Genomic DNA, 52,665 nt, shown 5'->3' with positions numbered 1-52,665 from the left:
AGCGCGTGCAGCCGCATGGTGCGGGCATAGATCCGGTCGCGCCAGGGATGCGCGTCGATGGCATCGAGATAGGCCTCGGTCAGGTCGACCGGGCAGATCCTGCCCGCCTCGATCCCGCGTCCCAGTGCGGCCGCGCTCATGGCCCGCCATTCTTCGCTCATGCCAACCCCCTGCCGTTGCGGGCCGACGCTAGCGCGCGCGCGTCGCATGGACAATCCCGCGCATCCGGCTAGGGTGCGCGCATGGAACACGACGCCGATATCCTGATCGCGGGCGGCGGGCTCAATGGCCCCGCTCTGGCTCTGGCTCTGGCCAAGGGAGGGCTGCGCGTCGCCGTGATCGACGCCCGCCCCGCGCAGTCCCGGGCCGAGGATGATTTCGACGGCCGGGCCTATGCGCTGGCGCTGGCCTCGGTCCGCATCCTTCAGGCGCTGGGCCTGTGGCGTGGCCTCAGGGACAAGGCGCAGCCGATCCTCGGCATCCGCGCCTCGCAGGGGCAGGCGGGCCAGGGCGCCTCGCCGCTGTTCCTCGGCTTCGATGCGGCCGAGATCGAAGAAGGCGCGATGGGCCAGATGATCGAGGACCGGTTCCTCTATGCCGCCTTCCTCGATGCGATGCAGGCCGAGCCGGGGATCACCCTGCATTCGGGCGCGCAGGTCGTGGGGCAGGAGACGGGGCCAGCGGGCGCCGCCGTCACGCTGGCCGATGGACGGGTGTTGCGCGGCCGGCTGCTGGTCGGCTGCGACGGCCGCGATTCCGCGGTGGCCCGGCGCGCGGGGATCAAGCGCTGGGGCCATGACTACGGGCAGACGGCGCTGGTCTGCGCCATCGCCCATGAAAAGCCGCATGAGGGGATCGCGCATCAATTCTTCATGCCGCCCGGGCCTTTGGCGATCCTGCCCTTGCCCGGCAACCGTTCCTCCATCGTCTGGAGCGAGCGGACGGCGACGGCCGAGGCGATCCAGTCCCTCGATGATGCGGGCTATCTGGAGGTGCTGCGGCCCCGCTTCGGCAATTTCCTGGGCGGGATCGGGCTGGAGGGCAAGCGCTTCGCCTATCCGCTGCGGCTGACGATTGCCGAGCGGTTCGTGGCCGAGCGGCTGGCGCTGGTGGGGGATGCGGCGCATGGCGTGCATCCGATCGCCGGGCAGGGTCTGAACCTGGGCCTGCGCGATGTGGCGGCTCTGGCCGAGGTGCTGATCGAGGCCAACCGCCGGGGCGAGGATATCGCCGCGCCCGACGTGCTGGAGCGCTATCAGGATTGGCGGCGCTTCGACGTGACGCGGATGGCGCTGGGGATGGACGCGGTCAACCGCCTGTTCTCGAACGGCAATCCGCTGCTGGCGGCGGTGCGGGGGCTGGGGCTGGGCGCGGTCAATGCGCTGCCGGGCCTGCGGCGGCATTTCATCCGCGAGGCCGCGGGTCTGAACGCCGCCCAGCCGCGGCTGATGCAGGGCGAAGCGATCTGAGGTCTAGCGGGCCAGCCGGTCCAGCCCGTCCCGCAGCGCCTCGGCCATGCCCGAGGCGTCCATATGCTGCCGCAACCGCTGGTTATAGCCGCCGGGCGTGTCCAGAGCGGCCAGCGCCGTCCCGCAATCCTGCCCGGTGAGGGTGGAGCCGACCAGCAGCCGCAGGAAGTCCTCGCCGCCGGTGACACCCTTGCCGTCAAGCCAGCGCCCCGCCTCCTCGACCAGCCTGAGGGCGGGGGAGAGGACCGCTTGCGCGCAGAGCAGCGCGTCCATCTGCGCCTCGGTCTCCACCGGGAAGATCCGGTTGCGGGCGCCGAACAGCGTCTCGACCAGCGCGACATCGCCCTGCGCCAGCACCGGCGAACCGCCCCGGGCGATGCCCGGGAAGGGCAGCATCAGGGCGGCGGCACGGGCCGGGGCGATGAGCGGGACCAGATCGGACAGCGACAGCCCGGCGACGAAGGAGATCACCTGCTGGCCGGGACGGAAGCGGAGGCCCGGCAGGACCTCGGCCACCACCCCGGGCGTCAGGGCGATGAACACCACCTCGCTGCCGTCCACGACCGCCTGATTGTCGGCGACCGTGACCTCCGCCAGTTCGGCGGTCAGCGCGGCCGAGACCGCCTCGGACCGGCGGGACACCAGAATGCTCGCGCCCGATCCCGCGAGGCCCCGCACCACCGCCTGCGCGATGGTGCCGGTGCCCAGAAAGCCGAACCGCCCGCCCGCCATCAGCGCATCCGCGCCAGCAGGCGGTCTTTCAGCACGAACTGATGAAAGAGCGCCGCGCCGATATGGCCCGCGACCAGCAGGAGGGCGATGTTGAACAGCACCTCATGCACCTCGCCCAGATCGGTGATGCCGCCGAACCACGCCGCAAGCCCGGTCGCCGGGATCGCCAGCAGCACCAGATAGAGCAGCCCGTGCAGGATGGAGGCGGCGACGGTCAGTAGCGGCGATTGCCCCTCGACCGGCCGCGGCGCGCCCTGCGTCACCCGCAGCCCCAGCCGGACCAGCGTCAGCGCCAGCACCGCGACGCCGACCCAGACATGGACCTGCGAGCCGAGGCCGGGCGCGGCGCTGGCGGCCTCGCCCCCCTGACGCCAGGCACGCCAGGCGTCCTTCATCCCCTCGTGGCTGATGAAGCTGACCAGCAGCAGCGCCAGCGTGGTCCAGTGCAGAACGACCTGAGCGCGCGAATATCTCTCGACGGCGGCAGACATGGATAAACCCCTGTTAAAGAACGCTCCCCAAGTGTTGAACGGCACGGGCGCGCGCTTCCGTCGCGCATCTTGCATGCGGCAGGGGCGCGCGGCAAGAATGCCGCATGAACAGGTTGACATGCCCCCTGCGCAAGGCCGTACCGGCCGATGCCCCCGCCCTGGCGGCGCTGCATTACACGGTCTGGCAGACCACCTACGAGGGGCTCGCCCCGGCCGAGGCCGCGGCGCGGCTCGATGTGGCGCATCGCCTGCGCGCCTGGGAGGCGGCGCTGGCCGATCCCGCGCGCGGTGCCTGGCTGGTCGAGGGGGATCAGGGTCTGGCCGGGCTGGTGGCCATCGGCCCGGCCGGTGAGGACGCGGCCTATGCCGCGCAGCCCGGGCCGGTGGGCGAGATCAAGCACCTCTATGTCGCGCCGGGGGCGCGGCGGCAGGGGCTGGGCCAGCGCCTGCTGGAGACGGCGCTGGACGCGCTGGCGGCGCAGGGCTGCGCCACCGGGGCCTTGGGCGTGGTGCGTCAGAACTACGCCGCGCGGCTGTTTTACGCCGATACCGGCGGGCGCGAGGTGGCGGATTTCACCGACCCCGGCCCGCTCTGGCGGTCACTGATGGTGCTGGTCGCCTGGGATCTCAGCGGCAGGCGGTGACGATGAACTCGACCTTGTAGGCCGGGGTCGCCAGCTTCGCCTCGCCGGTGGCACGCGCGGGCGGGTTGGCCTGATCGACCCAGGCGTCCCAGACGGCGTTCATCTCGGCGAAATCATTGATGTCGGCCAGCCAGATCTGGGTGGTCAGGATATTGGCCTTGCTGGACCCGGCCAGCGCCAGCAGCCGCTCGACCTGGGCCAGCGCGCTCTGGCATTGCTCGGTCACACTGGCGCCTTCGCCGACCTGACCGGCGAGATAGATCATGTCGCCGCGCACCACGGCTTCGCTCATGCGGCGGCCGGATTCGAGGCGGGTGATGGTTTTCGAGGCGGTATCGGTCATGGCAGGCAGGGCTCCGTCTGGGGTTGAGGCTGCCTCTCTTCCACGCCCGTGGCACGCCTGCAAGGGGGGCGCGATGCGGGTTGAAACCGGGGCGCGGCCGGGCCATGAAGGGGCCGACACGCCAAGGGAGGCCTGCCATGACGCCCGACGATTTCGACCGCCTGGTCCGCACCCGCCGCTCGGTCCGCGGCTACCTGCCCGATCCGGTCGATCCCGGGGTGATCGAGGCGGCGCTGCAGACCGCGCTCTGGGCGCCGTCCAATTGCAACGTGCAGCCCTGGCGGATCGAGCTGGTCTCGGGCGCGAGGCTCCGGTCGCTGGGGCAGGCGATGATCGCCCATGCCCAAAGCGGCAAGGCGCATCCCGACGTGCCGATGGACACCGCCTATCGCGGCATCTTCCGCGACCGGCAGGTGGGTTCGGCCCGGGCCCTCTATGGCGCGATGGGGATCGCGCGGGATGACATGCCGGGGCGGACGGCGGCCTTCCTGCGCAACCTCGACGCCTTCGGCGCGCCGCATGCCGCCTTCGTCTTCCTGCCCGCGGGCTTCGGCATCCGCGAGGCGGCGGATCTGGGCGGCTTCGTTCAGACCTTCCTGCTGGCGCTGACCGCGCAGGGGCTGGGCAGCGTGGCCCAGGGCGCGCTGTCGCTCTATCCCGATATCCTGCGCGAGGAGCTGGGGCTGGAAAAGGGCGATCAACTGATGGTCGGCATCGCCTTCGGCCACGAGGACCCGGCCCATCCCGCCAACGCCGCCCGCACTGACCGTGAGGGGCTGGAGGGCATGGTCCGCCACCACGGCTGAACCTCAGACGGCGGGCAGGCCGCGGATGTAATTGAGCAGCAGCGGCCGCAGGCGTTCCTCGCCACGGTCCTTGGCCTCGTCGATCAGCGCCGCGACCTCGGTCAGATCGGCGCGGCGGATCAGGTCCTTGACCGGGCCGATGGCCGCGGGCCGCATCGACAGCGAGCGGATCCCGGCGCCGAGGAAGGCCAGCGCCTCGACCGGGCGACCGGCGTCCTCGCCACAGAAGCTGAGCGCGCAATCGTTGTCCTCGCAGCGCTTCACGATCTTCTGGATGAAGGTGATGAAGCTCAGGGACAGCGTGTCATAGCGACGCCGCACCAGCTCGTTCTCGCGGTCGGCGGCGTAGAAGAACTGCTTGAGGTCATTGCCGCCGATCGAGACGAAATCGGCCAGCTTGAAGAAAGCATCCGGCGCGAAGGCGAGGCTCGGGGTTTCCAGCATGGCGCCGACCTCGACCGTGGCGGGCAGCGGATGGCCCAGATGCCGCTCGCGCTCGATCTCGCGCATCAGGAGGTCGCGCGCCTCGGCGAATTCCGACATTTCCGCCACCAGCGGGAACATCACGGTCAGCGGGCGACCGTTCGAGGCGCGGATCAGCGCCTGCAACTGCATCCGCATCACGCCCTTCTTGTCCAGGCCCACCCGGACCGCCCGCCAGCCCATCGCGGGGTTCGGCTCCTCGGGCCGGTTCATGTAGGGCATCACCTTGTCCGAGCCGATATCCAGCGTGCGGAAGGCGACGCGGCGCCCCTCGGCGGCTTTCAGAACCCGGGCATAGAGCGCGGCAAGGTCCGAGCGGCGCGGCATGGAATTCCTGAGCAGGAACTGGAGTTCGGTGCGGAAAAGCCCCACCCCCTCGGCCCCCGAGCCGTTCAGCGAGGGCAGGTCGGCCATGATCCCCGCATTCATCATCAGCCGCACATGGCTGCCGCAGCGCGCCACCGCCGGCAGGTCGCGCAGGGCGGCATACCGCTCGGCCGCGGCGGTCTGCATGATGATCTTGTCGCGGTAGGCCGCGGCGACGCTGTCGTCGGGGCGCAGATGCACCACGCCCTCGTCGCCGTCGACGATGATCGCGTCGCCGTTCAGCGCCTCGGTGGTGACGCTTTCGGCATGGACGACCAGCGGGATGGCCAGCGCCCGGGCGACGACCGCGGCATGCGAGCCGACCGAGCCCTCTTCCAGCACCACGCCCTTGAGCATGCGGCCGTATTCCAGCAATTCGCCCGGGCCGATGTTGCGCGCCACCAGGATCGGGCGGTCCGGCAGCGTGGCGCCGGTGTCGCGGCCCTGCCCGGTCAGGATGCGCAGCAGGCGGTTGGACAGGTCGTCCAGATCGTGCAGCCGCTCGCGCAGATAGGGGTCGGGCACCTGCTGCAGGCGGGCGCGGGCCTCGGATTGTTCTTTTTCCACCGCCGCCTCGGCGGAGAGGCCACTTTCGATGGATTGCTCCATCCTGCGCAGCCAGCCGCGCGAATTGGCGAACATGCGATAGGCTTCCAGCACCTCGCGGTGCTCCTTGTCGCTGGTCGCCGCGGTTTCCATCAGGTCATTGACCGAGACCCGCAGCCGTTCCACCCCCTGGCGCAGACGCTCGACCTCGGCAACCGGGTCGTCGTTCACCAGATTGGTCACCACCACCCGCGGTTCGTGCAGCCAGACCTGCCCCTCGGCCGTCCCCTCCTGCCCCGAGCCCGCGCGGATCATCACCGGATGCTTGTGCGGCCGGGCGATCACCGTGTCCTCGCTGGTGAAGGCGCCAAGTTCCGTCATCTCGGCCAGGACCATGGCGGTCACGTCCAGCGCATAGATCTCGTCGTCGGAATAGGCGCGGGCCTCTTTCGACTGCACGACCAGCACGCCCAGTTTCTCGCCCAGCCGCTGGATCGGCACGCCGAGGAAGCTGGAGAAGATCTCTTCCCCCGTCTCGGGCATGTAGCGGAAACCGCGCTCGTTCGGCGCGTCGGCGGTGTTCACGGCGGTGGCGGTGCGGGCCACGCGGCCGACCAGCCCCTCGCCCAGCCGCATCCGCGTCCGGTGCACCGATTCCGGGTTGAGGCCGCGCGTGGCGCAGAGTTCCAGCGTCTCGCGGTCGCGGAACAGGTAGATCGAGCACACATCGGTGCCCATCGACTCCGAGATCAGCCCGACGATGCTGTCCAGCCTCTCCTGCCCCCGGACCGGCTCGGCCAGGGTGTCGCGCAATCGGCGCAGCAGGCGGCGGCTTTCGCTTTCGCTACGGTCCTGCATCAGAGGGGCTGTCCTGTTCAATGTCGGGGTGGCGAGCCAACCTTAGATCAACTCACAGCGGATAGGAAATGCCTTTGCGGCAGCGAAGCCTGCCACCGCATTGAGTATTTTTCGTGCCAAAATTGCAGGCGGGCGCCCCGGCGGCGCGCCCGCAGCCGATCAAACCGCCGAATCCAGCGCGAAAGCGTCGTGCAGGGTCTGGACGGCCAGTTCCATGTATTTGCGGTCGATCAGCACCGAAATCTTGATTTCGGAGGTCGAGATGACCTTGATGTTGATGTTCTCGCCCGAGAGCGCCTTGAACATTTTCGCGGCGACGCCCGCATGGCTGCGCATGCCGATCCCCACGACCGAGACCTTCGACACATCGGTGTCGATGATCAGCTCGTCGTAGTTGATCTTGCCGGCCGCCTTGGCCTCTTCCATCGCCTTCTTGGCGCGGGCGACCTGATCGACCGGGCAGGAGAAGGTCATGTCGGTGACGGCGCCGGCATGGGCCTCGTCGTAGTCCTTCTCGCTGATGTTCTGGACGATCATGTCCACGTTCACGCCCGCCTCGGCCAAGGGGCCGAAGATCGCGGCGGCGATGCCGGGGCGGTCCTCGATGGTGAAGAGGGTGATCTTGGCCTCGTCGCGCGAATGGGCGACGCCGGAGACGACTTTCGATTCCATGATTTCCTCCTCGTCACAGACCAGGGTGCCGGACGTTTCATCGGTTTCGTCGAACGAAGACAGCACGCGCAGGCGCACCTTGTAGCGCATGGCCAGCTCGACCGAGCGGGTTTGCAGGACCTTGGCGCCCAGCGACGCCAGTTCCAGCATTTCCTCGTAGCTGATCTTTTCCAGCTTGCGCGCCTTCGAGGTGATGCGCGGGTCGGTGGTATAGATGCCGTCGACATCGGTGTAGATGTCGCAGCGTTCCGCGTCGAAGGCGGCGGCGAAGGCCACGGCCGTGGTGTCCGAGCCGCCCCGGCCCAGCGTGGTGATCCGGCCCTCGGGGCTGACGCCCTGGAAGCCCGCGACCACGGCCACTTTCATGCCTTCGGCGAATTTCGCGTCGATATTAGCGCGCGGGATCGACACGAAACGCGCCGAGCCATGCTGCGAGGTGGTGTTGATCGGCACCTGCCAGCCCTGCCACGAGCGGGCGGGAACGCCGACTTCCTGCAGGCGCAGCGCCATCAGCCCGGCGGTGACATTCTCGCCCGAGGACACGACCGCATCGTATTCGCGCGCATCGTAGAAAGCCGAGGTCTCGTTGACCCATTTGACCAGTTCATTGGTCTTTCCGGCCATGGCCGAGACGATGACGATGACATGGTAGCCCCGCTCGACCTCGCGCCGGACCTTTTCGGCGACATTGGCGATCCGCTCAAGATCGGCCACCGACGTACCGCCGAATTTCATCACCAGGATCGGCATCGACACCCCCAGAGAACGCGCGCCCCACCCCTCGTGCGGCGCGCCTCTCTTACTTGCGGGTTGCGTCTGGTGCAAGGGTGGCAGGCTGACGCGGCTTCAGGCCGGATTACAGGCCCAGCGGCGCGCCCACCAGCTGGCCCCGCGCGTCGTACCAGAGGGTATATTCGACCTGGCCGCGGTCGTCATAAGCGGTGCGCGCCACCCATTCGCTGCCGTCGCTCATGCGGTAGGCGGTGTCTTCCACCGGCAGTGCCCGGCAGCGGCCGGTGACGGCGTCGCAGCGGTCGATGGCGCCGCTGGCGGTGTCGAGCCGTTGCGCGACATGGGGCGAGCCGGGTTCGGCCGGGCCGCTGACCGGCACGATCGCCGCTTGCACCAGGCCCAGGCCGTCCGGCGCCGCCTGCCCGCCGCCCGCGCCCATCGCCGCCATCGCCGCAAGCCCGAGGCCCACCAGCGCCACCGCCGGGATCACCCAGTCGATGGCGCCGGAGCGGCGCGGAACCGAACGGCGGGGAAAAGCCTGCCGGGTCGAGGTCGTGCGGGTCAGCATGCGGGTCATGGCGGCACCTGTCTCTGGAAGGGTCTGCCCGATCAGGCCCCGGGAATGTGGCGGCAATGGGTCATCATCGCGCTGGTTTGTTGACCAAGGGTAAACAATCGCCGCCCGATTTCGGTTCCCGGCAGAAAGGCGCCGGGCGGAATCCCGCCGGGTGGTCGGAAGGGCCCTTGGCTGCGCGACGGCCCGCCGATCAGCGCCGTGCAGGGCCGGTCAATTGGCGCGGGCCTTGCCCATGAAGGGCAGCGGCGCCACCGGCACGCCGTCCTCGATCAGCGCCTTCGCCTCGTCGATCCGCGCCTCGCCCCAGATCGGCCGCTCGGGGCTTTCGCCCGCATGCATCGCCCGCGCCTCACGCGCGAAATCGCGGCCGACGTAATCGGAGGATTCCTCGACCTGCCTGCGCAGCGCGGCGAGCTTCTGCTCCAGCTCGCTGGTCGGCGTGGCCAGCGGCCGTACCTCGGCATCGGCCTGCGCGACCGAGGGCGCCATCAAGGCCTTCTCCACCCGGGTCGAGCCGCAGTGCACGCAGCCGACATGCCCCGCCTTGGCCAGAGCGTCATAAGCCGCCGCCGAGGCGAACCAGCTCTCGAACGTGTGACCCTGATCGCATTTCAGGCTGTAGCGGATCATCGTGACTCCGGGGTAGAGGCGAAGCCTTAAAATAGTCTTTGCGCCGCCCGCTGCAAGCGCGACCCGTCCCGTTGCCCGGTTGCAACGCCCGGGGAGGAGTTGCATATAGAGCGCGTCCCAAGGGGGTTGCCCGATGAATTACCTGGAATTCGAGAAACCGCTCGCCGAGATCGAAGGCAAGGCTGCCGAGCTGCGGGCCATGGCGCGCAGCAATCCCGAGATGGATGTCGAGAAGGAAGCCGAAGCGCTGGACAAGAAGGCCGACCAGCTGCTGACCGACCTCTACAAGAACCTGACGCCCTGGCGCAAATGCCAGGTCGCGCGGCACCAGGACCGGCCGCATTGCAAGGATTACATCGACGCGCTGTTCACCGAGTTCACGCCGCTGGCCGGCGACCGGAACTTCGCCGATGACCACGCCATCATGGGCGGCCTCGCCCGGCTGGGCGACCGGCCGGTGGTGGTGATCGGGCAGGAAAAGGGCTCGGACACCAAATCGCGCATCGAGCGCAATTTCGGCATGGCCCGCCCCGAGGGCTACCGCAAGGCGATCCGCCTCATGGACCTCGCGCATCGCTTCCGCCTGCCGGTCATCACCATCGTCGACACGCCCGGCGCCTATCCCGGCAAGGGCGCCGAGGAACGCGGCCAGGCCGAGGCCATCGCCCGCTCGACCGAGAAATGCCTGCAAGTGGGCGTGCCGGTCATCTCGGTCATCGTCGGCGAAGGCGGCTCGGGCGGGGCGGTGGCGCTGGCCACGGCCGACAAGGTGCTGATGCTCGAACATTCGGTCTATTCGGTCATCACGCCCGAGGGCTGCGCCTCGATCCTGTGGAAGGATGCCGAGAAGATGCGCGAGGCGGCCGAGGCCATGCGCCTCACCGCACAGGAATTGCTGAAGCTGGGGGTCATCGACCAGATCATCGCCGAACCCCGCGGCGGCGCCCAGCGCGACCGCAAGACCGCCATCGAGGCGGTGGGCAAGGCACTGGAGGCGGCGCTGGCCAAGCTCGATGGCAAATCGGCCGACAAGCTGGTCGCCGGGCGGCGCAAGAAATTCCTCGACATGGGCAAGAAGGGGCTGGCGGCGTGAGCGCGCTCCTCGGGCCCTGGGGTCTTCTGGTCATCGCGGGGCTGCTGGAGATCGTCTGGGCGCTGGCGCTCAAGGCCTCGGACGGCTTCACCCGCCCCTGGCCCACGGCGCTCACCGCGATCGGCGCCATCGCCTCGTTCTTCCTGCTGGCCCAGGCTTTGCGCGACCTGCCCGCGGGCACCGGCTATGCGGTCTGGACCGGGATCGGCGCGCTGGGCGTGGCGATCCTGGGCGTGATCTGGTTCGGCGAGGCGGTGAATGCCCTGAAGATCGCGGGCGTCCTGCTGATCGTCGCCGGCATCGCCGCGCTGAAACTGGCGTGACCCTCTCGGTCCGCCCCTACCAGTCCGGCGACGAAGGCCCGCTCACGGCGATCCTCAACGACATCATCGCCGCGGGCGGCACCACCGCCTACGAGACGCCCTTCACGCCCGAACGGCTGCGCGCCTCTCACCTCGACGGGCCCGGGGTGCTCTGCTGCCACGTGGTGCTGGAGGGCGAGACGCCGGTCGGCTTTCAGGTGCTCAACGCCAATCCCGCCCTGCCCGAGGGCTGGGGCGATATCGCCAGCTTCACCCGCCGCGACCCGCCGGTGCGGGGCGCCGGCACCCTCCTCTTCGACGCCACGCGGGCGAAAGCCCGGGCCCTGGGGCTGCCGATGCTGAACGCCACGATCCGCGCCGACAATGTCCCGGGACTTGCCTATTACGCCAAGATGGGCTTCGAGGATTACGAGCGCCTGCCCGCCGTGCCGCTTTCGGACGGCACCCCCGTCGACCGGATCCGCCGCAAGCGCGCGCCCTGATCTTTCTCCGGCCGCCCCCCCACCGACGCCCCCCCGACGCACCCCTGTCATCTTCGTTCTGCAAATATCCTCAGGGGGGCGCGGGGGGCAGAATGCCCCCCGCCTGGTCGCCCGAGGGCTCGGCGCCGGAGGCGTCGCGGCCAAGGGCGAAACCCCTCCCTTTCGCGCGACGGAAGCCCCGCGCCCCGCCGTACTACCCAGACCTGACCCAGCCGCGAGACCGCCGATGTCCCTTCCCGCCCGCTCCGCCCTGCCGCTTGCCTTCGTCTCGCTCCTCATGACCGGGGCGATCTTCGGCTTCTTCTATGCCTGGGTGGTCTCGACCATGTGGGGGCTCGACACGCTCGACCCGCGGCTCGCCATCCCGGCCATGCAGGCGATGAACGCCTCGGTCAGGAACGCGGCCTTTGCGCCGGTCTTCTTCGGCACGCCCTTCGTGCTCCTGCTCACCGCGGGCGCCGCCTGGGCGCTCGACCGGCGCGCGGCCTGGCTTTTCGGGGTGGCGGGCGTGGTCTACCTGGTCGGCGGGCTGATCCTCACCGCCACCGTCAACGTGCCGATGAACGAGGCGCTGGCCGCGCTGGAGGTCCCGGTCGAACTGCCGCAGGCCGCCGCCATCTGGGCCGATTACTCGCCGCGCTGGCAGAGCTTCAACCTGATCCGCACGCTGGTCAGCGGCGCGGCGCTGGCGATCACCGGCCTCGGGCTCTGGCGCCTCGGCCGGGTGCGCCATCACCACATGCTGGCGGCGGCGCGGGCGGGCCATTCCCTGTCGTAATCGGCGCCGTTGAAGGCGCCCTCGGTGATCTCGCTCAGCATCGTGCCGACCGTCGGCAGCTGGCCGCTGTCGTCGCGCGACCAGAGTCCGGCGCGGATCAGCGCCCGCGCGCATTGGGCATAGACCTCGGCAATCGCGACGACGATCACCAGCCGCGGGTTGCGCCCGGCCTGTTCGAACCGGCCGCAGAGCGCGGGATCGGTCGACAGCCGCGCCGTGCCGTTGACCCGGATCACCGTGTTCGAGCCCGGCACGAAGAAGGCCAGCGACACCCGCCCGTCGCGGACGATGTTCCTGAGCGTGTCGATGCGGTTGTTGCCGCGCCAGTCAGGCATCAGCAGCGTGCCGGGATCCATGACCTGCACCACCGGCCCGTCATCGCCGCGGGGCGTCCCATCCGTGCCCTCGGGCCCGACCGAGGACAGCAGGCAGAAGCGCGAGGTCTCGATCCAGCGCTGATAGGCCGGCGTCAGGCGGCGGGTGACCTTGACGATCGCCGCTTCGGGCGGGGCGGCGAACATTTCTTCCAGCGCGTCGATACTGGTGATCCAACTCATGCGCCTACTCCCCTGACTGCCTGCGATGCCCCGGTTCTAGCGGATGCCGTTCGCTTCCTGCAAGGCGCGGACATAGGCCACGACCATCGCCACCTCGCCCCGGGTCAGCCCCGCGACCGGCGGCATGGTCCCGAAGCGCCAGTGATGGGCCGAGACGCCGCGCGCCACGGCGAGCTGGAAGGCTTCGTCCCCGTGGTGCGAGGGTTCATAGATCCGGTGCACCAGCGGCGGGCCGCTGCGCTCGACGCCCGCCGCGTTCTGGCCGTGGCAGGCGGCGCAGACCTGGCCGAAGATCCGCGCGCCGGTCTCGGCCTCAGCGGACAGCGATGCGGGCAAGGTCACGGCGACCATGGCGCCGCCCGCGGCGGAGGGCGGCGAAGCGGGGCGCGGGTCGGGGCGCAGCGCGACCCATCCGGCCGCGCCCAGCGCCGCCGCCACCGCCAGAAGCGCGAAACCTGTCACCTTGTTCATGCGGACCTCCCTTTCGGGCGGGTTTTTGGGCCTTCCCGCAGGGGGAAGGTCAACCCGTTTTCCGGGCGCCGCGCGGCTTCTTCGGCTTGGGCGCGGGCAGATCGTCCCAGATCGCCCGGGCGAGCGGGACCAGCGCCTCGGGCTCGTCAAGCAGCGCGCTGCCGATCAGATGCGGTCTGGCGCCGGGATAGGGCGGGCCGAACTCGGGCTCGGCCACCAGCGCCAGCGCGCCGGGCGTGGCTTTCAGGAACAGCGTGTCGTCGCAGATCAGCGCGATCACCTTGCCGTCGAGATAGAGCGCGTATTCCCCGAACATCGCCCGGGTCGAGACGGCGCCTGCGTCCTCCATCACCTCGGCGATGAAGGCGGCGGTCTCGCGGTCAGTGGCCATCGGCGGCCCCGGGCGGCGGCAGGGCAAAGCCCGCTTCCGCCATCAGCATGTCCGAGCGGGTCTCGACCACCTCGCGCACCTCGCCCAGAAACTCGCGCATCGGCTTGCCCGCCGGGATTTCGGACAGGAATTCCACCACGGCGAGGCCGGGCTTGCGGTAGATCGCCTGCCGCGGCCAGAAGACGCCGACATTGCAGGCCACCGGGATCACCGGCGCGCCGAGTTCCTGATAGAGGACGGCGACGCCGACCTTGTATTCAGCCTCGACCCCCGGCGCCACCCGGGTGCCCTGCGGGAAGATAATCAGCTGACCGGGCTCGCGGGTGCCCGCGCTTACCTGCTCGACCATCGCCTTGATCGCCGCGCCGCGACGGCCGCGATCCACCGGCACGCAGCCGATCCTCAGCGCGTACCAGCCCACGATCGGGGTCCAGAGCAGCTGCTTCTTCATGATGAACTTGGGACGCGGCAGCACATTGCACAGCAGGATGATGTCGAAAAAGCTCTGGTGCTTGGCGGCGATCATCACCTCGCCCTGCGGCACCGGGCCCCGGACCTCGGACTTCAGGCCGATCATCCAGGACGCCGTCCAGCGGACCCAGCCGGTCCAGACATGGACCGCCGCCCAGGCGCCGCGCCGGTCGACCAGCGCCCAGGGCAGGAAGGCCAGCGCCATCGGCACCATCATCAGATAGGCTTGCGTCGTGAAGATCAGCGACCTTAGCCATTGCACGGCGTAGCGCATCAGCTTTCCCTCCGAAGCACCCGCATGGCGGCGGTGCGGGTTGCGGCCCAGGCGATCAGCGCCGCCAGCACCGGGATCGCCAAGGGCGTCAGCCAGCCCGCGCCGTGGAAGCCAAGCCCAGTGAGGAACCCGGATTCGCCCGCCACCGGCAGGATGGCGAAGGCCAGCATCCCGAGCCCGGTGCCCAGCGCCGCGCCGATCAGCGCGCGCAGCGCGAAGCGGTTGGTGAAGGCGCGGGCGATGAAAGCGTCGCGCGCGCCCACCTGCCGCAGCACCCGGATCACCGGCGCATTGGCCGCCAGCGACGAGCCTGCCGCCAGGGTAATCATCGCCGCCATCATCACCCCGATCAGCGCCACCGAGAACCAGGCCAGCGCGCGCAGCGAGGCCGCCGCCTGCACCAGCGGGCGCCGCCAGCGGGTGTGGTCGTCCAGCACCGCGCCCGGCGCCTCGGACGCGAGCCTCAGGCGCAGGCCCACGGCGTCGAAACCCCCGGCGGATTCGATGATCTCGATCAGGCGCGGCAGGGCAAGGCTCTCGATCGGCAGGTCGGGGCCGAACCAGGGTTCCAGCAGCGCGCGCTGTTCGTCCTGATCCAGCACCCGGGTCGAGGTGATGCCCGGCGTGGTGCGCAGGATCTCCAGCACCGCGGCGGTCTGGGCGCCGATTTCGCTGGGCGGGGCGGAAATCCTGAGCGTGGCGCTTTGCGACAGCGTGGCGGACCAGCGCTGCGCCAGCTGCCCGGAACTGAGCGACAGCGCCAGGGCAAAGACCGCGAGGAAAGCCATCACCGCCGAGGTGATGCCGGTCAGAAGCGAGGTGATCCCCGAAGCAGGCACCACCCGCCCCGCATCACCGAAGCCCGGCGCCTGGCGCGCGCCGCCCAGCGCCCGCAGCGGGTTCTTGCGCAGCAGGCTCACAGGTCCGCCCCCGCCGATTGCAGCGTGCGGTCCTGGATGCGCAGCACCCGGGCCGAGACCTGCGCCTTGGCGTTGCGAATGAGCGCCAGATCGTGGGTGGCGATCATCACCGCGGTGCCCATCCGGTTGAGTTCGACCAGCAGGGACAGCAGGCGCTGCGACATCTCGGGATCGACATTGCCGGTGGGCTCGTCCGCCAGCACCACCTCGGGCGACATGATGACGGCCCGGGCCAGCGCCGCGCGCTGCCGCTCGCCGCCCGACAGGGTCGGCGGCAGGCTCTCGGCCTGTCCGGCAAGGCCCACCCAGGCCAGGAGTTCGCGCAGATCGGTCTGCGGCACCGGGCGGCCGGTGGCGACGAAGGGCAGCGCGACATTCTCGGCCAGGGTCAGATGGTCGAGGAACTGGCAATCCTGATGGATCACCCCGACCCGCCGCCGCATGTCGGCCAGCCCGTCGCGGCTCATGCCCCTCAGGGATTGGCCGAACAGCTCGATCTCGCCCTGAACCGGGCGCAATTCACCGTAGCACAGTTTCAGCAGCGTCGATTTCCCGGCGCCCGAGGGGCCGGTCAGGAAATGGAAGGCGCCCGGAGCGATATGCAGGTCGATCCCGGTGAGAAGCGCGCGTCCGCCGTAATCATGCGCTACGTTTGCCAGTCGGATCACCCCATAACCCCTTTCAATCTGGCCGAAACCCGGGCTCTGCCCTTGGAAGTTGACTTGGGGATTGCTACAACGTCCAAGGACCATAGCCAATGGCCGAGGCGGGCCGGTGGCGAATTTCGTCTCAAGGAGAGCCGATGCGACTGACCTGTCCGAACTGCAGCGCGCAGTACGAGGTGGATGACAAGGTCATTCCCAAAGGCGGCCGCGATGTCCAATGCTCGGCCTGCGGGCATACCTGGTATCAGTATCCGATGGAGGTGGCGTTGCAGATGCGCGCCGCCGAACTGGAGGATGAGGACGAGGACGACGATTTCGACGACGACCTGCCCGGGGGCGAGCGGCAGGGGGGCGAGCGTCCGGGGACCGAGGGTCCGGCGGGCCGTCCGGCCGACCGGGGCGCCGCGCGCATCGACAAGACGGTGCTGGACGTGCTGCGCGAGGAAGCCGAGCGCGAGATGTCCGAGCGCAAGAAGACGCAGACCGGGATCGAGACGCAGGGCGATCTGGGCCTGACCCGGCCGACCCGCTCGAAAGCCGCCCCGTCGCGCGTCTATGGCGAGGACGATCCCGCGCCGCCGCCCTCCGCCGAGGCCACGCCCGAGGAGGGCACGCCCGAGGAACCCGTCCGCCGCCGCAAGCTGCTGCCGGATATCGAGGAATTGAGCTCGACGCTCGAGCCCGGGAACGAACGGCGCGACGAGGACGATGGCGCTGCCGATGACGACGAGGACCAGCGCGGTTTCCGCCGTGGCCTGTCGCTGGTCATGCTGGTGGCGCTGGCGTTGATCGTTCTCTACATGCTGGCGCCGATGATCGGCAACGCGGTGCCGGCGCTGGCGGGTCCGCTCTCGGCCTATGTGGCGCTGATCGACGGGTTGCGCAGCGCGGTGGCGACCACGCTCAGGGGGCTGATCGGCGGCTGACCTCAGCCGGTCCAGAGGCCCCAGAGCACCACCGCCCAGGCGATCCCCGCCGCCAGCGCCGCCAGCGCGACGCAGGCGCTGCCGCAATCCTTGGCCTTGGCCGCCAGCGGATGCGCCTCGGGCGAGACGAGGTTCACCACGGATTCGATCGCCGTGTTCATCAGTTCCGCCGCCAGCAGCAGGATCCCCAGCGCCAGGATCAGGCCGCGTTCGGCGGGCGTGAGCGGCAGCCAGAAGGCCGCCGCCGCCGACAGCAGATTGGCCAGCGACCATTGCCGCAGCGCGGGCTCGGTGGCCCAGGCCGCGATCCAGCCGCGCCAGGACCAGACGCAGGTCCACCCGATCCGGCGCATCTGCGCGCCCAGCCATGAAATCATGCCCGTCCCCCCGATTCAGGGCGGCAGGTTAGGCTGACATGACAAAGCTGTGAAGCGGGCTCAGAGGCTGGTCTTGGCTTCCAGCGCCTCGATCCGGGCTTTCAGCGCTTCGTTTTCCTCGCGGGCCTTCTGGGCCATGGCGCGGACCGCGTCGAATTCCTCGCGCGAGACGAAGTCGCGGTCGGCAAGCCAGCGATCCATAAGGCTTTTCATCGCCGTCTCGGCCTCGGCACGGGCGCCCTGCGCCACGCCCATGGCGTTGGTCATCAGTTTCGACAGGTCGTCGAAGATCTTGTTGCCGGGCTGCATGCTGCGCTCCTGTGCTTGCCTTGGCCCTATATGGCCCCGGGGCTGCCGCCGCGCAAGGTTGACATCCCCCGGCCGCCACGGGAAACCCGAGGGGAAACCAGCGCGAGAAATCATGCCCTTCGTCATCGAATTCCCGGCCTTCCTGCGCCCCGAGATCTTCACGCTGGACCTGGGGAGCTTCCAATTCTCGCTGCGCTGGTACGCGCTGGCCTATATCGCCGGCTTCCTGATCGGCTGGCGGCTGATCGTCGCGGCGATGCGCCGACCGGCGCTGTGGCCCGATGACCGGGCGCCGATGACCGCGCCGCAGGTCGAATCGCTGCTGACCTGGATCATCCTCGGCGTCATCCTGGGCGGGCGGCTGGGCTTCGTGCTGGTCTATCAGCCGGAGTATTACCTGAGCCACCCGGCGCAGATCCTGCAGGTCTGGGAGGGCGGGATGTCCTTCCATGGGGGGCTTGCGGGGGCCACGCTGGCGGGTTTCCTCTACGCCCGCCGCCACGGCATTCCCCCCTCGGCCATCGGCGATTCCATGGCCATGGTGATCCCGGTGGGTCTGGGTCTGGGCCGGATCTCGAATTTCATCAATGCCGAGCTGTGGGGCCATCCGACCACCCTGCCCTGGGGCGTGATGTTCCCCGGCACCGGCAGCGTCTGTCCGCCCGACTGGATGGTGCTCTGCGCCCGCCACCCGACCCAGCTCTACGAGGCGGGGCTGGAAGGGCTGCTGTTGGGGCTGGTCATGTGGCTGATCGTCACCCGCTTCGGCGCGCTGAAACGGCCGTGGCTGGTGACCGGCCTGTTCCTGACGATCTATGGCCTGTCGCGCATCCTGGTCGAGGTCTGGCGCATGCCCGACGACCAGTTCCTGGCCGAGGATCCGGCGGGCTATGTCATCCGGCTGGGCGATTTCGGCCTGACCATGGGTCAGACGCTGAGCCTGCCGATGGTCGCCATCGGGCTGGCCCTGATCCTGTGGTCCCGGCGGCGCGCATGACGGAACTGGCCGGCATTCTGGCGCGACGGATCGCCGCGACGGGGCCGATCACGCTGGCCGAGTACATGGCCGAATGCCTGCTGAACCCGCAGCACGGCTATTACGCCACCCGCGACCCCCTGGGCGCGGCGGGCGATTTCACCACCGCGCCGGAGATCAGCCAGATGTTCGGCGAACTCATCGGCCTGTGTCTGGCGCAGAGCTGGCTGGATCAGGGCGCGCCGCAGGCCGTGCTGGCCGAGGCAGGGCCGGGGCGCGGCACGCTGATGGCCGATATCTGGCGCGCGACCAAGGGCGTGCCGGGGTTCCATGATCGGGTGCAGATCCGGCTGATCGAGGCCTCGCCGGTGCTGCGTCAGGCGCAGGCGGACAGGCTGGCCGGGGCGCCGGTCGAGTGGCTCGACCGCTTCGACGCGCTGCCCGAGGCGCCCCTGTGGTTCGTCGCCAATGAATTCTTCGACGCCCTGCCGATCCGCCAGTTCCAGCGGTCGGGGAGTGGCTGGCGCGAGGTCGTGGTGGGGCTGGAGGGCGAGCGCCTGACCCCGGGCCTCAGCCCGCCCGCGCCGCTGGCCGAACTGGCGCCGCGTCTGGCCGATACCAAGGACGGCGACGTGGTCGAGATCTGCCCGGCCGCCGGTCCCGCCATCGGGGCGGTGGCGCAGCGCATCGCGGCACTGGGCGGTGCCGCGGTCATCGTCGACTACGGCGACTGGCATTCGCGGGGCGACACCTTTCAGGCGATGGAGGATCACGCCTATGCCGATCCCTTCGCCCATCCCGGCCGCGCCGATCTGACGGCGCATGTCGATTTCGAAGCGCTGGCCTGGGCCGCGCGCCCGCTCCGCGCCAGCCGCCTTGCACCGCAGGGCGCGCTTCTCCGGTCGCTGGGGATCGAGGCGCGCGCCGCCCGTCTGGCACAGGGAATGACCCGCGAGGCCCGACACCGCCATCTGGCCGCGCTTCGGCGCTTGACCGATGGCGATGAAATGGGAACCTTGTTCAAGGCGCTGGCGCTGGTTCCCGCCGGTGCGCCGATGCCCCCCGGGTTCACCCCCGCCCCTGCCCTGGTCGAGACGCCGTGATGACGATGGAAATCCTGACCTCCGACCTGCTGTCGCCTGCCCGGCACGGGTTCTTCACCCGCCGCGGCGGGGCCTCGTCGGGCATCTTTCAGGGGCTGAATTGCGGCGCCGGGTCCTCGGATCAGAGCGATGTGGTGGCGATCAACCGCGCCCGCGTCGCCAGCGCCATGCAGGTCCCGCCCGAGGCGCTGGTCGGCGTCCACCAGATCCATTCGCCCGAGGTGGTGACGGTGACCGCCGCCGGGCCGCAGGGCAAGGCCGATGCGCTGGTCACGCAGGTGCCGGGGCTGGCGCTGTCGATCCTGACCGCCGATTGCATGCCGGTCCTGCTGCACGATCCTGAAGCCGGGATCATCGGCGCCGTCCACGCCGGCTGGAAGGGGGCGCTGGCGGGCGTGCTGGAGGCCACGCTCGACGCGATGGAGGCTCTGGGCGGCGACCGGGCCGACACCAGCGCGGTGATCGGCCCCTGCATCAGCCAGCGCGCCTATGAGGTCGGGCCGGAATTCCTGGACGCGTTCGAGGCCGAAGACCCCGATTACGCCCGCTTCTTCGCCAATGGCGCGGGCGACCGCTATCTGTTCGATCTGCCGGGTTTTGGCCTGGACCGGCTCAGGGCGGCGGGGATCGCCGAGGCCGAATGGACCCGGCATTGCACCTATTCGCAGCCCGACCTCTTTTATTCCTACCGCCGCTCGGTCCACGCGGCCGAGGCCGATTACGGGCGCCTCATCTCGGCCATTCGCCTTTAGGTCGAAACAAATCCCCTTCCTTGCCGCGATTTGGCCCCAATTCGGGATCAATCTTGACGGATCAAGGCGCCGTCAGTGCGCCCAAGGCAAGGAACCCGAGCATGGCCAAACCGTCCCGCTGGATGCACTGGATCGTCACCGAAAGCGCCGATCCGCAGATCCCGCTCGCCTGGACCCTGCGCGCGACCCGCCGCCTGAACCGCGACCTCGAAACCGCGGGCGAACCGGCGTAGGCCCGGCCGAGGCGCGGACAATCCTTACTCTTTCCCTTTGACAAGCGTGGTTAACGCGCGCCAGATGCGCGGATCACGGCGCTTCACGTTCCCGTGATGTCACCCAGGAAAGAGTACATGGTCAAGAAATCCGTCGCCGAAATCCTCGGCACTTTCATCCTCGTCTTCTTCGGCGTCGGCTCGGCCGTGCTGATGGGGGCGCATATCGGCTTGTTGGGGATCGCCATCGCCTTCGGCCTGTCGATCGTCGCCGCCGCCTACGGGCTGGGGGCGATTTCGGGCGCGCATCTCAACCCGGCGGTGTCGCTGGGCGTGCTGATCGCCGGGCGCATGAGCGCGGCCGAGTTCATCCTCTACGTGATTTCGCAGATCGTCGGCGCCACGCTGGCCGCCGCCGTCGTCTATCTGATCGCCACCGGGCGGCCGGAATTCGACATTGCCGTCAATGGCCTGGGCCAGAACGGCTGGGGCGCGGGCTATGGCGACGGCTACGGGCTGACCGCGGCCTTCGTGTTCGAGCTGGTCGCGACTTTCCTCTTCGTCACGGTGATCCTGGGGGCCACCCATGGCCGGGCGCCGGTCGGTTTCGCCGGGCTCGCCATCGGTCTGACGCTGGCCGGGATCCATCTGGTCGGCATCGCGGTGACCGGCGTGTCGGTCAACCCGGCGCGGTCCTTCGGTCCGGCGCTGCTGGTCGGCGGTCAGGCGATGTCGCAGCTGTGGCTGTTCTTCGTGGCGCCGCTGCTGGGCGGAGCGCTGGCCGGTGTGCTGCACGTCGCCGGCGTGACCCGCCCCGACTGATCTAGATCTGCCGCCGTGCCGCAAGCGCGGCGGCAATCGTCCCGTCGTCGAGGTAATCCAGCTCGCCCCCCATCGGCACGCCGCGCCCCAGCGTGCTGACGCTCACGCCCGAGGGCGCCAGCGCCTCGGCGATGTAATGGGCGGTGGTCTGACCCTCGACCGTCGCGTTCAGCGCCAGGATCACCTCGCTCACCGATTCCCCGGCGATGCGGTCCACCAGATCCGGGATGCGCAGCGCCTCGGGCCCCACGGAATCGAGCGCGCTGAGCGTGCCGCCCAATACGTGATAGCGCCCCGAGAAGCCCCCCGCGCGTTCCAGCGCCCAGAGGTCCGAGACATCCTCGACCACGCAGATCACGCCCCTGCCCCGCGCGGGATCGGCGCAGATCGGGCAGAGATCATCGTCCGAGATATTGCCGCAGACCCGGCAGTCACGCGCGGTTTGCGCCACCCGCGCCATGGCCTGGGCCAGCGGCTCCATCACCAGCGTGCGTTTCTTCAGAAGGTGCAGCACAGCCCGGCGCGCGCTGCGCGGGCCAAGGCCGGGCAGCCGCGCCATCAGCGCGATCAGGGCCTCGATCTCGCCCGGCGCGCGGGCCAAGTCACATCCCCGGCAGGTTCATGTCGCGCGGCAGTCCCATCGATTCGGCTAGATTGCCCATCTCGTATTTGGTCCGTTCGGCGGCGCGCGACTGCACATCCTTGATCGCGGCGAGGATCAGATCCTCGACCACTTCCTTATCCTCGGCGGAAAAGATCGACGGGTCGATGCTGAGGCCCTTCAGCACGCCCTTGGCGTTGGCCGTGGCCTTGACCAGACCGGCGCCCGATTCGCCCTCGACCACCAGATCCTCCAGCTTCGTCTGGAGCGCGGACATCTTGTCCTGCATCTCCTGCGCGGCCTTCATCATCTTGCCCATGTCGCCGAGACCCCCGAGGCCTCCCAAACCCTTCAGCATGCATCCGCTCCGTGCTGTTCGCGCGTTCTTCGCTTGTTCCGAATGTAGGGGCTGGGGGGCAGTGCCGCAAGGCAGCGCCCCGGTTTCGGGGATCTCAATCCTCGAACGGGTCCCATTCGTCCTCGACCTCGGCCAGGGCCGATTCGGCCACTTCCTGCGCGGTCTCGACCGGGGGGCGGAAGTCGTGGAATTTCGCGGTGGGGAAGGCCTCGAAGATCGCCTTGACCAGCGGGTCCTCCAGCGCCTGCGCGTCGCGCTTGGCCTTGGCCTCGGCCTCCTGCTCGGCGATGGTCGGGCCGCCGCCCTGAGCGATGGAGACCGCCCAGCGGGTGCCGGTCCAGTGCTGGAGCCGTCCGGCCAGCCGCGCGGCGAGGTCGGGCGCCGCGTCGGGCGTCGGCTCGAATTCGATCCGGCCCGGGGAATAGCGCACGAGGCGCAGGCAGCGCTTCACCTCGGTCTGCAGGATGATGTCGCGCCGTTCGGCGATCAGCTCCATGACCCGCTCGAAGGTGGCGAATTGCGCCAGCGCATGCGGCGCGCCAGCCAGGGCCGCCTGAGCGCCCCCGCCCCCTGAAGACACGGAGCCCCGGCCCATCGCCGTGACCCCGCCGCCCATCGGAACGCCACCACCGCCACCACCCGAGGGGCCGGGCGGGGGCGGGTTGTCCTGCAAGCGGCGGATCAGCTCGTCGGGCGTCGGCAGGTCGGCGACATGGGTCATGCGGATGACCGCCATCTCGGCCGCCATCATCGCGTTCGGGGCCTGCGCCACTTCTTCCAGCGCTTTCAGCAGCATCTGCCACATGCGGGCGAGGATGCGCAGATCCAGCCGCGCGGCCAGATCGCTGCCGCGCTGGCGCTCGTCGGGGCTGACGGTCGGATCCTCGGCCGCGGCGGGCGTGACCTTGATGACGCTGACCCAATGGGTGATCTCGGCCAGATCGCGCAGCACGGCGACCGGGTCAGCCCCGTCCGCGTATTGCGCGGCGAGTTCTTCCAGCGCCGCCGCCGCATCGCCCCTGAGGATCGCCTCGAACAGGTCCATGACCCGGCCGCGATCGGCCAGTCCCAGCATGGCGCGGACCTGATCGGCCGTGGTTTCCCCGGCGCCGTGGGAAATCGCCTGATCCAGGAGCGACATGGCATCGCGCACCGACCCCTCGGCCGCCCGCGCGATCAGCGCCAGCGCATCCTCGGCCACCTGGGCGTTTTCCTTGCCGGCGATCTTGGCCAGATGGGCGATCATCACCTCGGGCTCGATCCGGCGCAGGTCGAAGCGCTGGCAGCGCGACAGCACCGTCACCGGCACCTTGCGGATTTCCGTGGTGGCGAAGATGAATTTCACATGCGGCGGGGGTTCCTCCAGCGTCTTGAGCAGCGCGTTGAAGGCGCTGTTCGAGAGCATGTGCACCTCGTCGATGATGTAGATCTTGTAGCGGGCGCTGGCCGCGCGATAGGCGACCGAGTCGATGATCTCGCGGATGTCGTTGACGCCGGTCCGGCTGGCCGCGTCCATCTCCAGCACGTCGACATGGCGCCCCTCGGCAATCGCCCGGCAGGGCTCGCAGACGCCGCAGGGCTCGGTCGTGGGCCCGCCCGTGCCATCGGGGCCGATGCAGTTCAGCCCCTTGGCGATGATCCGCGCGGTGGTGGTCTTGCCCGTCCCCCGGATGCCCGTCATGACGAAGGCATGGTGGATGCGGTCGGCGGCGAAGGCGTTCTTCAGCGTGCGCACCATCGCCTCCTGCCCGATCAGATCGGCGAAGGTCTCGGGACGGTATTTGCGGGCCAGAACCTGATAGGTCTCACTCATGCGCGCGAGACTAGGCAGGGACCCCGCCAAGGTCCAGAGCCCGCGCGCATTCTCGGGCCTTGCCGTGCGCCTGTGGCTGGGCGACACCGGGGCATGAGCAACCGCGCCGAACGCCTTTTGCAGGTGCTGGAGATCCTGCGCCGCCACCGCCGCCCCTTGGCCGCCGCCCGGCTGGCCGAGGAAACGGGGACGTCCTTGCGCACGGTTTACCGCGATATCGAGGCCCTCAGGGCACAGGGCGCGGTGATCGAGGGCGAGGCGGGCGTGGGCTATATCCTGCGCCCCGGCTTCCTGCTGCCGCCCCTGATGTTCAGCCGCGACGAATTGGAGGCGCTGGTTCTGGGCACCCGTCTGGTCGCCGCCCGCGCCGATCCGGCGCTGGCCGAGGCCGCGGGCAAGGCGCTGGGCCGGATCGGCGCGGTCCTGCCCGAGGAGTTGCGGGTCTTTGTCGAGACCTCGCCCCTGCTGGTCGCGGGGCGGTTGCCCGGCGCGGGCTCGCCCCTGATGGCCGATCTGCGCGAGGCGATGCGGGCCGAGCGCAAGGCCGAGATCCTTTACCGCAGCCTCAGGGGGGACGAGACGCGGCGGGTGATCTGGCCGCTGGCCATGGGGTTCTTCGAATCGGTGCAGACACTGGTCGGCTGGTGCGAACTCAGACAGGGCTTCCGCAATTTCCGCGAGGACCGGATCGCCGAATGCCGGATGCTCGACGCGCGGTTTCCCCGCCGCCGGACAACGTTGCTGAGGGAATGGTGGGAAGCCGACCGGGCGCGGAAGGCTGCTGACAGAAGCTGACACTCCCTGATGCGAGAGAGGCGCATCGCAACCAAGGAGACGATCATGCAAGCGACCCCGATGTTCATTTTCTACGTCACCGACCCGGCGGCCAGCGCCCGGTTCTACGCCGATGCGCTGGGCGCCCCGGTGGTCTATGAGGCCAGCGATTTCGCCATCCTGCCGCTGGGTCAGGGCGCCCGGCTGGGCCTGTGGCGCACCGAGAATGTGCAGCCCCGCGCCGGTCTCGCGCCGGGTGGTGCGGAACTCGACATCGCGCTGGCCGATGGCGAGGCGCTGATGGCGGCCGAGGCGCGGCTGGCGGCGCAGGGGGTGACGATCCTGCAACCCCTGACCACGCTGGGCTTCGGTCAGGCGGTGACCGTGGCCGACCCCGACGGACACCGGCTGCGGCTCTATGTCCCGGCCATGCCGTGAGCCGGGCGTGGATCGCCGTCGCCTCGGCCGAGCATGTGCGGATCGGGCGCGAGGGCGGGTTCATGCAGGTCAACCACGGCAAGGAGGCGCCGCTCAGGCGCCTCCAGCCCGGCGACCGGGTGGCCTATTATTCGCCGCATGAACGGATCCGCAACGGCGCCCCGGTGCAGGCCTTCACCGCGCTGGGGATCGTGGCCGAGGGGCCGGTCTATCAGGGCTCTATGAGCGCGGGTTTCCAGCCTTTCCGGCGGGACGTGCGCTGGCTGCCCGCGCGCGACGCACCGATCCGGCCGCTGCTGGCGCAGCTCTCGTTCGGCGGACCGGGCTGGGGCGCGCGGTTCCGCTACGGGCTTTTCGAGGTTACCGCCGCCGACATGGACCTGATCGCGGCGGCGATGGCGGACTGACGCCACGGGAGCGCCGGGCGGCGCAACGAGCCTCTTGCCACGAGGGGGGCTAATCCGGATGCTGGCGGAAAACGGGAGGAACCACCATGAAAACCCTGATTCTGAGCCTGACCGCCGCCTTCGGCCTGCTGGCCACCGCCGCCGCCGCCGACCCGGCCGAGGGGCGCTGGCGCACCCAGCCGGACGACAACGGCAATTACGGCGTGATCTCGATGAGCATGTGCGGCAACACGCTCTGCGGCACGCTGGTGGAAAGCTACAACGGTTCGGGCGCCGCGATCCAGTCGGCCAATACCGGGCGCCAGATCGTCTGGGACATGGAGCCGCGCGGCAATGGCCAGTACCGCGACGGGCAGATCTATGCCCCCGACCGCGACCAGACCTATCGCTCGCGCATGGATCTGGCGGGCGACCAGCTGACCGTCTCCGGCTGTGTGCTGTTCATCTGCCGCGACCAGACCTGGACCCGCGACAACTGAGCATTCCGCAGGTTCCGGGTCGCGCCGAGCGGCCCGGAACCGGCAAAAGGCCCCGGTGAAACAACGAGGTGATCCGATGTCCGGGGCCGACTGGCTGCGCCTGATCCTGCTGTCCGTCCTCTGGGGCGGATCGTTCTTTTTCGTCGGCGTCGCCGTGCCGGTGCTGCCGCCTTTCACCATCGTGCTGGCCCGGGTCGGGCTGGCGGCGCTGGTGCTGGCCGTGGCCCTGCCGCTGCTGGGACAACCCTATCCCAAAGGCTGGCGGCTCTGGGCCGGGCTGGGGGTGATGGGGCTTTTGAACAACGCGGTGCCCTTCACCTTCTACGTGCTGGCGCAGGGGCAGATCAGCTCGGGCCTGGCCTCGATCCTGAACGCGACGACGCCCCTTTGGGGTGTGGTCGTGGCGCATCTGGCGACGCGGGACGAGCGGCTCTCGCCGCGCAAGGCGATGGGCGTGGTGGCGGGCTTCCTGGGCGTGGCGGTGATGATGGGGGGCGGGCTATCGGGCGGCGCCGGCACCATCTGGGCGCAGCTCGCCTGCCTCGGCGCCGCGCTGAGCTATGCGCTGGCCGGGGTCTGGGCCCGGCGGTTCCGCCGCACCGGCCTGCCGCCGCTGTCGCTGGCGCTGGGGCAGCTGGTCTGGGCCACGGCGATCATCGCGCCGCTCGCCGCGCTGACCGAGGCGCCCTGGTCCCTGCCCTTTCCGGGCTGGGGGGTGATCGCGGCGCTGGTCGGGCTGGCGGTGCTGTCCACCTCCTTCGCCTATGGGCTCTATTTCGGCCTGATCGCCAGCGCCGGGGCGGTGAACGCGTTTCTGGTCACCTTCCTGGTGCCGGTCAGCGCCATCGCCCTGGGCATCGCCTTTCTGGGCGAGGCGCTGCTGGCCCGGCATGTGGCGGGGATGGTGCTGATCGGGGCCGGGCTGGTGGTGATCGACGGGCGACTCTTGCGGCGACGGTGACGGGCGCCGAGTTCACTAAAAAGGCGGGGGGCTGCCGCCCCAAGATGACTCCAAAGGCGGGGGGCTGCCGCCCCCCGCGCCCCCTGCTTCAAGGGGGGCACGCCCCCCTTGAAAATCCCCGTGGATATTTTCAGAACAAAGATGCGCCTTTCAGGCGAGGTGCAGGCTGACCCGGCGGTTCTGCTTGCCCTTCTTCTCGACCTTGCCCAACGTGACGCGGCCGATCTCGGCGGTCGAGGCCACATGGGTGCCGCCGCAGGGTTGCAGGTCGACCTGTTCGTCCAGGGTGCCGATGCGGACCAGCCGCACGCGGCCCTGCCCCATCGGCGGCGTCACCGACATGGTCTTCACCAGATCCATGTTGGCGGCCATCTCGTCATCGGTGATCCATTCCGTCGTCACCGCCAGATCCCGGGCGATGAGGGCGTTGAGCGCCGCTTCCAGCGACTCCTTGTCCCCGGGCGCCTCGGGCATGTCGAAATCGAGGCGGCCCTTGTCGGCGCCGATCGCCCCGCCGGTCACCGGCAGCGGGATCACCACCGACAGGAGGTGCAGCGCGGTATGGACCCGCATGTGGCGGTGGCGGCGGTCCCAGTCGAGATGCATCTCGATCCCGGCCCCTGCGGGCAGCGAGGCGCCGGGTTCGAGGACCAGCGCCACCTCGGTCGCGCCCTCCTTGCGGGTGTCGATCACCGCCAGCCGCCCGGAGGGGCCGTCGATCCAACCGGTATCCCCGGGCTGGCCGCCGCCCGCCGGGTAGAACACCGAGGCGCCGACCACCAGCGCGCCGTCCTCGGCCAGCCGCGTGACCGTCGTGCGGCAGGAGCGGGCGTAGGGATCGCTGCGGAACAGGGGGTCGGTCATCGGGTCTGCTCGCGGAAGGGCGGATCGACCTCGTCATTCGAGAGGCCGGCGCTGTCGGCGGTGTCGCGGTCGGGCCTGGGCTCGGGGTTCTGGGGCTCGGCCTCGGGCTCGGGCTTGCCGGGCTTGGTCATCGACAGGCCCAGCGTCTCGGGGTTCCTGAGCCAGATGTCGCGCTGGGCATAGGGGATCTCGATCCCCTCCTCGGCGAAGCGGGCGGCGATCTTGTGGTTCACCTCGGTGGCGACGCCCACCTTCATGCCGACATCGCGCAGGATCGCCCGGATGCGGAACTCCAGCGCATCGGCGCCGAAGCCGAGGAAATCGACGCCGGGCGCCGGGTCCATCACCACCAGCGGTTCGGCCTCGATGATCTCGCGCAGGATGCTCTCGACCTTGCGGGTATCGGTGCCATAGGCCACGCCCACCGTCATCACCACCCGGCCGGTGCGCGACGACTTGGTGTAGTTGGTGACCGCGCCGGAGATCAGGTCGGCGTTGGGCACGATGACCTTGGAGCGGTCGAACGTCTCGATCATTGTCGAGCGCACCGAGATGCGCTGCACGATGCCCTGGGTCGGGCCGACCTCGATCCAGTCGCCTTCGGAGACCGGGCGCTCGATCAGCAGGATGATGCCCGAGACGAAGTTCGAGACGATGTTCTGAAGCCCGAAACCGACGCCGACCGACAGGGCACCGGCGACGATGGCGAGGCCCGAGAGGTCGATGCCCGCGACCGAGAAGGCGACCAGCGCCGCGGCGGTGATGCCCAGATAGCCCACGCCCGACACCAGCGCCTTCTGCGCGCCGCGTTCGATCGAGGTCTTGGGCAGGACCGAGGTGCCCAGCGCGCTCTGCAGCGCCCGGGTGGTCACATAGCCGAAGGCGAAGACCACGAAGAACCAGATCAGCGAGGCGGGCGAGATCCGGGCGCCGCCCAGGCTCGTCCCCTCGGAAAAGCGGGTCCAGAGCTCGATCAGGTCGGTTTCGCGCGCGCCCCAGATCAGCGACAGCGGGATCAGCGACAGCAGCGACAGCACGAGGCCCGAGAGCGCCGGCACCAGACCCTGCGTCGCATTCTCGCTCTCGCCGACGATGGCGATGTAGATCGCGATGATGAGCCGATGCAGCACCATGACCAGCGCGATGACGGCCAGCGACTTGACCGGCGGATAGGTCAGCATCGCGGCGGCGGCGATATAGCCCGCGGCGCCGAGGACCGGCGAGATGACGCCGAACAGGAACAGCACCCGCGTGCCCAGTTTCAGCATCCGGTCGAAGAAGGGCGAGGCGTCGACCTCGACCCCGTTCTCGATCACCTTGCGCGGCTCGTGCCGCCGCAGGATGCGCGAAAAGCGCAGCATGGTCAGGGCGCAGAGGATGACCAGCGGATAGGTCAGCGCCGCCAGCGCCGAGGCGGACATCCATTGCGGGGCGAGGATCGGGGTGTAGATCGCCTCGACCGCGGCGAGAAAGCCGAAGATCAGCGCCATGCCACGGGCGCGGCGGCGGTCGGCGGCGCTGAGGTTCAGGTTCAGCCGCGGGTCGTCGATGATCGGGAAGACATGCAGCGACAGCCAGCGGGCGAAGAAGATCGCCATGCCGGCCGGGACCATGGCGTTGGTGATCTCGATGATGGTCGGCCCGGTCATCCGCGTCAGGCGGATCGCCGTGGCCAGCAGCATCAGCCCGAGGAAGGGCACGATCAGCTGCGAGAGCGAGACGAAGAAGGCCACCACCGCCCGTCCGCGCAGGATCGAGGCGTTCTGCAACAGCCGCAGCGTCAGCGTTTCCATCCAGTGCCGGCCGCGCAGCAGCATCAGCCCGGCCAGCAGCAGGGCGCCCAGCGTGATCGGCAGGTCGCTCAGCATCTCCTCGTAATGCGCGGGGTCGCGGAAAGCGTTGCGCGCCTCGGCGGTGATGGTCGAGGCCGAGGTCATCAGCGCGTCCACCGCGTCGAGCCAGGTTGCCGGGTTCAGCGGGGTCGGACCAAGCTGAAGCAGCGCGTCGGCCTGACGGGCGCGCAATTCGCGGTCGATCTGGCGGATGATCGTCTCGGCGCGGGCAAAGGCCTCGTCGGCGGCCCTGAGCGGCGCCTCGCGCTGGGCGAGGACGTCGTTCAGTTCGTTGCGCCGCGCGGTGACATCGGCGGCCTCGGTCTGGCCCTCGGCCGGCACCGGGCCCAGCGCGGTGATCTGGCCGCGCAGCGCGTCGATGCGTTCCTGCAAGACCACCTGCGCGTCCTGGAACTGGGCGCGCTTGTCGACCACCTGGGCGCGGATCGTGTTCAGCTCGTCCTCGCTGGTCGCGGCGTTCTCCAGCGCCTGTTCGGCCAGCGTGGCCAGCGTGTTCCAGCTGTCATAGTCGATATCGACCGCCGGGCTGCTGGCGATGGCGCCCGAGCTTTGCGCCAAGAGCGGCGCCGGGGCGACCGGCACGGCCAGAAGCGCGGCCAGAGCCAGAAGCAGCACCCTGAGCGACAGGAAGCGCAGAAGCGGGGCGATGGTCACGCTGAACGATCCTCCGGTCATGGTCTCAGGTGGCCCGCATGTCGGGCAGGCCGCGGGCCGCGCGGTCCAGCCATGCCGGGACCGGCAGGTTCTTTTCGCGCAGGAAGGCCGGGTTGAAGAGCTTGGACTGGTAGCGCGTGCCATAATCGCAGAGCACGGTGACGATGGTATGCCCCGGCCCCATCTCGCGCGCCATGCGGATCGCCGCGGCGACGTTGACCCCGGTCGAGCCGCCCATGCAGAGCCCCTCGTGTTCCAGCAGGTCGAAGACCACCGGCAGCGCCTCGGCATCGGGGATGCGATAGGCCATGTCGGGGGTGAAACCCTCCAGATTGGCGGTGATGCGGCCCTGGCCGATGCCCTCGGTGATCGAGTTGCCGGGGTTTTCCTGCCCGGTATAGAGCTTGAGCAGACCCGCGCCCTCGGGATCGGCCAGCGCCACTTTCACGCCCCTGGGCTGCAGCGCCATCGCCACGCCCGCCAGCGTCCCGCCCGAGCCCACGGCGCAGGTGAAGCCGTGGATCTTGCCGCCGGTCTGCGACCAGATTTCGGGGCCGGTCATCTCGATATGCGCCTGACGGTTGGCGACGTTGTCGAACTGATTGGCCCAGATCGCGCCGTTGGGTTCGGTGCGCGCCAGTTCCTCGGCCAGACGGCCCGAGTATTTCACGTAATTGTTCGGGTCCTTGTAGGGGACCGCCGGAACCTCGACCAGTTCGGCCCCGGCCAGACGCAGCATGTCCTTCTTTTCCTGGCTCTGCGTCTCGGGGATCACGATCACCGTGCGGAAGCCCATCGAGGATCCGACCAGCGCCAGACCGATGCCGGTATTGCCCGCCGTGCCCTCGACAATCGTGCCGCCGGGCTTCAGGTCGCCCCGCGCCACCGCGTCGCGGATGATGAACAGCGCGGCGCGGTCCTTGATGGACTGCCCGGGGTTCAGGAACTCGGCCTTGCCGAGGATCTCGCAGCCGGTTTCCTCGCTGGCGCGCCGCAGGCGGATCAGGGGAGTGTTGCCGATCGCCTCGGCCAGATTGCGGCGGATCATGCGATATATCCTTTCAGGAGCGGACGGTTGCGCGGTCAGTGAAGGCAGCCGCGACGGTTGAGCGAACGGGCGTAGAGCCAGCCGAAGAGCGGGAAGGCCACCAGCACCGGCAGGATCACCGCCAGCGGCACCGGCAGCATCAGGACCGGCGGCGCGGCAAGAAAGACGCCCAGCGCCAGCGCCACCTCGAAGGCCATGGCGAAGAAGAACAGCAGGACCGAGGCATCGTCCCTGAGCATCAGGAACAGCGCCGCGACCAGCCCGAGCCAGACGCCCAGCGCCCAGGTGACATTGAGCCAGAGCGCGTCGAGCGGCATCAGCGCCATCAGCGCGGGCCAGCCTTGGGCGCCCAGCGCGAAACGCTCGATCACGTAATCCGCCGCCAGCAGCCCATGCCAGACCAGCAGGATCAGCGCGACGGGCACCAGATGCGAGGGGGCGGGTTCGGTGGATCGGGCCATGGTCTCCGTCTCTTCTGCCGGATGGAGGGCCGCCGGTCATCGTGCGACCGGGGCCCCTTCAGGGTTCAAAGTGGCGCGGACCCGGGGCGGTGTCCAGCCCCGAAGCCCCCGCGAGAGGGGCTCAGCGCGCCGCCTCGGCAAACAGCGGATCGGCAGTCAGCCGGATCGCCAGCGAGACCGGGACGCCGCGGGTTATCATGCGGCGAAACACCGCCTCGCCGCGGGAGCCTCGCGCCACCCCCGGCGGCAGCGCCGCCTGCCCCCCGTCGCGCAACGAGGCGGTCTGGCGGGCCAGCGGCCGTGTGTCGCGGGCCGTGCTGCCGGGGCAGCCTTCGAGCAGGCCGTCATGGGCGGCATTCCCCGCCGCCGCCATCATCGTCCCGGCCTGGGTCAGCAGCGCGCATTCGGCGGCGATACGCGCGGCGCCCGTCGGCGCGGCGCGGGGCGCGGGCGCACCGGCGCTGCAGGCGGCAAGCGTCAGGGACAGCAGGCAAAGCGGGGGAAGCAGGGCAAGGGATCGCATGCCCTGCTTTCTAGTGCGCGGACCCCCGCCTGTAAATCGCGCCTCACGCGACTGTTGGTTGGGCACCCCCCGCCTGGCAGGCAGACTGCGCCCCATCGGACAGGAGAGCGGATGCGCTGGGGCTGGATCTTCGTGGCACTGATGGTGCTGGTGGGCTTGATCCCCATCCTGTCGCTGAGCGCGCTCACGGCAGTGTCGACGCTCGCTGGCTGCCGCAGCGCGCTGGGCTACAACGATCCCTGCCACTGGGCCGGGCTGGACTGGAGCGGCCTCCTGCACGGGCTGGACATCGCCGGGCGTTTCTTTTTCCTGACGGCACCGATCGCGCTGGCGGGCTTCGTGCTGGGCATCGCCCTGGCGCTGGTCCTTCTGGTGCGGCGCGCGCGCGATTGAACCGAGGCCGCGGCGGGCACGACCCATCGGGTAAACCGCTCATCAGGGAAGGGACAGCCCATGCTTTTTGACGACGACGGCGATGGCGACCACGGCACCGGCCTGTTCGAGAATACCCGCCGCCCCCGGCGCGAGCCCGAACCGCTCAGCCCCGGGATGCGGCTGGCATGGCGGCTGGGAACCTTTCTGCTGCTTCTGGGCTTCGTGCCGCTGGTGGTCTGGGTGCTGGCCCGGCAGATCGGCTGGGGCGACGCGGCGCTGGGGCCGCTGACGCTGATCGCCCTGCCTGTCTCGGCCCTGGGCGGGCTGATGATCGTGGTGCTGGTCCTTCTGTCGGCGCTGGGGGCGATCCGCCGGGGCAAAGACCGCTCCTGACCCCCGGGCGCGCCGGTTCGGGCTTTCCTAAGCCCCCGCCCGGCGCTAGGGAGGGGCCAGGAACCCGCAAGCCCAAAGGCGTGGCCATGCTGAAAACCCGGATCATCCCCTGCCTCGACGTGGCCGATGGCCGCGTGGTCAAGGGCGTCAATTTCGTCAACCTGATCGACGCGGGCGACCCGGTCGAGGCGGCCAAGGCCTATGACGCGGCGGGGGCGGATGAGCTGTGTTTCCTCGATATCCACGCCACGCATGAAAACCGCGGCACGATGTTCGATCTGGTGACGCGCACCGCCGAGCAATGCTTCATGCCGCTGACCGTGGGCGGCGGGGTGCGCACGCATCACGACGTCCGCGCCCTGCTGCTGGCGGGGGCGGACAAGGTGTCGTTCAACTCGGCCGCCGTCGCCAATCCCGACGTAATCGCCGAGGCCGCCGACCGTTTCGGCAGCCAATGCATCGTCTGCGCCATCGACGCGAAGACCGTCGCGCCCGGCCGGTGGGAGATCTTCACCCATGGCGGGCGCAAGCCCACCGGCATCGACGCGGTCGAGTTCGCCCGCACCGTGGCCGCCAAGGGCGCGGGCGAGATCCTGCTGACCTCGATGGACCGCGACGGGACCAAGGCCGGATTCAACCTGCCGCTGACCCGCGCCATCGCCGATGCGGTCGACGTGCCGGTCATCGCCTCGGGCGGGGTCGGGACTTTGGACCATCTGGTCGAGGGCGTGACCGAGGGCCATGCCTCGGCGGTGCTCGCGGCCTCGATCTTCCACTTCGGCACCTACACCATCGGCGAGGCCAAGGCGCATATGGCCGCCGCCGGGATTCCCGTCCGACTTTGAACCAGTGAGGGTCTGATGAGCGCGATTGCCCGACTTGCCGCCACCGTCGAGGCCCGCAAGGGCGCCGATCCCGAAACCAGCTGGACCGCCAAGCTGCTGTCCAAGGGGCCCGAGAAATGCGCCGAGAAATTCGGCGAAGAGGCCATCGAAGCGGTCATCGAGGCGGTCAAGGGCGACCGCGCCCGGCTGACCGCCGAGGCCGCGGATGTGATGTTCCACCTCTTGGTGATGTGCACCGCCCGGGGCGTGACGCTGGCCGATATCGAGGCGGAACTGACAAGGCGCGAAGGCACCTCGGGCATCGCCGAGAAGGCCGCCCGCAAATAACCCGGACAATGACAAAGGGGGGCCGCAGGGCCCCCCTTCGCATTCCGGTCACCGGCCTCAGCGGCGGGTGATGCGCCCATCGGTATAGGGCTGGTAGGGGGCATTGGCCTGCAGATAGGCGGCCAGCACATCGGCCAGATCCGGGCCGAAGTCATAGGCGTTCATGCCGCTGTCGCGGAAGATCGCGTAGCCGTCGCCACCGTTGCGCATGTAATCGTTGGTCACCACGCCATAGGTCGCGTCCGGGTCGATCGGCACCCATTCACCGTCCGCCTGCACCATCACGTCGCTGACGCGGCTGCCCGCCGGGGCGGCCGGATCGAAGGTGTAATGCAGACCCGCGACCTGCGGGAAGCGGCCCGCGCCGTCCTCAAGCTGGCTCACGCCGTTCTCCAGGGCGGCCACGACATTGGCGCCGGTTAGCTGGAAGGTGGCCAGCGTGTTCTGGAACGGCAGGACTTCGTAGACCTCGCCCATGGTGATCATGCCCTCGTCGATCGAGGCGCGCAGACCGCCACCGTTCTGGATGGCGATGGTCACGCCCTGATCGGCGACGCGGGCCAGCATGGCATCGGCCACGAGGTTGCCCATGGTGCATTCCACCTGACGGCAGACATTGCGGTCGCCCTCGATCATCGCCGAGGTCTCGGCGACGTTCTGGGCGCGCATCTCGTCGATCGGCCCGGCCAGGCTGTCGACCCAGGCGAGGACCTCGGGATCGGGGGTGACCTCGTTGTTCAGCACGATGGCGTCGCCCGAGGCATAGACCACGTTCAGGTCGTCATCGAGTTCCAGCACCAGATGGCCCAGGTATTTGCCATAGGCGCCGGCGGTCACGACCGGGACCATCGAGCCGTCCGAGGAATCCACCCAGGTCGGATAGGGGCCCTGCCGCGCGGGATCCGAGGCCGAGAGGAAGGTGTGGCTGTGGCCGCCGACGACGGCGGCAAGGCCGGGCACCTGCGCCGCGATTTCCTGATCGAGGCGATAGCCCACATGGGTCAGGGCGATGATCGGCGCGGCGCCTTCGGCCTGCAGCGCGGCGACGGCGGCGTTCAGCGCCTCGATCTCGTCCGAGAACAGCACGGTCGGCCCCGGCGAGGCGGTCTCGGGCGTGTCGGTGGCCAGCGCCGAGACGATGCCGATCCGCAGGTCGCCTTCCTCGATGATCGTGTAGGGCGCGACGCGGCCCGCCAGCACCGGCTCGCCCGAGACGTCGATGTTCGACGACAGGACCGGGAAGCTCACGGTATCGAGGAACACGGCCAGACCGGCCGGGCCGAGGTCGAATTCATGGTTGCCGACGGCCATGGCGTCAGGTTGCAGACGCTGCAGGAAATCGGCCTCCACCTGCCCGCCATAGGTGGTGTAGAACAGCGAGCCCTGCGAATCGTCGCCCGCGTCCAGCAGGATGACCGGATTGCCCTCGGCCTCGATGGCGGCGCGCATCTGGGTGGCCAGCGTGTAGAGCCGCGCGGCCCCGCCGAAGCATTTGCCCTCGGCCTCGTCGCTGTCCGAGCAGGTCGAGTTGAAACGGCTGATCGATTCGATCCGGCTGTGGAAATCGTTGAAATGCAGGATGTGCAATTCGGTCGAGGCAAAGCCCGGAACGGCAGAGGCCGCCACCAAAGCGGTCGAGCCGAGGATAGCCCTGAGGCGGATACGAAGCGACATATGATTCCCCTGTTGGATTTTTTCCCGAAGGTCAAAGATTGCGCGGAGCAGACGGCGAAGTCAAAGGCCCTGAGCGCGATCTGGCACCCGCAGATGACAGAGCCATGACGTGCCTTGTCGTTGGCCCTGTCGTTAGGCTTCGCCATGCTGCCCATTGACCGGCAGGCGCGCATTCGGCATGAGCAGGCCATGCTGGTTTACAAGATCTTCCGCCGTTCCGAATGGGACGATCTCGTCGCCCATGGCCGCAGTGCCGGGGCTCCCGTCGATCTGGCCGATGGCTATGTGCATATGTCGACCCCGCAGCAGGTGGTGGAAACCGCCGCCAAGCATTTCGCGGGCGAAAGCGATCTGGTGCTGCTGGCCATCGAGACCGACCGTCTGGGCGAGGCCCTGAAATGGGAACCCTCGCGCGGGGGGCAATTGTTCCCGCATCTCTACCGGGATCTGACCCGGGCGGATGTCGTCTGGGACAAGTCGCTGCCCCTTGGGGCGGCGGGCCATATCTTCCCGGAAGGGGTCGTGTGATGATCGAGGCTCTCGGCCTGTGGGCCATGCACCGGATCGACCCGGAAACCGCGCATGGGCTGACGCTGAAGGCGCTCAATGCGGGGGCTGTGCCCCTGGACGGTGTCTTCACCTCGTCCCGGCTGCGCACGCAGGTCGCCGGGCTGGCGCTGCCCAACCCGGTGGGGCTGGCCGCGGGTTTCGACAAGAACGCCGTGGCGCTGGGGCCGCTGGCCCGCGCCGGCTTCGGCTTTGTCGAGGTCGGCGCTGCGACCCCCCGTCCGCAGCCCGGCAATCCCCGCCCGCGTCTGTTCCGGCTGTCCGAGGACCGGGCGGTCATCAACCGTTTCGGTTTCAACAACGAGGGGGCCGAGGCCATCGCCCGGCGTCTGGCCGGCCGCGCGCCGGGGCCGGTGGTGGGGCTGAACCTCGGTGCCAACAAGGACAGCGCCGACCGCGCTGCCGATTTCGCCACCGTGTTGCGGCTCTGCGGCCCGCATGTGGATTTCGCCACGGTCAACGTATCCTCGCCGAACACCGAAAAGCTGCGCGACCTGCAGGGCGCCGCAGCGTTGCGCGGGCTCTTGGCGGGGGTGATGGCCGAGCGTGACGCGCTGGAGCGGCGGATCCCGGTGTTCCTGAAGATCGCACCCGATCTCGACGCCGCGGAACTGTCTGACATTGCCGGTGTCGCGACCGAGGCGGGGGTCGACGCGATCATCGCCACCAACACCACGCTATCGCGCGAAGGGCTGAAAAGTCCCCATCGGGGCGAGACGGGCGGGCTGTCCGGCGCGCCGCTGTTCGAAAAGTCCACGCGGGTTCTGGCGCAGCTTTCCGCCCTGACGGGGGGCGGCCTGCCGCTCATCGGCGTGGGCGGCATCGCCTCGGCCGAGGATGCCTATGCCAAGATCCGGGCGGGGGCGAGCGCCGTGCAGCTCTATTCGGCGCTGGTCTATGGCGGCTTCTCGCTGGTCGGACGGATCGCCCGGGGACTGGACGGGTTGCTCCGCCGCGACGGATTTGCCAGCGTGACCGAAGCGGTCGGCACCGGGAGGGACGAATGGCTGTAGAGATCTGGCACAACCCGCGCTGCTCGAAATCCCGCGCGGCGCTGGCCTATCTGGAGGCGAAGGGCGTGACGCCGGAGGTCCGGCTCTACCTCAAGGACGGCCCCTCGCAGGAGGAACTCCGCGACATGCTGCTGGCGCTGGGACTGCCCGCCTCGGCGCTGTTGCGCAAGGAAGGCGCCGCGCTGAAGGGCGAGGCCGAGAATGTGATCGTCGCCGCCCTGGCCGTCGATCCCGGGCTGATCGAACGCCCGGTGATCCGCAACGGATCGAAAGCGGTGATCGGCCGCCCGACCGAAGCGATCGACGAGATCCTGTAACCGGGACCTTGCGCGGGCGCCCTACCCCGCCGTCCTGACCGCCCGCACGGCAAAGACGCAGGCGTCGCTGGGCAATTCCGGCACCGTCGCGCAGAGGCCGCGCGCCACGTTCCACGCGGACAGGACCCGCGGCACGTAATCGCGCGTCTCGGCATAGGGCGGCACGCCGCCGTTGCGCCGCACCGCACCCTCGCCCGCGTTGTAGCCCGCCAGCGCCAGCACCACATCGCCGTCGAACTCGTTCAGCAGCCAGTCCAGATAGGCCACGCCGCCCCGGATGTTCTGCACCGGGTCCATGGCGTCGCCGACCCCGAAGCGCGCGGCCGTGGCCGGGATCAGCTGCATCAGCCCCTGCGCGCCCGCATGGCTGACCGCCGTATGCCGCCCGCTGCTTTCGACCGAGATCACCGCCAGCGCCAGGGCGGGCGACACCCGGGTGCCGATGGTCGCGCGCAGGATCGCCGCATTGTGCCGCGCGGCGATATCCTGCAGGTGCTGCACCCCGGGCTCGGGCACGCGCCGCCCCTCGGGCGCGTCGCGCAGGGCCGCCATCGCCGCCAGGAACCGCCCCTCGCCCTGCGCGAGGTTGGGCGAGACCTGGGTCCAGAACCAGCCGAAGCGGGCGCCATCGGCCCCGATCTCGGGCAGGGGCTGGGGCTGGGCGACGGCGGTCAGGCGCGGGGCGACCGGTTCGGGCGGGGCCAGGCGGCGGGCCTGTTCCTCGGGATCGACCTGCACGGTGATGCGGCGGCTGCCGTCGGCGGGCGCCACACCGATCCGCCGGAAGGTGAAATCGCCCTGCGGCGCCACCTGCGCGGGTGCGGGCAGGCCAAGGCAGGCCGCCCCGGTCAGGGCCGCCGCGATCAGCGGGAAACGGGTGGGCAAGCTGCTCGGCATGGCCCCGGGGTTCTTGTTGTTATGCGCCAGAGTGCCAGAAATCCGCCGGGCGCGCAAATATCCTGCGCGCAGGCACGGGGTGGCGGCGCCGGGCATCGCATTTCGCGCCTCGGTTTTGTGGTTAAGCGCGCGAATCGCGAGGGCAGCCCCGGTTCGACCGGCCTGCGGTCTTAACGAAAGATCGCCGGATCGTGAACAAACCGGCCGCACGACCGCCCTGGTTTCCGGGTTCGGCACAAGCCCCGAAAATGCACCCCGTCCGACACGATTTGGCCCGAATTGGCGCACGATCCCGCCGCCATGGGGGTCGATAAGGATCCTGCCAGAACGAAGAACGGTTCAAAAACCCTCAACCCTCCGAGCTCCGGGCTGGCACGCAGAACACCCCGCTTAACCCCTGTACTCTGGAGAGTAACCATGAACTTCCTGAACACCGTCAAAGCCTTCGCCGCCAACGAATCCGGTGCCGTGACCGTTGACTGGGTCGTGCTGACCGCCGCCATCGTGGGTCTGGGCCTGGCCGTCGTGACCTCGGTCAGCTCGGGCGTCGGCACCCTCGGCTCCAGCATCTCGACCGCGCTGGGCGGCATCACCGTGAACGCCCCGGAAACCGTCGGCTTCACGCAGTAAACCTTTCCGTTCAGACCTTTCCGACGGGCCGCATCCCCGGATGCGGCCCGCTGTAATTTTAGTCAATCGCCGGACAACTTTCCCTTTCCAGCCATCATCTTGCCCGATTCACCATGCAGAAATGGTGAACGTAGTTGGTAAGAGTGATCCGCACCAAAGCGGATCTGGCAGGCGTTCAGGAGCGAGCAATGCGAGCTGTGCAAATCGGTATTCTCGGTGTCGGGCTGGCCCTGGCGGGTTTCGGTGTCTTCATGGCGCAGAATTACGTCAGCCAGACGCAGGCCGCCATCAGCGCCGCCCAGGCCCGTAACAGCGCGGCGCCGACGATCCAGACAGTGACCGTCGCCGTCGCGACCCGCCCGTTGCGCTATGGCGAACCCATCGGCATCGACGCCGTCCGCACCATCAACTGGCCGGCCGATTCCGTGCCCCCCGGCGTTTTCCAGACCATCGAGGCGCTGGTGCCCGATCCCAACCGCCCTCGGGTCGCGCTCAGGGCCATGGAAGCGGGCGAGCCGATCCTGTCGGTCAAGGTCAGCGAACCCGGCGAGCCGGCCGGTATCGCCGCCATCCTGACGCCCGGCATGCGCGCCTTCACCATCCGCGTGGACCAGAATTCGGGCATTTCCGGCACGCTGCGCCCCTCGAACACGGTCGATATCTACTGGACCGGCCGCGGCGCGCAGGGCGGCGACATCACCCGGCTGCTGTCATCGGGCGTGCGGATCATCGCGCTGGACGAGAATGCCGACGAGGATCGCAACTTCTCGGGCGTGCCGCGTTCCGTGACCATCGAGGCCACCGCCGAGACCGTCGCCAGCCTGGCCCAGGGCCAGTCCACCGGACGGCTGTCGCTGTCGCTGGTCGGCCTCGACGACACCACGGCGCTGAGCCAGATCCAGGTCGACGGCAACAGCCTTCTGGGCGTCGAAACCGTGGTCCAGCAGGTGCAGGAGCGCTGCACCGTGCGCACCCGCCGCGGGGCCGAGGTCGTCCAGATCGAGATCCCCTGCACCAATTGAGGCAGGGCCGCCCCGCGGCCCGCTGCGTCAATCTTGCAACACCCGCGGCCCCCTATATCTGGGGGTCGTTGCGATTCTGCACGCCAGCGCTCGGGGCAGCCTGTGGAAAAGACAGGGGAATCACGCGAAAGACGCTCCGCAAACAATTGAAACTTGCAATAAAAACCGGATTCAAGCATTCTTTGACGAAACGGCCCGTCAGAGGCCCGATGTACCCGTGATCGAGAGGCAGGATCACATGAGCACGAAACGTAGGATTGCGTCGGTGATGGCGCTGGCCCTGTGGGGCCTTGGGCAGGCAGCGTTTACCAGCGTGCCGGCATCGGCGCAGACGCTGTCCGTGGCATCGAGCCAGGTGCGCGACACGCTGGCCGTGGCGATGAACCGGGCCGTCGTGGTCGAAAGCGACACGCCCTTCGTCGAGCTTTCCATCGCCAATCCGGGCATTGCCGATATCTCGACCCTCTCGGACCGCTCGATCTATGTGCTGGGCAAGGCGCCCGGCCGGACGACGCTGACCATCCTCGGCGCCAACGGTCAGCTGATCGCCAATGTGGAGGTGCAGGTCACCCCCGATGTCGCCGAATTCCGCGAGCGGCTGCGGCAGATCCTGCCCTCGGAACCCATCGAGGTGCGCACCGCCAATGACGGGATCGTGCTGTCGGGCATCGTGTCCTCGGGGGCGCGGCTCGATGCGGCGCTGCAACTGGCCGAGCGCTATGCGCCGGGCCGGGTCTCGAATCTGATGAACGTGGGCGGCACCCAGCAGGTCATGCTGCGCGTGCGCTTCTCGGAAGTGCAGCGCTCGGCCGCGCAGAGCCTCGCCGCCAGCCTCTCGGCGTCGGACGGCGTCTCGGCCGGGGGCACCGGGCGCTTCGCGGCCGGGGCGCTGACCACGGCCGGGGTGCCGGTGAGCGTGGCCCCGGCGACCCCCGCGCAGGGCGTTCTGGGCGGCGGCTTCTCCATCGGGTCGGTGCAGTTCCAGGTCATGCTGGAAGCGCTGGAATCGAACGGCCTGGCCCGCACCCTGTCCGAACCCAGCCTGACCGCCCTGTCCGGGCAGGAGGCGCATTTCCTGGCCGGTGGCGAAGTGCCGGTGCCGGTGGTGGGCGACAATGGCACGGTCACCGTGGATTACCGGGCGATCGGGGTCGAGCTGACCTTTACCCCCCGCGTGGTGGATGGCGATGTCATCAACCTGAGCATGGATGCCTCGGTCTCCAGCCCCGACAGCACCAATTCCTACAGCGCCAACGGCGTGACCCTGCCGGGCTTCCGCCGCCGCCAGACCTCGACCACGGTCGAACTCAGGGACGGCGAGAGCTTTGCCATCGCCGGCCTGTTGCAGGACGATTTCCAGGGCTCCATCGCCCAGGTGCCGTGGCTGGGCGACATTCCGGTGCTGGGCGCGCTGTTTCGCAGCGCCGATTACCAGCGCAGCCAGTCCGAGCTGATGATCTTCGTCACCGCCCATCTGGTGACGCCGACCCGGGGCGAGGCGCTGCTTCTGCCCACCGACCGCATCCGCCTGCCGAACGAGGCGCAATTGTTCCTCAACGGTCAGCTCACCGGCTCGTCGTCCGGTGCCGCCGAAGTCGCGCGGCAGGATTTCCGCGGCGGCTACGGCTATGTGATGGAGTAACCCATGACCGCCCCCGTCCGCAGACCCCTCTGATCTCGCGCCGCCTGCTGCTGCTGGGCGTTTCGGCCGGGGCGCTGAGCGCCTGTTCGGGCGCCTACATGGCCGCCGAAGTCGGCAGCGACCTGGACGAGGGCGGCTTCGGCACCCCCACGGCCAACAACATCCTGATCCACACCGGACAGCTGGATTACGTCGTGGCCCTGGCCGAGCGCTTCGCCCGCGAAGTGCCGAACACCGTGACCTTCCCCTTCGACAGCGCGACGCTGGACCCGGCCGCGCAAACCATCCTTGCCCAGCAGGCCCGCTGGATGCGCCACTTCCCCGAAGTCACCTTCCGGGTCTTCGGCCATACCGATCTGGTGGGGTCCGAGCGCTACAACCAGGGCCTCGGCCTGCGCCGCGCCCGCGCCGCGGCCAATTTCATCGTCCGGCAAGGCATCAGCCGCCGCCGGGTCGAGGCGGTCGTCTCCAATGGCGAGACGCAGCCGCTGATCCCGACGCCGGACCGCGAACGCCAGAACCGGCGCGCTGTCACCGAAGTCTCCGGTTTCGTGCAGGACAATGCGCGGATCCTGAACGGAGAGTATGCCCGTGTTGTGCATCGGGAATACGTCGAGAGTGCCGTGCGGGCCCCGAATACGCCCTGATACCTCTGCCGGGATACCCGTCCGGCAACCTCGCAGCGCCCCGCCGACCCTGTCGGCGGGGCGTCTGGTTTATTGACGCCCGGCCAGACAATTACGTTTTTTTAGCCCCATTAATGCCAAGATTACCGCCGAAGTTGGGAAGAACCCGGTGCCGCATGCCGTCGCGCGCCGAAGGTCGCGTACCACATGTCGGCAGAATGCCGGCGCGGAGGAAAGAAAATGTCGAGTGTGAGCAGCCCCGTCAAACACGTCGCCCCGATTCGCGCCTGCACCGTCTCGCGCGATGTGCAGAACTTCGACCTGCTGATCGAGGATATGGAGCTGGAACTCGGCGAAAGCTGGGGCGATCTCACCTTTCCGAGCGCGCTGAAATTCCTCGATCAACCCGATGCCAAGGGGCTGGAATTCATCGCCATCGCCCTGGATGACGACGATGAATCGAACATGGCCCTGGTCGAGGCGGTGATCCAGCGTGCCAATACGCTGAGCATCCGCGTGCTGCTCATCGCCGAAGAGCTGGGCCCGATCGCCCTGCACCGGCTGCTGCGTCTGGGCGCCAGCGATTTCGTGCCCTATCCGCTGCCCGAGGGCGCGCTGCATGACGCCATCCAGCGCCTGCGCGCCCCCTCGCCCGACATGTCGACCATCGCCCCGCAATCGCGGATGATGATGTCCCAGAACCAGCCCCTGGGCGCGGTCTATGCCGTGCAGCCGCTGGCCGGTGGGTCAGGCGCCACGACCTTCGCCGTCAATCTGGCGTGGGAGATCGCCAATTCCGGCAAGACCGCGCCCTCGGTCTGCCTGCTGGATTTCGACCTGCAGACGGGCTCCATCGCCACCTATCTGGACCTCGCCCGGACCGAGAAGGTCTATGAGCTTCTGTCCAACACCGCGGTGATGGACCGCGACTTCTTCCTCAACACGCTGCAGACCTTCAACGACAAGCTGAAGGTGCTGACCGCGGCCGCCGACATGCTGCCCCTCGACCTGATAACCCCTGACGATATCGAGCGGGTCATCACCATGGCCCGCGCCAGCTTCGAGGTGGTCATCATCGACATGCCCGGCACCGTCGTGCAATGGACCGAAACGGTCCTGAACGAATGCGACGCCTATTACGCGACGATGGAGCTGGACATGCGCTCGGCCCAGAACGCGCTGCGCCTGATCCGCGCGCTCAAGGCCGAGGATCTGCCGCTGGACAAGCTGCGCTATGTCCTGAACCACGCGCCCAAATTCACCGATCTGTCGGGCAAGGCCCGCGCCAAGCGGATGGCCGAAAGCCTGGATATCGAGTTCGAGGTGATGCTGCCCGATGGCACCGCCCAGGTGACGCATGCCAACGACCATGGCCTGCCCCTGGCCGAGATCGCGCCGAAGAACCCGCTGCTGAAAGAGATCCGCAAGATCGCCCAGTCCATCGTCGCGTCGAACCGCGACGAAGGCCGCGCCGCCGCCTGAGGAGAGAGACATGTTCTCGCGTTACCGCAAGGAAACCACGCCCTCGGGCCCCGCCAAACCGGAATCCCGCGCTGTCCCGGTGCACGAGATCGCCGCCGTCACCCCCTCGTTGCAGCCAGAGATGGCGGCACCGCGCCCGGCGCCGCGTCCCAGCTTCAAGGCCACGCATGCGCCGCAGCCGATCGCCGCGCAACCGGCCGCCAATGACAAGGACCGCCGCCGTCGCCAGCGTATCCTTGAGGTGAAGTCTGAACTGCACACGCGGCTCCTGGACAACCTGAACCTGGCCGCGCTGGACACCGCCTCCGAGGCCGAACTCAGGGCCGAGATCGCTGCGATTTCCGCCGAAGCGCTGAGCGAGATCAACTTCGCCCTCACCTCGGAAGAGCGGCTGACGCTGAACCAGGACCTCTATTTCGAGGTCAGGGGCCTCGGTCCGCTGGAACCGCTGCTCAAGGACGACACGGTCAACGACATTCTGGTGAACGGCCCCAACCGCGTTTTTGTCGAACGCGCGGGCAAGCTGACGCTGACCGATGTGACCTTCAAGGACGAACGCCACCTGCTCAGGATCATCGACAAGATCGTCTCGGCCGTGGGGCGGCGGGTCGACGAATCGAACCCCTATGTCGACGCCCGTCTGGCCGATGGCTCGCGTTTCAACGCCATGGTGCCGCCGGTGGCGGTCGATGGCTCGCTGGTCTCGATCCGGAAGTTCAAGAAGGAGAAGCTGGGCATCGGCGATCTGGTGGGCTTCGGCGCCTTCTCGGATGAGATGGCGATGTATCTGGAGGCCGCGGTCGCCACGCGCCTCAATGTCATCGTCTCGGGCGGGACCGGCTCGGGCAAGACGACGACGCTGAACGCGCTGTCCTCGTTCATCGACAATTCCGAACGCATCCTGACCATCGAGGATACGGCCGAATTGCAGCTGCAACAGGTGCATGTCGGCCGGATGGAATCCCGCCCGCCGAACGTCGAGGGCAAGGGCGCCGTCACCCAGCGCGACTGCCTGAGGAACGCGCTGCGGATGCGCCCCGACCGCATCATCGTCGGCGAGACCCGCGGCGAGGAGGTGATCGACATGCTGCAGGCCATGAACACCGGCCACGACGGCTCGATGACCACGATCCACGCCAACTCGGCCCGCGACGCGATCAGCCGGTTGGAGAACATGGTCGCCATGGCCGGGATCGAGATGCCGCTCAAGGCGGTGCGCAGCCAGATCGCCAGCGCCGTCAACCTGATCGTCCAGGCCTCGCGCCTGCAGGACGGTTCGCGCCGCATGGTCTCGATCACCGAGGTCACCGGCATGGAGGGTGAGATCATCACCATGCAGGAAGTGTTCCGCTTCGAGCGCACCGGACTGGAGCCGAACGGCAAGATCCTCGGTCATTTCACCGGCTCGGGCATCCGCTCGCATTATTCCGACCGGTTCAAGCGCTGGGGCTACGATCTGCCGTCCAGCCTCTATGACGCTGTCTGAAACGAGTAATCCATCATGAGTATCTCGCCCACCGTCATCATCTACATCGCCATTTTCGCCGGTATCCTGCTGCTGGTCGAGGCCATCTACCTGCTGGCCTTCGGCCGCTCGATCCGCCTGGGCAGCCGGATGAACCGCCGGCTGGAGATGCTGGACGCCAACGCCAACCGCACCGAAGTGATCGAGCGGCTGCGCAAGGAGGCGACGCAGCACTCGAAATCCACGGCCATCCCCTTCTATTCGCTGCTGGCCGAGAAGGCCGAAAAGGGCAAGATCGCCTTTTCGCCGTCGATGCTGATCGTGATGATGCTGCTGCTGGCGGTGGTGGTCTTCCTGGCCATGACGGTGCTGACGGCGGCGCCGCTGGGCGTGCGCGCCGGGGTCAGCGCGGCGATGGGCGTGGGCGCGGTCTGGTTCTGGGTGTCGGGCAAGGCCAAGAAGCGCCTGTCCCTGATCGAGGAACAATTGCCCGACGCCATCGACCTGATCGTCCGCGGCCTCAGGGTCGGCCATCCCTTCGTGCAGGCCCTGGCCGCCGCCGCGCGGGAAATCCCCGATCCCCTGGGTTCGGAACTGGGTCTCATCGCCGACGAGGCCTCCTACGGGCGCGACATGGGCGAGGCGCTTTTGTCCTTCGCCGAGCGGATGGACATGCAGGATCTGCGGTTCCTGGCCGTCGCGGTGACCATCCAGGCGCAATCGGGCGGCAACCTGGCCGAGATCCTGGACGGCCTGTCCAAGGTGGTGCGCGCCCGCTTCAAGCTGTTCCGCCGGGTCCGCGCCATCACCGCCGAGGCGAAATGGTCCGGCATGTTCCTGTCGGCCTTTCCGATCGTGGCGATGCTGATGATCTCGGTGGTGAAGCCGGATTACTACGATGACGTGAAGGAAACCGCGCTCTTCATCCCGACCGCGCTGGTGGTGGTGGCGTTCCTCGTCATCAACGTCCTCTACATGCGCAAGATGGTCAACATTCAGGTCTGAGGGGACAACGCCATGAACACCGATATCTTGGCCAGCCTCACTTCGCTGCCGGTGCTGATCGCGCTGTCGGTCGCGGGCGGTGTCACGCTGGTGCTGCTGATGCTGATGGGTCGCGGCAACGAGAAACCCGATCCGCTGGCCCGGCTCAGGGAACAGGCCCGCCGCGGCCCGGGAGAGGACCGCACGCGCCTGTCGCGCCGCGCCACCTCGGACGACACGGCGCTGGAAAAGAAGCTGGAGAAATTCAAGAGCTTCCTCGAGCCCACCGATCAGACGCAGATGGGCGACGCCAAGCTGAAGATGATCCAGGCCGGCTATCACGGCAAGAACGCGGTGCGCGACTTCCACGCGGCCAAGCTGATTCTGGCGATGGGCGGGCTGCTGATCGGCCTGGCCTATGTGCTGGTGGTGCAGCCGGGGGGCGAAGGATCCTCGGTCCTCGCCACCGCCATGCCGGTGCTGGTGCCGACGCTGCTGGGCTATTACTTCCCGATCTACTGGGTCAACAAGCGCCATGCCGAGCGTCAGTCGCAGATCACCCGCGGCTTCCCCGATGCGCTGGACATGCTGCTGATCTGCACCGAGGCCGGGCAGTCGATGGACCAGTCCATCAACCGCGTCGCCAAGGAGCTGAAGCCGGGCTACCCCGCGCTGGCCGAGGAATTCGAGACCGTCTCGCACCAGACCAAGGCCGGGATGGACCGGCTTGAGGTCCTGCGCGAGATGGGCGTGCGCTGCGGCAACAACGACATCAAGTCCTTCGTCACCGTGCTGGTGCAATCGGCGACCTACGGCACCTCGGTGGCCGAGGCGCTCAGGGTCTATGCCGGGGAAATGCGTGACAAGCGCGTGATGCTGGCCGAAGAGAAGGCGAACGTCTTGCCGACCAAGCTGACACTGGGCACAATGCTGTTCACCGTGCCGCCGCTGCTGATCATCCTGATCGGGCCGTCGGTCTACGGGGTGATCGAAATGCTCAGCACGGCCGACTTCAATCTATGATCCGACAGATCGGCGTGGCGGCGCTTCTCGCGCTGTCCGCCTGCACCCAGAGCGGCGAGTTCTCGCCCGACGGATTACCCGGCCGCGCTGTCAGCGCGGCCGAAGACGTTGACGGGCTGGTGGTCGGCCACCGGCTGATGGAGGCCGGCGAATACGAGCTGGCGATGCGGGCCTATTACCGCTCGATGGCCGAACAGGGGCCGACCGTTGACGCGCTGAGCGCGCTGGGTTCGGCCAATCTGCGGCTGGGACGGCTGGGCCAGGCCGAGCAGATGTTGCGCCGCGCCATCGACTTCGACCCCGATTTCGTGCCCGCCATCAACAACCTTGGCGTCGTCATGGTCGAGCGCGAGGATTGGGGTCAGGCCGCGCATCTGTTCCGCACCGCCTTTGCCCTCGATTCCGGCCGCTCCGAAGAAATCCGCGAGAACCTGCGGCTTGCTCTCGCAAATCTCGAGAATTCCGGCTATACTGGGGAAAACAACGATAATTTCGCTCTGGTGCGGCGCGGGAACGGACGCTTCCTTCTCCTCGCAACACCCTGAAAGCGACGAGCAGTGTAGAAGGACAGATCATGCGCAAGGTGTGGATGGCACCGGTGTGCCTGGCAGGTTTGGCCCTGCTGGGTGGCTGCGGTGAATCGATGCGGGCCCAGACGGCCCGGGCCATCGACAGCGTCCAGTCGATCGACCAGGAGAACATGGCCGAGATGATGCTGGCCGTGTCGGACCCGGCCGAGGCGATCCAGTATTTCACCGCCCAGTCGCAGGCCCATCCCGACCGGATCATCTTTCGCCGCGGCCTCGCCCGGTCGCTGATGCGCGCAGGCCAGGCCGAGCAATCCATCCCCGTCTGGCAAACCGTCATCGCCCATCCCGAGGCGACGATGGACGACCGCGTCGACATGGCCGAGGCCTATATCCGCGCCAACAACTGGGCCCAGGCCGAGGCCACGCTCAACGCCATCCCGCCGACGCATGAGACCTTCAACCGCTACCGGCTGGAAGCGATGGTCGCCGACAGCCGCCAGCAATGGGCCCGCGCCGACAGTTTCTACGAAATCGCCGTGGGCCTGACGCCGACCCCGGCCAGCACGCTGAACAACTGGGGTTATTCAAAGCTGACCCGCGGCGATTCGCGCGGCGCCGAGCGGCTGTTCCTGGAAGCGCTGCAGCATGACCGCACGCTGTTCACCGCCAAGAACAACCTGGTTCTGGCCCGCGCCGCCCGGCGCGACTACGAGCTGCCGCTGATCGAGATGACCCAGGGCGAACGCGCCGAGCTGCTCTACACCATGGCGCTGGCGGCGATCCGTCAGGGCGATGTCTCGATCGGGCGCAACCTGCTGCAGGATGCCGTCGCCACCCATCCCCAACATTTCGAGGCCGCCGCCAACGCCCTCGCCGCACTTGGCTAGGCCCGCAGCATGCTGACGCAATCCGCCTCGGCCGCGGTGTGGCTTCTGATTTTCGCCACACCCGTCTGCCTCTATGTCGCCTGGAGCGACCTCAAGGCCATGCGCATCCCCAACCTGGCGGTGCTGGCGCTTCTGGCGATCTATGCCGTGGTCGGCCTCCTGACCCTGCCGCTCGGCGAATGGGGATGGTCCTGGCTGCATCTGCTGGTGGTGCTGGTCATCGGCTTCGTGCTCAGCCTGACCGGCAGCTTCGGCCCCGGCGACGCGAAATTCGCCGCCGCCATGGCGCCCTTCGTGGCACTGGGCGACCTCAGGCTGTTCCTGGTCCTGCTCTGCGCCGTCTCCATCGCCGCGCTGGTCGTGCACCGGGCGATGCGCGCCATCCCCGCCATCCGCCGCGCCACGCCCGACTGGGCCAGCTGGCAACGCCGCGAATTCCCCTTCGGCATCGCCTTGGCGCCCGCGTTAATCTTTTATCTGGCTTTGGCGAGCATCTATGGACGGTGACGCCCTTTCTGAGGTCTGCGCATGAACGAGTTGTCCCCGGACGCCCGCATCGCCCCGCCGCCGCCTCCCACCACGCTGGAGGAGACGGGGCTGCCTGCGACGCTGATGCGGGACATCCTGCTCAAGACCATGTACCGCATGTCGCTGACGCTGGTCTCCGACATCTCGCGCATCGTCTGCCTGTCCTTCGCACAGGTGCAGCAGCTGATCGACGATTGCCGCGGCGAGCAACTGCTCGAGGCGATGGGCACGCTGCAGGCCAACGCCCGCTCCACCGAGATGGGCTTCCAGCTGACCGACGCCGGGCGCAAACGGGCGCAGCAGGCGCTGGCGATCTCGGAATATTACGGCGCCATGCCGGTCCCGTTGGAGAGTTACGGCGAACAGGTGCGCCGCCAGTCGATCCGCAAGGTCAAGATCACGCGTGAGCAGCTGGTGGCGGCGATGGGCGACCTGATCCTGCCCGAAAACCTGCTGTCGGACCTCGGCCCTGCGGTGACCTCGGGCCGGTCGATCCTGATGTACGGGCCCCCCGGCAACGGCAAAAGCTCGATCTCGAACGGGATCCGGGACGCGCTGGGCGACAACATCTATGTGCCGCATGCCGTGGTGCATTCGGGCCAGGTGATTGCCGTCTTCGACCCCATCGTCCACCGCAAGATCAAGACCGCGACCCAGGCAGGCACCTCGCTCAGGCTGCAATCCAACCGCTATGACCCGCGCTATGTGCTGTGCGAGCGGCCGACGGTCATCACCGGCGGCGAGCTGAAGCTGGAAATGCTGGAGCTGAAATACAATTCCGTCGCCCGCACCTATCAGGCGCCGTTGCAGTTCAAGGCCATGGGCGGGGTGTTCATCGTCGACGACCTCGGCCGGCAGGAGGAGCCGCCGCAGGCGCTGGTCAACCGCTGGATCGTGCCCCTGGAGATGAATTACGACATTCTCACCCTGACCTCGGGCGAGAAATTCATCGTCCCCTTCGATACGCTGGTGATCTTCTCGACCAACTTCCACCCGAACACGATCTTCGATCAGGCGGCGCTCAGGCGGATCTTCTTCAAGATCAAGATCGACGGGCCGAATCAGGCCGATTTCCTGAAGATCTTCGCCCTCGTCGCCCGCAAGCGCCGGATCCCGCTGAACGAGGATGCGCTGATCCATCTGCTGCAGACCAAATATCCGACCATCGACAACGTCTATGCCAATTACCAGCCGGTGTTCCTGATCGACCAGATGATCGCCATCTGCGATTACGAGGGGAAACCCTATCACATGTCGCCGGAGCTGATCGACCGGGCCTGGTCCAACATGTTCGTCCGCGACGAAGAGATCGTCCGCTAATCCGTGACGTAACGAAACGCGCGCGCCCCCTTGGTCGCGCCGGCGCTTCGCGGTTTCCTGTGCCGACAGGAGGACCGGACATGAGTGATTTCGCCCCGATCGACGCCAAGGCCCGCGCCAGTTTCGCCCGCCAGACCATGATGCAGACCATGGGGGCGGAACTGATCGAGACCGCGCCCGGCCGCTGCGTGATCCGCGCCGCCATCGCGCCCCATCTGCGCCAGCAACACGGCGCGGCCCATGCCGGGCTGGCCTTCACCATCGGCGATTCGGCCGCCGGTTACGCCGCGCTGACCCTGATGCCCGAAGACAGCGACGTGATGACGGTCGAAATGAAGATCAACCTGCTGTCGCCCGCGGTGGGCGAGGCGCTGGAGGCCGTGGGCCAGGTGGTTCGCGCCGGGCGGCGGCTGAGCGTGGTCAGCGCCGAGGTCTTCGCGCTGACGGGTGAGACGCGCAAATCCATCGCATTGCTGCAAGGGACGATGATCCCCGTCGCGCCCTCGTGACAATCCCTGCGCGATCCCTTATATAATTCACAAGCTATATAACGAATCGCTCACATGATTGCCCTGCCCGCCACCTTTGCCGCCCTGTCGGACCCCACGCGCCTTGCCATCCTGAGCCGGCTGGCGCAGGGCGAAGCCAGTGTCAACGACCTCGCGGCGCTGTTCCCGATCTCGCAGCCCGCCATCTCGCGGCACCTGAAGGTGCTGGACGAGGCCGGGCTGATCGAGCGCCGCGTGGACGGCACCCGCCGCCCCTGCCGCCTGAACCCCCAGGCTCTGGCGCCGGTCAGGCGCTGGATCTCGGATCTCGAACGCGTGATGGAGGCGAATTATGCCCGCCTCGACGCGCTGCTTGCCCCATCTGAAAGGACGCCCGATGCCCCTGACACTTGACCGGACCTCGCCCACCACCGCCCGCGTGACCCGCTTCTTCGCCGCCCCGCCCGAGCGGGTCTTCGCCGCCCATACCGAGCCCGAGCTGGTGCGCCAATGGCTGACCGGCCCCGAGGGCTGGATCATGACCCGCTGCGAGATCGACCTGAAGCCCGGCGGCCATTTCCGCTATGATTGGCAAAGCATCGACGGCAGCGCCGGGTTTCACCTCAAGGCCGAGATCCTCGAGGTCGAAGCGCCGTCGCGGATCCTGCATGTCGAGCGCATGTATCTGCCCGATGAAACCCCGTCCAACCGGGTCGAGACGCTGTTTCAGGCGCAGGACGGCGGGACGCTGATGGTGATGACCATGCAGGTCGAGACGGCCGAGACGATGGAGGCGATGCTTGCCACCGGCATGACCGACGGGATGGAGGCGAGCTACGCCAAGCTCGACGCCGGGTTCCTGCAGGGCTGATCGCGGCGCGCGTCTGGTAGGATGGGCAATATTGCCCATCCTACGGCGTCCGGTCAGGCCGTCAGCCCCTCGGGCTCGGCCAGGCCGTTCGCCCGGCAGCAGGCGGTCAGCGTATTGGCCAGCAGGCAGGCGATGGTCATCGGCCCCACCCCGCCCGGCACCGGGGTGATCGCCCCCGCCACCTCGACCGCCGAGGCGAAATCGACGTCGCCGACCAGCTTGTTCTTGCCGTCACGCTCGATGCGGTTGATCCCCACGTCGATCACCGTCGCGC

General features: G+C 68.6%; 66 protein-coding genes and 1 pseudogene (1 of these 67 only partly in view). 40 read left to right on the top strand and 27 right to left on the bottom strand.

Translation table 11 applies throughout. The features are described 5' to 3' along the window. Nucleotides 1–161, bottom strand: partial view of an amidase gene (locus DDE23_RS23735; RefSeq protein WP_107754975.1) — the 5' end (the start) only. It extends 1,174 nt beyond the left edge of the window; only the first 161 of its 1,335 coding nucleotides appear in the window; the start codon lies at nt 159–161; the stop codon falls past the left edge of the window. Nucleotides 162–242: 81 nt separating this feature from the next. Here DDE23_RS23735 and DDE23_RS23730 point away from each other — a divergent pair, with 81 nt between their 5' ends. Further along, the gene (locus DDE23_RS23730; RefSeq protein WP_107754976.1) at nt 243–1,469 is read left to right on the top strand and encodes an FAD-dependent monooxygenase; all 1,227 of its coding nucleotides are present in this window, start codon (nt 243–245) and stop codon (nt 1,467–1,469) included. Between the two features lie 3 nt (nt 1,470–1,472). On the opposite strand, the gene DDE23_RS23725 is transcribed toward DDE23_RS23730, so the two are convergent. After that, nucleotides 1,473–2,201: an NAD(P)-binding domain-containing protein gene (locus tag DDE23_RS23725; protein WP_107754977.1), complete on the bottom strand. Its 729-nt coding sequence runs from the start codon at nt 2,199–2,201 to the stop codon at nt 1,473–1,475. After that, nucleotides 2,201–2,692 carry a cytochrome b gene (locus DDE23_RS23720; protein ID WP_157958115.1) on the bottom strand — a complete coding sequence of 164 codons (492 nt, stop codon included), beginning with the start codon at nt 2,690–2,692 and terminating at the stop codon, nt 2,201–2,203. The genes DDE23_RS23725 and DDE23_RS23720 overlap by 1 nt, the downstream gene beginning before the upstream one ends. A 104-nt stretch (nt 2,693–2,796) precedes the next feature. Here DDE23_RS23720 and DDE23_RS23715 point away from each other — a divergent pair, with 104 nt between their 5' ends. Further along, nucleotides 2,797–3,336 carry a GNAT family N-acetyltransferase gene (locus tag DDE23_RS23715; RefSeq protein WP_107754979.1) on the top strand — a complete coding sequence of 180 codons (540 nt, stop codon included), beginning with the start codon at nt 2,797–2,799 and terminating at the stop codon, nt 3,334–3,336. Here DDE23_RS23715 and DDE23_RS23710 read toward each other — a convergent pair. Beyond that, nucleotides 3,320–3,679: a RidA family protein gene (locus tag DDE23_RS23710; RefSeq protein WP_107754980.1), complete on the bottom strand. Its 360-nt coding sequence runs from the start codon at nt 3,677–3,679 to the stop codon at nt 3,320–3,322. The two genes, DDE23_RS23715 and DDE23_RS23710, sit on opposite strands and share 17 nt — an antisense overlap. Nucleotides 3,680–3,816: 137 nt before the next feature. Between DDE23_RS23710 and DDE23_RS23705 the strand changes: the two genes are divergently transcribed. Beyond that, nucleotides 3,817–4,485, top strand: coding sequence for a nitroreductase (locus DDE23_RS23705; protein WP_107754981.1), 669 nt, complete (start codon nt 3,817–3,819; stop codon nt 4,483–4,485). Nucleotides 4,486–4,488: 3 nt separating this feature from the next. On the opposite strand, the gene ptsP is transcribed toward DDE23_RS23705, so the two are convergent. From ptsP to DDE23_RS23685, 4 genes are all read right to left on the bottom strand, one after another. Continuing rightward, nucleotides 4,489–6,738, bottom strand: a complete 2,250-nt coding sequence (gene ptsP / locus DDE23_RS23700) for a phosphoenolpyruvate--protein phosphotransferase (protein ID WP_107754982.1) — start codon at nt 6,736–6,738, stop codon at nt 4,489–4,491. Nucleotides 6,739–6,897: 159 nt separating this feature from the next. Then, nucleotides 6,898–8,160: an aspartate kinase gene (locus DDE23_RS23695; protein ID WP_107754983.1), complete on the bottom strand. Its 1,263-nt coding sequence runs from the start codon at nt 8,158–8,160 to the stop codon at nt 6,898–6,900. 106 nt (nt 8,161–8,266) lie between these two features. Beyond that, nucleotides 8,267–8,719 (bottom strand): hypothetical protein, encoded by a 453-nt coding sequence (locus tag DDE23_RS23690; protein WP_107754984.1) that lies wholly within the window; start codon nt 8,717–8,719, stop codon nt 8,267–8,269. Nucleotides 8,720–8,929: 210 nt separating this feature from the next. Continuing rightward, on the bottom strand, nt 8,930–9,349 hold the full coding sequence (locus DDE23_RS23685) for a DUF1178 family protein (RefSeq protein ID WP_107754985.1): 420 nt from the start codon (nt 9,347–9,349) through the stop codon (nt 8,930–8,932). Nucleotides 9,350–9,482: 133 nt separating this feature from the next. Between DDE23_RS23685 and DDE23_RS23680 the strand changes: the two genes are divergently transcribed. The 4 genes from DDE23_RS23680 (at nt 9,483) to DDE23_RS23665 (ending at nt 12,025) form a co-directional block, all read left to right on the top strand. Then, complete coding sequence (locus DDE23_RS23680; protein ID WP_107754986.1) at nt 9,483–10,442, top strand: acetyl-CoA carboxylase carboxyltransferase subunit alpha; 960 nt, start codon at nt 9,483–9,485, stop codon at nt 10,440–10,442. Then, on the top strand, nt 10,439–10,765 hold the full coding sequence (locus tag DDE23_RS23675; protein ID WP_107754987.1) for a DMT family transporter: 327 nt from the start codon (nt 10,439–10,441) through the stop codon (nt 10,763–10,765). Before DDE23_RS23680 ends, DDE23_RS23675 begins: the two co-directional genes overlap by 4 nt. Further along, nucleotides 10,762–11,247 carry a GNAT family N-acetyltransferase gene (locus tag DDE23_RS23670; protein ID WP_107754988.1) on the top strand — a complete coding sequence of 162 codons (486 nt, stop codon included), beginning with the start codon at nt 10,762–10,764 and terminating at the stop codon, nt 11,245–11,247. The genes DDE23_RS23675 and DDE23_RS23670 overlap by 4 nt, the downstream gene beginning before the upstream one ends. Before the next feature lie 226 nt (nt 11,248–11,473). After that, nucleotides 11,474–12,025: an anthrone oxygenase family protein gene (locus DDE23_RS23665; protein WP_107754989.1), complete on the top strand. Its 552-nt coding sequence runs from the start codon at nt 11,474–11,476 to the stop codon at nt 12,023–12,025. Here DDE23_RS23665 and DDE23_RS23660 read toward each other — a convergent pair. Genes DDE23_RS23660 through DDE23_RS23635 form a run of 6 tightly spaced genes read right to left on the bottom strand, consistent with a single transcriptional unit; the run spans nt 11,980 to nt 15,777 of the window. Then, nucleotides 11,980–12,582, bottom strand: a complete 603-nt coding sequence (locus tag DDE23_RS23660) for a pyridoxamine 5'-phosphate oxidase family protein (RefSeq protein WP_107754990.1) — start codon at nt 12,580–12,582, stop codon at nt 11,980–11,982. The two genes, DDE23_RS23665 and DDE23_RS23660, sit on opposite strands and share 46 nt — an antisense overlap. A 36-nt stretch (nt 12,583–12,618) precedes the next feature. After that, nucleotides 12,619–13,053: a c-type cytochrome gene (locus DDE23_RS23655; protein ID WP_107754991.1), complete on the bottom strand. Its 435-nt coding sequence runs from the start codon at nt 13,051–13,053 to the stop codon at nt 12,619–12,621. Nucleotides 13,054–13,102: 49 nt separating this feature from the next. Then, on the bottom strand, nt 13,103–13,444 hold the full coding sequence (locus DDE23_RS23650) for a TfoX/Sxy family protein (protein WP_107754992.1): 342 nt from the start codon (nt 13,442–13,444) through the stop codon (nt 13,103–13,105). Further along, nucleotides 13,434–14,189, bottom strand: coding sequence for a lysophospholipid acyltransferase family protein (locus DDE23_RS23645; protein WP_107754993.1), 756 nt, complete (start codon nt 14,187–14,189; stop codon nt 13,434–13,436). Before DDE23_RS23645 ends, DDE23_RS23650 begins: the two co-directional genes overlap by 11 nt. After that, complete coding sequence (locus DDE23_RS23640; RefSeq protein ID WP_238150098.1) at nt 14,189–15,100, bottom strand: cell division protein FtsX; 912 nt, start codon at nt 15,098–15,100, stop codon at nt 14,189–14,191. Before DDE23_RS23640 ends, DDE23_RS23645 begins: the two co-directional genes overlap by 1 nt. A gap of 5 nt (nt 15,101–15,105) precedes the next feature. Continuing rightward, nucleotides 15,106–15,777 (bottom strand): cell division ATP-binding protein FtsE, encoded by a 672-nt coding sequence (locus DDE23_RS23635; RefSeq protein WP_107754994.1) that lies wholly within the window; start codon nt 15,775–15,777, stop codon nt 15,106–15,108. 134 nt (nt 15,778–15,911) lie between these two features. Here DDE23_RS23635 and DDE23_RS23630 point away from each other — a divergent pair, with 134 nt between their 5' ends. Continuing rightward, nucleotides 15,912–16,700, top strand: coding sequence for a zinc-ribbon domain-containing protein (locus tag DDE23_RS23630; protein ID WP_170121904.1), 789 nt, complete (start codon nt 15,912–15,914; stop codon nt 16,698–16,700). 2 nt (nt 16,701–16,702) lie between these two features. On the opposite strand, the gene DDE23_RS23625 is transcribed toward DDE23_RS23630, so the two are convergent. Then, on the bottom strand, nt 16,703–17,077 hold the full coding sequence (locus tag DDE23_RS23625) for a diacylglycerol kinase (RefSeq protein WP_107754996.1): 375 nt from the start codon (nt 17,075–17,077) through the stop codon (nt 16,703–16,705). Nucleotides 17,078–17,137: 60 nt separating this feature from the next. Then, nucleotides 17,138–17,386, bottom strand: a complete 249-nt coding sequence (locus tag DDE23_RS23620; RefSeq protein ID WP_107754997.1) for an accessory factor UbiK family protein — start codon at nt 17,384–17,386, stop codon at nt 17,138–17,140. Nucleotides 17,387–17,498: 112 nt separating this feature from the next. Here DDE23_RS23620 and lgt point away from each other — a divergent pair, with 112 nt between their 5' ends. The 5 genes from lgt (at nt 17,499) to DDE23_RS23600 (ending at nt 21,251) form a co-directional block, all read left to right on the top strand. Next, complete coding sequence (gene lgt / locus DDE23_RS23615; protein ID WP_107754998.1) at nt 17,499–18,383, top strand: prolipoprotein diacylglyceryl transferase; 885 nt, start codon at nt 17,499–17,501, stop codon at nt 18,381–18,383. Beyond that, nucleotides 18,380–19,465, top strand: coding sequence for a class I SAM-dependent methyltransferase (locus tag DDE23_RS23610; RefSeq protein ID WP_107755041.1), 1,086 nt, complete (start codon nt 18,380–18,382; stop codon nt 19,463–19,465). The genes lgt and DDE23_RS23610 overlap by 4 nt, the downstream gene beginning before the upstream one ends. Next, nucleotides 19,465–20,217, top strand: coding sequence for a peptidoglycan editing factor PgeF (gene pgeF, locus DDE23_RS23605; RefSeq protein WP_107754999.1), 753 nt, complete (start codon nt 19,465–19,467; stop codon nt 20,215–20,217). The genes DDE23_RS23610 and pgeF overlap by 1 nt, the downstream gene beginning before the upstream one ends. A gap of 101 nt (nt 20,218–20,318) precedes the next feature. Further along, nucleotides 20,319–20,450: a hypothetical protein gene (locus DDE23_RS25785; RefSeq protein WP_272947896.1), complete on the top strand. Its 132-nt coding sequence runs from the start codon at nt 20,319–20,321 to the stop codon at nt 20,448–20,450. A gap of 117 nt (nt 20,451–20,567) precedes the next feature. Beyond that, nucleotides 20,568–21,251: an MIP family channel protein gene (locus DDE23_RS23600; RefSeq protein WP_107755000.1), complete on the top strand. Its 684-nt coding sequence runs from the start codon at nt 20,568–20,570 to the stop codon at nt 21,249–21,251. A gap of 1 nt (nt 21,252) precedes the next feature. Here the strand turns inward: DDE23_RS23600 and recR are convergent, their stop codons facing one another. From recR to DDE23_RS23585, 3 genes are all read right to left on the bottom strand, one after another. Further along, complete coding sequence (gene recR, locus DDE23_RS23595; RefSeq protein ID WP_107755001.1) at nt 21,253–21,852, bottom strand: recombination mediator RecR; 600 nt, start codon at nt 21,850–21,852, stop codon at nt 21,253–21,255. Between the two features lies 1 nt (nt 21,853). Further along, entirely contained in the window at nt 21,854–22,210 is a 357-nt protein-coding gene (locus DDE23_RS23590) for a YbaB/EbfC family nucleoid-associated protein (protein WP_107755002.1), read from the bottom strand. A gap of 94 nt (nt 22,211–22,304) precedes the next feature. Further along, entirely contained in the window at nt 22,305–24,023 is a 1,719-nt protein-coding gene (locus DDE23_RS23585) for a DNA polymerase III subunit gamma/tau (protein ID WP_107755003.1), read from the bottom strand. A 93-nt stretch (nt 24,024–24,116) separates the two neighbouring features. Between DDE23_RS23585 and DDE23_RS23580 the strand changes: the two genes are divergently transcribed. The 5 genes from DDE23_RS23580 to DDE23_RS23560 all read left to right on the top strand — a co-directional run bounded on the left by DDE23_RS23580 (nt 24,117) and on the right by DDE23_RS23560 (nt 27,082). Beyond that, nucleotides 24,117–24,818 (top strand): helix-turn-helix transcriptional regulator, encoded by a 702-nt coding sequence (locus tag DDE23_RS23580; protein WP_107755004.1) that lies wholly within the window; start codon nt 24,117–24,119, stop codon nt 24,816–24,818. Nucleotides 24,819–24,863: 45 nt separating this feature from the next. Further along, nucleotides 24,864–25,235, top strand: a complete 372-nt coding sequence (locus tag DDE23_RS23575; RefSeq protein WP_157958114.1) for a VOC family protein — start codon at nt 24,864–24,866, stop codon at nt 25,233–25,235. Continuing rightward, entirely contained in the window at nt 25,232–25,642 is a 411-nt protein-coding gene (locus DDE23_RS23570) for an EVE domain-containing protein (protein ID WP_107755006.1), read from the top strand. Before DDE23_RS23575 ends, DDE23_RS23570 begins: the two co-directional genes overlap by 4 nt. A gap of 86 nt (nt 25,643–25,728) precedes the next feature. Then, a complete protein-coding gene (locus tag DDE23_RS23565) occupies nt 25,729–26,121 on the top strand; it encodes a DUF2147 domain-containing protein (protein ID WP_107755007.1) in 393 nt (130 codons plus the stop codon). A 76-nt stretch (nt 26,122–26,197) separates the two neighbouring features. Next, nucleotides 26,198–27,082 (top strand): DMT family transporter, encoded by an 885-nt coding sequence (locus tag DDE23_RS23560; protein WP_107755008.1) that lies wholly within the window; start codon nt 26,198–26,200, stop codon nt 27,080–27,082. A gap of 150 nt (nt 27,083–27,232) precedes the next feature. Here the strand turns inward: DDE23_RS23560 and DDE23_RS23555 are convergent, their stop codons facing one another. The 5 genes from DDE23_RS23555 to DDE23_RS23535 form a co-directional block, all read right to left on the bottom strand. Then, a complete protein-coding gene (locus DDE23_RS23555) occupies nt 27,233–27,946 on the bottom strand; it encodes an alanyl-tRNA editing protein (RefSeq protein WP_107755009.1) in 714 nt (237 codons plus the stop codon). Next, nucleotides 27,943–30,474, bottom strand: a complete 2,532-nt coding sequence (locus DDE23_RS23550) for a DUF3772 domain-containing protein (RefSeq protein WP_170121905.1) — start codon at nt 30,472–30,474, stop codon at nt 27,943–27,945. Before DDE23_RS23550 ends, DDE23_RS23555 begins: the two co-directional genes overlap by 4 nt. 4 nt (nt 30,475–30,478) lie before the next feature. Beyond that, a complete protein-coding gene (locus DDE23_RS23545; protein WP_107755011.1) occupies nt 30,479–31,501 on the bottom strand; it encodes a cysteine synthase A in 1,023 nt (340 codons plus the stop codon). 35 nt (nt 31,502–31,536) lie between these two features. Next, on the bottom strand, nt 31,537–31,962 hold the full coding sequence (locus tag DDE23_RS23540; protein WP_107755012.1) for a hypothetical protein: 426 nt from the start codon (nt 31,960–31,962) through the stop codon (nt 31,537–31,539). Between the two features lie 121 nt (nt 31,963–32,083). Beyond that, nucleotides 32,084–32,485: a hypothetical protein gene (locus DDE23_RS23535; protein WP_107755013.1), complete on the bottom strand. Its 402-nt coding sequence runs from the start codon at nt 32,483–32,485 to the stop codon at nt 32,084–32,086. Nucleotides 32,486–32,596: 111 nt separating this feature from the next. Between DDE23_RS23535 and DDE23_RS23530 the strand changes: the two genes are divergently transcribed. The 4 genes from DDE23_RS23530 to DDE23_RS23515 all read left to right on the top strand — a co-directional run bounded on the left by DDE23_RS23530 (nt 32,597) and on the right by DDE23_RS23515 (nt 34,425). Then, nucleotides 32,597–32,878, top strand: a complete 282-nt coding sequence (locus DDE23_RS23530) for a hypothetical protein (RefSeq protein WP_107755014.1) — start codon at nt 32,597–32,599, stop codon at nt 32,876–32,878. 60 nt (nt 32,879–32,938) lie between these two features. Then, nucleotides 32,939–33,253 carry a hypothetical protein gene (locus tag DDE23_RS23525; RefSeq protein WP_107755015.1) on the top strand — a complete coding sequence of 105 codons (315 nt, stop codon included), beginning with the start codon at nt 32,939–32,941 and terminating at the stop codon, nt 33,251–33,253. A gap of 86 nt (nt 33,254–33,339) precedes the next feature. After that, entirely contained in the window at nt 33,340–34,098 is a 759-nt protein-coding gene (gene hisF / locus DDE23_RS23520; RefSeq protein ID WP_107755016.1) for an imidazole glycerol phosphate synthase subunit HisF, read from the top strand. A 15-nt stretch (nt 34,099–34,113) separates the two neighbouring features. Then, a complete protein-coding gene (locus DDE23_RS23515; protein ID WP_107755017.1) occupies nt 34,114–34,425 on the top strand; it encodes a phosphoribosyl-ATP diphosphatase in 312 nt (103 codons plus the stop codon). 57 nt (nt 34,426–34,482) lie between these two features. Here the strand turns inward: DDE23_RS23515 and DDE23_RS23510 are convergent, their stop codons facing one another. Beyond that, entirely contained in the window at nt 34,483–36,099 is a 1,617-nt protein-coding gene (locus DDE23_RS23510; RefSeq protein WP_107755018.1) for a bifunctional metallophosphatase/5'-nucleotidase, read from the bottom strand. Between the two features lie 189 nt (nt 36,100–36,288). Here DDE23_RS23510 and DDE23_RS23505 point away from each other — a divergent pair, with 189 nt between their 5' ends. Genes DDE23_RS23505 through DDE23_RS23495 form a run of 3 tightly spaced genes read left to right on the top strand, consistent with a single transcriptional unit; the run spans nt 36,289 to nt 37,996 of the window. Next, the gene (locus tag DDE23_RS23505) at nt 36,289–36,627 is read left to right on the top strand and encodes a DUF952 domain-containing protein (RefSeq protein WP_107755019.1); all 339 of its coding nucleotides are present in this window, start codon (nt 36,289–36,291) and stop codon (nt 36,625–36,627) included. Beyond that, nucleotides 36,627–37,679 (top strand): quinone-dependent dihydroorotate dehydrogenase, encoded by a 1,053-nt coding sequence (locus DDE23_RS23500; protein ID WP_107755020.1) that lies wholly within the window; start codon nt 36,627–36,629, stop codon nt 37,677–37,679. The genes DDE23_RS23505 and DDE23_RS23500 overlap by 1 nt, the downstream gene beginning before the upstream one ends. Further along, nucleotides 37,670–37,996: an ArsC/Spx/MgsR family protein gene (locus tag DDE23_RS23495; RefSeq protein WP_107755021.1), complete on the top strand. Its 327-nt coding sequence runs from the start codon at nt 37,670–37,672 to the stop codon at nt 37,994–37,996. The genes DDE23_RS23500 and DDE23_RS23495 overlap by 10 nt, the downstream gene beginning before the upstream one ends. Before the next feature lie 21 nt (nt 37,997–38,017). Here DDE23_RS23495 and DDE23_RS23490 read toward each other — a convergent pair whose 3' ends face one another. Further along, nucleotides 38,018–38,893, bottom strand: a complete 876-nt coding sequence (locus tag DDE23_RS23490; protein WP_107755022.1) for a lytic transglycosylase domain-containing protein — start codon at nt 38,891–38,893, stop codon at nt 38,018–38,020. 417 nt (nt 38,894–39,310) lie between these two features. Between DDE23_RS23490 and DDE23_RS23485 the strand changes: the two genes are divergently transcribed. The 15 genes from DDE23_RS23485 to DDE23_RS23415 all read left to right on the top strand — a co-directional run bounded on the left by DDE23_RS23485 (nt 39,311) and on the right by DDE23_RS23415 (nt 52,391). Then, entirely contained in the window at nt 39,311–39,523 is a 213-nt protein-coding gene (locus tag DDE23_RS23485; protein WP_107755023.1) for a pilus assembly protein, read from the top strand. 188 nt (nt 39,524–39,711) lie between these two features. Continuing rightward, nucleotides 39,712–40,545, top strand: coding sequence for a Flp pilus assembly protein CpaB (cpaB, locus tag DDE23_RS23480; protein ID WP_107755024.1), 834 nt, complete (start codon nt 39,712–39,714; stop codon nt 40,543–40,545). A 238-nt stretch (nt 40,546–40,783) separates the two neighbouring features. Beyond that, nucleotides 40,784–42,187: a type II and III secretion system protein family protein gene (locus DDE23_RS23475; RefSeq protein WP_107755025.1), complete on the top strand. Its 1,404-nt coding sequence runs from the start codon at nt 40,784–40,786 to the stop codon at nt 42,185–42,187. A 98-nt stretch (nt 42,188–42,285) separates the two neighbouring features. After that, entirely contained in the window at nt 42,286–42,834 is a 549-nt protein-coding gene (locus DDE23_RS23470; RefSeq protein WP_107755026.1) for an OmpA family protein, read from the top strand. Nucleotides 42,835–43,053: 219 nt separating this feature from the next. Beyond that, nucleotides 43,054–44,295 carry a CpaE/TadZ family protein gene (locus DDE23_RS23465; RefSeq protein WP_107755027.1) on the top strand — a complete coding sequence of 414 codons (1,242 nt, stop codon included), beginning with the start codon at nt 43,054–43,056 and terminating at the stop codon, nt 44,293–44,295. A gap of 10 nt (nt 44,296–44,305) precedes the next feature. Further along, nucleotides 44,306–45,781, top strand: a complete 1,476-nt coding sequence (locus DDE23_RS23460) for a TadA family conjugal transfer-associated ATPase (RefSeq protein WP_107755028.1) — start codon at nt 44,306–44,308, stop codon at nt 45,779–45,781. A 15-nt stretch (nt 45,782–45,796) separates the two neighbouring features. After that, on the top strand, nt 45,797–46,765 hold the full coding sequence (locus tag DDE23_RS23455) for a type II secretion system F family protein (RefSeq protein ID WP_107755029.1): 969 nt from the start codon (nt 45,797–45,799) through the stop codon (nt 46,763–46,765). 12 nt (nt 46,766–46,777) lie between these two features. Continuing rightward, complete coding sequence (locus DDE23_RS23450; RefSeq protein ID WP_107755030.1) at nt 46,778–47,767, top strand: type II secretion system F family protein; 990 nt, start codon at nt 46,778–46,780, stop codon at nt 47,765–47,767. Beyond that, a complete protein-coding gene (locus DDE23_RS23445; RefSeq protein WP_107755031.1) occupies nt 47,764–48,312 on the top strand; it encodes a tetratricopeptide repeat protein in 549 nt (182 codons plus the stop codon). Before DDE23_RS23450 ends, DDE23_RS23445 begins: the two co-directional genes overlap by 4 nt. A 29-nt stretch (nt 48,313–48,341) precedes the next feature. Next, the gene (locus DDE23_RS23440; protein WP_107755032.1) at nt 48,342–49,184 is read left to right on the top strand and encodes a tetratricopeptide repeat protein; all 843 of its coding nucleotides are present in this window, start codon (nt 48,342–48,344) and stop codon (nt 49,182–49,184) included. A 9-nt stretch (nt 49,185–49,193) separates the two neighbouring features. Further along, nucleotides 49,194–49,691, top strand: a complete 498-nt coding sequence (locus DDE23_RS23435) for an A24 family peptidase (RefSeq protein WP_107755033.1) — start codon at nt 49,194–49,196, stop codon at nt 49,689–49,691. Between the two features lie 21 nt (nt 49,692–49,712). Then, the gene (locus tag DDE23_RS23430; RefSeq protein WP_107755034.1) at nt 49,713–51,032 is read left to right on the top strand and encodes an ATPase; all 1,320 of its coding nucleotides are present in this window, start codon (nt 49,713–49,715) and stop codon (nt 51,030–51,032) included. Nucleotides 51,033–51,112: 80 nt separating this feature from the next. Further along, a complete protein-coding gene (locus tag DDE23_RS23425; protein WP_107755035.1) occupies nt 51,113–51,541 on the top strand; it encodes a PaaI family thioesterase in 429 nt (142 codons plus the stop codon). A 54-nt stretch (nt 51,542–51,595) separates the two neighbouring features. Next, nucleotides 51,596–51,934 carry an ArsR/SmtB family transcription factor gene (locus DDE23_RS23420; RefSeq protein ID WP_107755036.1) on the top strand — a complete coding sequence of 113 codons (339 nt, stop codon included), beginning with the start codon at nt 51,596–51,598 and terminating at the stop codon, nt 51,932–51,934. After that, nucleotides 51,918–52,391 carry an SRPBCC domain-containing protein gene (locus tag DDE23_RS23415; RefSeq protein ID WP_107755037.1) on the top strand — a complete coding sequence of 158 codons (474 nt, stop codon included), beginning with the start codon at nt 51,918–51,920 and terminating at the stop codon, nt 52,389–52,391. Before DDE23_RS23420 ends, DDE23_RS23415 begins: the two co-directional genes overlap by 17 nt. A gap of 53 nt (nt 52,392–52,444) precedes the next feature. On the opposite strand, the pseudogene DDE23_RS23410 reads toward DDE23_RS23415, so the two are convergent. After that, nucleotides 52,445–52,665 (bottom strand): annotated as a pseudogene (locus DDE23_RS23410) (bifunctional methylenetetrahydrofolate dehydrogenase/methenyltetrahydrofolate cyclohydrolase); the annotation flags it as partial.

This window comes from Pararhodobacter aggregans (genome assembly GCF_003075525.1).
Classification (GTDB): Bacteria; Pseudomonadota; Alphaproteobacteria; order Rhodobacterales; family Rhodobacteraceae; genus Pararhodobacter; species Pararhodobacter aggregans.
Note: the sequence above shows the minus strand (reverse complement) of the source record. Positions and strands in the feature narration are given on the sequence as shown.

Coding starts and splice junctions, on each gene's coding strand:
- DDE23_RS23660 (WP_107754990.1), bottom strand. CDS start 12,582: ATGAGTTGGATCACCAGTATCGACGCGCTGGAAGAAATGTTCGCCGCC.
- DDE23_RS23430 (WP_107755034.1), top strand. CDS start 49,713: ATGAACGAGTTGTCCCCGGACGCCCGCATCGCCCCGCCGCCGCCTCCC.
- DDE23_RS23610 (WP_107755041.1), top strand. CDS start 18,380: ATGACGGAACTGGCCGGCATTCTGGCGCGACGGATCGCCGCGACGGGG.
- DDE23_RS23655 (WP_107754991.1), bottom strand. CDS start 13,053: ATGAACAAGGTGACAGGTTTCGCGCTTCTGGCGGTGGCGGCGGCGCTG.
- DDE23_RS23630 (WP_170121904.1), top strand. CDS start 15,912: ATGCGACTGACCTGTCCGAACTGCAGCGCGCAGTACGAGGTGGATGAC.
- DDE23_RS25785 (WP_272947896.1), top strand. CDS start 20,319: ATGGCCAAACCGTCCCGCTGGATGCACTGGATCGTCACCGAAAGCGCC.
- DDE23_RS23475 (WP_107755025.1), top strand. CDS start 40,784: ATGAGCACGAAACGTAGGATTGCGTCGGTGATGGCGCTGGCCCTGTGG.
- DDE23_RS23685 (WP_107754985.1), bottom strand. CDS start 9,349: ATGATCCGCTACAGCCTGAAATGCGATCAGGGTCACACGTTCGAGAGC.
- DDE23_RS23590 (WP_107755002.1), bottom strand. CDS start 22,210: ATGCTGAAGGGTTTGGGAGGCCTCGGGGGTCTCGGCGACATGGGCAAG.
- DDE23_RS23515 (WP_107755017.1), top strand. CDS start 34,114: ATGAGCGCGATTGCCCGACTTGCCGCCACCGTCGAGGCCCGCAAGGGC.
- DDE23_RS23455 (WP_107755029.1), top strand. CDS start 45,797: ATGAGTATCTCGCCCACCGTCATCATCTACATCGCCATTTTCGCCGGT.
- DDE23_RS23460 (WP_107755028.1), top strand. CDS start 44,306: ATGTTCTCGCGTTACCGCAAGGAAACCACGCCCTCGGGCCCCGCCAAA.
- DDE23_RS23445 (WP_107755031.1), top strand. CDS start 47,764: ATGATCCGACAGATCGGCGTGGCGGCGCTTCTCGCGCTGTCCGCCTGC.
- pgeF (WP_107754999.1), top strand. CDS start 19,465: ATGACGATGGAAATCCTGACCTCCGACCTGCTGTCGCCTGCCCGGCAC.
- DDE23_RS23540 (WP_107755012.1), bottom strand. CDS start 31,962: ATGGCCCGATCCACCGAACCCGCCCCCTCGCATCTGGTGCCCGTCGCG.
- DDE23_RS23715 (WP_107754979.1), top strand. CDS start 2,797: ATGAACAGGTTGACATGCCCCCTGCGCAAGGCCGTACCGGCCGATGCC.
- DDE23_RS23470 (WP_107755026.1), top strand. CDS start 42,286: ATGGCCGCCGAAGTCGGCAGCGACCTGGACGAGGGCGGCTTCGGCACC.
- ptsP (WP_107754982.1), bottom strand. CDS start 6,738: ATGCAGGACCGTAGCGAAAGCGAAAGCCGCCGCCTGCTGCGCCGATTG.
- DDE23_RS23560 (WP_107755008.1), top strand. CDS start 26,198: ATGTCCGGGGCCGACTGGCTGCGCCTGATCCTGCTGTCCGTCCTCTGG.
- DDE23_RS23725 (WP_107754977.1), bottom strand. CDS start 2,201: ATGGCGGGCGGGCGGTTCGGCTTTCTGGGCACCGGCACCATCGCGCAG.
- DDE23_RS23565 (WP_107755007.1), top strand. CDS start 25,729: ATGAAAACCCTGATTCTGAGCCTGACCGCCGCCTTCGGCCTGCTGGCC.
- DDE23_RS23485 (WP_107755023.1), top strand. CDS start 39,311: ATGAACTTCCTGAACACCGTCAAAGCCTTCGCCGCCAACGAATCCGGT.
- DDE23_RS23575 (WP_157958114.1), top strand. CDS start 24,864: ATGCAAGCGACCCCGATGTTCATTTTCTACGTCACCGACCCGGCGGCC.
- DDE23_RS23600 (WP_107755000.1), top strand. CDS start 20,568: ATGGTCAAGAAATCCGTCGCCGAAATCCTCGGCACTTTCATCCTCGTC.
- DDE23_RS23550 (WP_170121905.1), bottom strand. CDS start 30,474: ATGACCGGAGGATCGTTCAGCGTGACCATCGCCCCGCTTCTGCGCTTC.
- DDE23_RS23415 (WP_107755037.1), top strand. CDS start 51,918: ATGCCCCTGACACTTGACCGGACCTCGCCCACCACCGCCCGCGTGACC.
- lgt (WP_107754998.1), top strand. CDS start 17,499: ATGCCCTTCGTCATCGAATTCCCGGCCTTCCTGCGCCCCGAGATCTTC.
- DDE23_RS23535 (WP_107755013.1), bottom strand. CDS start 32,485: ATGCGATCCCTTGCCCTGCTTCCCCCGCTTTGCCTGCTGTCCCTGACG.
- DDE23_RS23420 (WP_107755036.1), top strand. CDS start 51,596: ATGATTGCCCTGCCCGCCACCTTTGCCGCCCTGTCGGACCCCACGCGC.
- DDE23_RS23440 (WP_107755032.1), top strand. CDS start 48,342: ATGCGCAAGGTGTGGATGGCACCGGTGTGCCTGGCAGGTTTGGCCCTG.
- hisF (WP_107755016.1), top strand. CDS start 33,340: ATGCTGAAAACCCGGATCATCCCCTGCCTCGACGTGGCCGATGGCCGC.
- DDE23_RS23710 (WP_107754980.1), bottom strand. CDS start 3,679: ATGACCGATACCGCCTCGAAAACCATCACCCGCCTCGAATCCGGCCGC.
- DDE23_RS23505 (WP_107755019.1), top strand. CDS start 36,289: ATGCTGGTTTACAAGATCTTCCGCCGTTCCGAATGGGACGATCTCGTC.
- DDE23_RS23545 (WP_107755011.1), bottom strand. CDS start 31,501: ATGATCCGCCGCAATCTGGCCGAGGCGATCGGCAACACTCCCCTGATC.
- DDE23_RS23580 (WP_107755004.1), top strand. CDS start 24,117: ATGAGCAACCGCGCCGAACGCCTTTTGCAGGTGCTGGAGATCCTGCGC.
- DDE23_RS23495 (WP_107755021.1), top strand. CDS start 37,670: ATGGCTGTAGAGATCTGGCACAACCCGCGCTGCTCGAAATCCCGCGCG.
- DDE23_RS23425 (WP_107755035.1), top strand. CDS start 51,113: ATGAGTGATTTCGCCCCGATCGACGCCAAGGCCCGCGCCAGTTTCGCC.
- DDE23_RS23720 (WP_157958115.1), bottom strand. CDS start 2,692: ATGTCTGCCGCCGTCGAGAGATATTCGCGCGCTCAGGTCGTTCTGCAC.
- DDE23_RS23490 (WP_107755022.1), bottom strand. CDS start 38,893: ATGCCGAGCAGCTTGCCCACCCGTTTCCCGCTGATCGCGGCGGCCCTG.
- DDE23_RS23500 (WP_107755020.1), top strand. CDS start 36,627: ATGATCGAGGCTCTCGGCCTGTGGGCCATGCACCGGATCGACCCGGAA.
- DDE23_RS23695 (WP_107754983.1), bottom strand. CDS start 8,160: ATGCCGATCCTGGTGATGAAATTCGGCGGTACGTCGGTGGCCGATCTT.
- DDE23_RS23680 (WP_107754986.1), top strand. CDS start 9,483: ATGAATTACCTGGAATTCGAGAAACCGCTCGCCGAGATCGAAGGCAAG.
- DDE23_RS23510 (WP_107755018.1), bottom strand. CDS start 36,099: ATGTCGCTTCGTATCCGCCTCAGGGCTATCCTCGGCTCGACCGCTTTG.
- DDE23_RS23665 (WP_107754989.1), top strand. CDS start 11,474: ATGTCCCTTCCCGCCCGCTCCGCCCTGCCGCTTGCCTTCGTCTCGCTC.
- DDE23_RS23730 (WP_107754976.1), top strand. CDS start 243: ATGGAACACGACGCCGATATCCTGATCGCGGGCGGCGGGCTCAATGGC.
- cpaB (WP_107755024.1), top strand. CDS start 39,712: ATGCGAGCTGTGCAAATCGGTATTCTCGGTGTCGGGCTGGCCCTGGCG.
- DDE23_RS23530 (WP_107755014.1), top strand. CDS start 32,597: ATGCGCTGGGGCTGGATCTTCGTGGCACTGATGGTGCTGGTGGGCTTG.
- DDE23_RS23465 (WP_107755027.1), top strand. CDS start 43,054: ATGTCGAGTGTGAGCAGCCCCGTCAAACACGTCGCCCCGATTCGCGCC.
- DDE23_RS23620 (WP_107754997.1), bottom strand. CDS start 17,386: ATGCAGCCCGGCAACAAGATCTTCGACGACCTGTCGAAACTGATGACC.
- DDE23_RS23650 (WP_107754992.1), bottom strand. CDS start 13,444: ATGGCCACTGACCGCGAGACCGCCGCCTTCATCGCCGAGGTGATGGAG.
- DDE23_RS23645 (WP_107754993.1), bottom strand. CDS start 14,189: ATGCGCTACGCCGTGCAATGGCTAAGGTCGCTGATCTTCACGACGCAA.
- DDE23_RS23435 (WP_107755033.1), top strand. CDS start 49,194: ATGCTGACGCAATCCGCCTCGGCCGCGGTGTGGCTTCTGATTTTCGCC.
- DDE23_RS23555 (WP_107755009.1), bottom strand. CDS start 27,946: ATGACCGACCCCCTGTTCCGCAGCGATCCCTACGCCCGCTCCTGCCGC.
- DDE23_RS23625 (WP_107754996.1), bottom strand. CDS start 17,077: ATGATTTCATGGCTGGGCGCGCAGATGCGCCGGATCGGGTGGACCTGC.
- DDE23_RS23585 (WP_107755003.1), bottom strand. CDS start 24,023: ATGAGTGAGACCTATCAGGTTCTGGCCCGCAAATACCGTCCCGAGACC.
- DDE23_RS23705 (WP_107754981.1), top strand. CDS start 3,817: ATGACGCCCGACGATTTCGACCGCCTGGTCCGCACCCGCCGCTCGGTC.
- DDE23_RS23525 (WP_107755015.1), top strand. CDS start 32,939: ATGCTTTTTGACGACGACGGCGATGGCGACCACGGCACCGGCCTGTTC.
- DDE23_RS23690 (WP_107754984.1), bottom strand. CDS start 8,719: ATGACCCGCATGCTGACCCGCACGACCTCGACCCGGCAGGCTTTTCCC.
- DDE23_RS23450 (WP_107755030.1), top strand. CDS start 46,778: ATGAACACCGATATCTTGGCCAGCCTCACTTCGCTGCCGGTGCTGATC.